Source organism: Vulcanibacillus modesticaldus, assembly GCF_001730235.1.
In the GTDB taxonomy this organism is placed as follows: domain Bacteria; phylum Bacillota; class Bacilli; order Tepidibacillales; family Tepidibacillaceae; genus Vulcanibacillus; species Vulcanibacillus modesticaldus.
The window spans coordinates 1-57,671 of record NZ_MIJF01000100.1 but is presented as its reverse complement, the minus strand read 5'-3'; the positions used below and the strand labels follow the sequence as shown (position 1 = coordinate 57,671).

Annotated in this window: 62 protein-coding genes; 7 read left to right on the top strand and 55 right to left on the bottom strand. The window is 34.1% G+C overall.

Annotation, left to right across the window (positions count from 1 at the left end; all coding sequences use genetic code 11):
* Positions 1 to 43: 43 nt before the first annotated feature.
* On the bottom strand, positions 44 to 595 hold the full coding sequence (locus BHF71_RS11395) for an NUDIX hydrolase (RefSeq protein ID WP_176717362.1): 552 nt from the start codon (positions 593 to 595) through the stop codon (positions 44 to 46).
* 93 nt (positions 596 to 688) lie between these two features.
* Between BHF71_RS11395 and mciZ the strand changes: the two genes are divergently transcribed.
* Positions 689 to 865 (top strand): Z-ring formation inhibitor MciZ, encoded by a 177-nt coding sequence (mciZ, locus tag BHF71_RS12630; protein ID WP_084024524.1) that lies wholly within the window; start codon positions 689 to 691, stop codon positions 863 to 865.
* Here the strand turns inward: mciZ and BHF71_RS11390 are convergent.
* From BHF71_RS11390 to sigI, 5 genes are all read right to left on the bottom strand, one after another.
* Positions 786 to 1,904, bottom strand: coding sequence for a DUF3866 family protein (locus BHF71_RS11390; protein WP_069657734.1), 1,119 nt, complete (start codon positions 1,902 to 1,904; stop codon positions 786 to 788). The two genes, mciZ and BHF71_RS11390, sit on opposite strands and share 80 nt — an antisense overlap.
* Before the next feature lie 85 nt (positions 1,905 to 1,989).
* Entirely contained in the window at positions 1,990 to 3,111 is a 1,122-nt protein-coding gene (locus BHF71_RS11385; protein ID WP_069657733.1) for a M20/M25/M40 family metallo-hydrolase, read from the bottom strand.
* Between the two features lie 118 nt (positions 3,112 to 3,229).
* A complete protein-coding gene (locus tag BHF71_RS12005; protein WP_069657732.1) occupies positions 3,230 to 4,750 on the bottom strand; it encodes a DUF5667 domain-containing protein in 1,521 nt (506 codons plus the stop codon).
* A 153-nt stretch (positions 4,751 to 4,903) separates the two neighbouring features.
* Positions 4,904 to 6,331, bottom strand: a complete 1,428-nt coding sequence (locus tag BHF71_RS11375) for an anti-sigma factor domain-containing protein (protein WP_069657731.1) — start codon at positions 6,329 to 6,331, stop codon at positions 4,904 to 4,906.
* The gene (gene sigI, locus BHF71_RS11370; protein WP_176717361.1) at positions 6,321 to 7,037 is read right to left on the bottom strand and encodes an RNA polymerase sigma-I factor; all 717 of its coding nucleotides are present in this window, start codon (positions 7,035 to 7,037) and stop codon (positions 6,321 to 6,323) included. The genes BHF71_RS11375 and sigI overlap by 11 nt, the downstream gene beginning before the upstream one ends.
* Before the next feature lie 316 nt (positions 7,038 to 7,353).
* Here sigI and BHF71_RS11365 point away from each other — a divergent pair, with 316 nt between their 5' ends.
* Genes BHF71_RS11365 through BHF71_RS11355 form a run of 3 tightly spaced genes read left to right on the top strand, consistent with a single transcriptional unit; the run spans position 7,354 to position 9,841 of the window.
* Entirely contained in the window at positions 7,354 to 7,986 is a 633-nt protein-coding gene (locus tag BHF71_RS11365; RefSeq protein ID WP_069657730.1) for a GNAT family N-acetyltransferase, read from the top strand.
* Between the two features lie 29 nt (positions 7,987 to 8,015).
* Entirely contained in the window at positions 8,016 to 8,663 is a 648-nt protein-coding gene (locus tag BHF71_RS11360; RefSeq protein WP_069657729.1) for an acetoin utilization AcuB family protein, read from the top strand.
* A complete protein-coding gene (locus tag BHF71_RS11355; protein ID WP_069657728.1) occupies positions 8,660 to 9,841 on the top strand; it encodes an acetoin utilization protein AcuC in 1,182 nt (393 codons plus the stop codon). The genes BHF71_RS11360 and BHF71_RS11355 overlap by 4 nt, the downstream gene beginning before the upstream one ends.
* A 91-nt stretch (positions 9,842 to 9,932) precedes the next feature.
* On the opposite strand, the gene BHF71_RS11350 is transcribed toward BHF71_RS11355, so the two are convergent.
* From BHF71_RS11350 to BHF71_RS11340, 3 genes are read right to left on the bottom strand one after another with little or no spacing between them, the layout of a single operon-like run.
* On the bottom strand, positions 9,933 to 11,477 hold the full coding sequence (locus BHF71_RS11350; RefSeq protein WP_069657727.1) for an acyl-CoA carboxylase subunit beta: 1,545 nt from the start codon (positions 11,475 to 11,477) through the stop codon (positions 9,933 to 9,935).
* Between the two features lie 4 nt (positions 11,478 to 11,481).
* Positions 11,482 to 12,318 (bottom strand): methylmalonyl-CoA epimerase, encoded by an 837-nt coding sequence (gene mce, locus BHF71_RS11345; protein WP_069657726.1) that lies wholly within the window; start codon positions 12,316 to 12,318, stop codon positions 11,482 to 11,484.
* A gap of 18 nt (positions 12,319 to 12,336) precedes the next feature.
* Positions 12,337 to 13,986 carry an acyl-CoA mutase large subunit family protein gene (locus BHF71_RS11340; RefSeq protein ID WP_069657725.1) on the bottom strand — a complete coding sequence of 550 codons (1,650 nt, stop codon included), beginning with the start codon at positions 13,984 to 13,986 and terminating at the stop codon, positions 12,337 to 12,339.
* A gap of 203 nt (positions 13,987 to 14,189) precedes the next feature.
* On the opposite strand from BHF71_RS11340, the gene mbcS reads away from it, so the two are divergent.
* Complete coding sequence (gene mbcS, locus BHF71_RS11335) at positions 14,190 to 15,773, top strand: acyl-CoA synthetase MbcS (RefSeq protein WP_069657724.1); 1,584 nt, start codon at positions 14,190 to 14,192, stop codon at positions 15,771 to 15,773.
* Between the two features lie 94 nt (positions 15,774 to 15,867).
* Here mbcS and lpdA read toward each other — a convergent pair whose 3' ends face one another.
* The 45 genes from lpdA to BHF71_RS11110 all read right to left on the bottom strand — a co-directional run bounded on the left by lpdA (position 15,868) and on the right by BHF71_RS11110 (position 55,481).
* Positions 15,868 to 17,286, bottom strand: coding sequence for a dihydrolipoyl dehydrogenase (gene lpdA, locus BHF71_RS11330; RefSeq protein ID WP_069657723.1), 1,419 nt, complete (start codon positions 17,284 to 17,286; stop codon positions 15,868 to 15,870).
* Positions 17,287 to 17,470: 184 nt separating this feature from the next.
* Positions 17,471 to 18,010 (bottom strand): 2-oxoacid:ferredoxin oxidoreductase subunit gamma family protein, encoded by a 540-nt coding sequence (locus tag BHF71_RS11325; RefSeq protein ID WP_069657722.1) that lies wholly within the window; start codon positions 18,008 to 18,010, stop codon positions 17,471 to 17,473.
* Between the two features lies 1 nt (position 18,011).
* Complete coding sequence (locus BHF71_RS11320; protein WP_245683868.1) at positions 18,012 to 18,764, bottom strand: thiamine pyrophosphate-dependent enzyme; 753 nt, start codon at positions 18,762 to 18,764, stop codon at positions 18,012 to 18,014.
* Positions 18,764 to 19,825: a 3-methyl-2-oxobutanoate dehydrogenase subunit VorB gene (locus tag BHF71_RS11315; RefSeq protein ID WP_069657721.1), complete on the bottom strand. Its 1,062-nt coding sequence runs from the start codon at positions 19,823 to 19,825 to the stop codon at positions 18,764 to 18,766. Before BHF71_RS11315 ends, BHF71_RS11320 begins: the two co-directional genes overlap by 1 nt.
* Positions 19,826 to 19,856: 31 nt before the next feature.
* The gene (locus BHF71_RS11310) at positions 19,857 to 20,075 is read right to left on the bottom strand and encodes a 4Fe-4S binding protein (RefSeq protein ID WP_218064941.1); all 219 of its coding nucleotides are present in this window, start codon (positions 20,073 to 20,075) and stop codon (positions 19,857 to 19,859) included.
* A gap of 63 nt (positions 20,076 to 20,138) precedes the next feature.
* Positions 20,139 to 20,813: a P-loop NTPase family protein gene (locus BHF71_RS11305; RefSeq protein ID WP_069657719.1), complete on the bottom strand. Its 675-nt coding sequence runs from the start codon at positions 20,811 to 20,813 to the stop codon at positions 20,139 to 20,141.
* Positions 20,806 to 21,903, bottom strand: a complete 1,098-nt coding sequence (gene buk / locus BHF71_RS11300; protein WP_245683867.1) for a butyrate kinase — start codon at positions 21,901 to 21,903, stop codon at positions 20,806 to 20,808. Before buk ends, BHF71_RS11305 begins: the two co-directional genes overlap by 8 nt.
* A gap of 78 nt (positions 21,904 to 21,981) precedes the next feature.
* A complete protein-coding gene (locus BHF71_RS11295) occupies positions 21,982 to 23,073 on the bottom strand; it encodes a Leu/Phe/Val dehydrogenase (RefSeq protein ID WP_069657717.1) in 1,092 nt (363 codons plus the stop codon).
* Positions 23,074 to 23,098: 25 nt separating this feature from the next.
* Positions 23,099 to 24,007: a phosphate butyryltransferase gene (ptb, locus tag BHF71_RS11290; RefSeq protein WP_069657716.1), complete on the bottom strand. Its 909-nt coding sequence runs from the start codon at positions 24,005 to 24,007 to the stop codon at positions 23,099 to 23,101.
* 189 nt (positions 24,008 to 24,196) lie between these two features.
* On the bottom strand, positions 24,197 to 26,263 hold the full coding sequence (locus tag BHF71_RS11285; RefSeq protein WP_069657715.1) for a sigma-54 interaction domain-containing protein: 2,067 nt from the start codon (positions 26,261 to 26,263) through the stop codon (positions 24,197 to 24,199).
* A gap of 31 nt (positions 26,264 to 26,294) precedes the next feature.
* Positions 26,295 to 27,074, bottom strand: coding sequence for an MraY family glycosyltransferase (locus BHF71_RS11280; RefSeq protein WP_084024521.1), 780 nt, complete (start codon positions 27,072 to 27,074; stop codon positions 26,295 to 26,297).
* A gap of 8 nt (positions 27,075 to 27,082) precedes the next feature.
* Positions 27,083 to 27,769 (bottom strand): glycosyltransferase family 2 protein, encoded by a 687-nt coding sequence (locus BHF71_RS11275; protein WP_069657714.1) that lies wholly within the window; start codon positions 27,767 to 27,769, stop codon positions 27,083 to 27,085.
* Positions 27,770 to 27,799: 30 nt separating this feature from the next.
* Positions 27,800 to 28,840, bottom strand: a complete 1,041-nt coding sequence (steA, locus tag BHF71_RS11270; protein WP_069657713.1) for a putative cytokinetic ring protein SteA — start codon at positions 28,838 to 28,840, stop codon at positions 27,800 to 27,802.
* 142 nt (positions 28,841 to 28,982) lie between these two features.
* Positions 28,983 to 29,765 (bottom strand): sporulation transcription factor Spo0A, encoded by a 783-nt coding sequence (gene spo0A / locus BHF71_RS11265; RefSeq protein ID WP_069657712.1) that lies wholly within the window; start codon positions 29,763 to 29,765, stop codon positions 28,983 to 28,985.
* Between the two features lie 179 nt (positions 29,766 to 29,944).
* Positions 29,945 to 31,267 carry a SpoIVB peptidase gene (gene spoIVB, locus BHF71_RS11260; RefSeq protein ID WP_069657711.1) on the bottom strand — a complete coding sequence of 441 codons (1,323 nt, stop codon included), beginning with the start codon at positions 31,265 to 31,267 and terminating at the stop codon, positions 29,945 to 29,947.
* Positions 31,268 to 31,399: 132 nt separating this feature from the next.
* On the bottom strand, positions 31,400 to 33,112 hold the full coding sequence (gene recN, locus BHF71_RS11255) for a DNA repair protein RecN (RefSeq protein ID WP_069657710.1): 1,713 nt from the start codon (positions 33,110 to 33,112) through the stop codon (positions 31,400 to 31,402).
* Positions 33,113 to 33,124: 12 nt separating this feature from the next.
* Positions 33,125 to 33,571, bottom strand: a complete 447-nt coding sequence (ahrC, locus tag BHF71_RS11250; protein WP_069657709.1) for a transcriptional regulator AhrC/ArgR — start codon at positions 33,569 to 33,571, stop codon at positions 33,125 to 33,127.
* 122 nt (positions 33,572 to 33,693) lie between these two features.
* Positions 33,694 to 34,506 (bottom strand): TlyA family RNA methyltransferase, encoded by an 813-nt coding sequence (locus BHF71_RS11245; RefSeq protein ID WP_069657708.1) that lies wholly within the window; start codon positions 34,504 to 34,506, stop codon positions 33,694 to 33,696.
* A 2-nt stretch (positions 34,507 to 34,508) separates the two neighbouring features.
* A complete protein-coding gene (dxs, locus tag BHF71_RS11240; RefSeq protein ID WP_069657707.1) occupies positions 34,509 to 36,395 on the bottom strand; it encodes a 1-deoxy-D-xylulose-5-phosphate synthase in 1,887 nt (628 codons plus the stop codon).
* Positions 36,382 to 36,999, bottom strand: a complete 618-nt coding sequence (locus tag BHF71_RS11235; RefSeq protein WP_069657706.1) for a hypothetical protein — start codon at positions 36,997 to 36,999, stop codon at positions 36,382 to 36,384. Before BHF71_RS11235 ends, dxs begins: the two co-directional genes overlap by 14 nt.
* Positions 37,000 to 37,711: 712 nt before the next feature.
* The gene (locus tag BHF71_RS11230; RefSeq protein ID WP_425425408.1) at positions 37,712 to 38,626 is read right to left on the bottom strand and encodes a polyprenyl synthetase family protein; all 915 of its coding nucleotides are present in this window, start codon (positions 38,624 to 38,626) and stop codon (positions 37,712 to 37,714) included.
* A 2-nt stretch (positions 38,627 to 38,628) separates the two neighbouring features.
* Positions 38,629 to 38,898, bottom strand: a complete 270-nt coding sequence (gene xseB, locus BHF71_RS11225; protein ID WP_069657705.1) for an exodeoxyribonuclease VII small subunit — start codon at positions 38,896 to 38,898, stop codon at positions 38,629 to 38,631.
* The gene (gene xseA, locus BHF71_RS11220; RefSeq protein WP_069657704.1) at positions 38,891 to 40,249 is read right to left on the bottom strand and encodes an exodeoxyribonuclease VII large subunit; all 1,359 of its coding nucleotides are present in this window, start codon (positions 40,247 to 40,249) and stop codon (positions 38,891 to 38,893) included. Before xseA ends, xseB begins: the two co-directional genes overlap by 8 nt.
* A 16-nt stretch (positions 40,250 to 40,265) precedes the next feature.
* The gene (gene folD / locus BHF71_RS11215) at positions 40,266 to 41,123 is read right to left on the bottom strand and encodes a bifunctional methylenetetrahydrofolate dehydrogenase/methenyltetrahydrofolate cyclohydrolase FolD (RefSeq protein ID WP_069657703.1); all 858 of its coding nucleotides are present in this window, start codon (positions 41,121 to 41,123) and stop codon (positions 40,266 to 40,268) included.
* An 87-nt stretch (positions 41,124 to 41,210) separates the two neighbouring features.
* Positions 41,211 to 42,176 (bottom strand): Kae1-like domain-containing protein, encoded by a 966-nt coding sequence (locus BHF71_RS11210; RefSeq protein ID WP_069657702.1) that lies wholly within the window; start codon positions 42,174 to 42,176, stop codon positions 41,211 to 41,213.
* A 33-nt stretch (positions 42,177 to 42,209) separates the two neighbouring features.
* Positions 42,210 to 42,635, bottom strand: a complete 426-nt coding sequence (nusB, locus tag BHF71_RS11205; protein WP_069657701.1) for a transcription antitermination factor NusB — start codon at positions 42,633 to 42,635, stop codon at positions 42,210 to 42,212.
* A gap of 90 nt (positions 42,636 to 42,725) precedes the next feature.
* The gene (locus BHF71_RS11200; RefSeq protein WP_069657700.1) at positions 42,726 to 42,941 is read right to left on the bottom strand and encodes a DUF2273 domain-containing protein; all 216 of its coding nucleotides are present in this window, start codon (positions 42,939 to 42,941) and stop codon (positions 42,726 to 42,728) included.
* A gap of 13 nt (positions 42,942 to 42,954) precedes the next feature.
* Positions 42,955 to 43,509 carry an alkaline shock response membrane anchor protein AmaP gene (gene amaP / locus BHF71_RS11195; RefSeq protein WP_084024520.1) on the bottom strand — a complete coding sequence of 185 codons (555 nt, stop codon included), beginning with the start codon at positions 43,507 to 43,509 and terminating at the stop codon, positions 42,955 to 42,957.
* A gap of 198 nt (positions 43,510 to 43,707) precedes the next feature.
* On the bottom strand, positions 43,708 to 45,060 hold the full coding sequence (gene accC / locus BHF71_RS11190) for an acetyl-CoA carboxylase biotin carboxylase subunit (protein ID WP_069657698.1): 1,353 nt from the start codon (positions 45,058 to 45,060) through the stop codon (positions 43,708 to 43,710).
* 13 nt (positions 45,061 to 45,073) lie between these two features.
* Positions 45,074 to 45,577: an acetyl-CoA carboxylase biotin carboxyl carrier protein gene (gene accB / locus BHF71_RS11185; RefSeq protein WP_069657697.1), complete on the bottom strand. Its 504-nt coding sequence runs from the start codon at positions 45,575 to 45,577 to the stop codon at positions 45,074 to 45,076.
* Between the two features lie 406 nt (positions 45,578 to 45,983).
* Positions 45,984 to 46,556: a SpoIIIAH-like family protein gene (locus tag BHF71_RS11180; RefSeq protein ID WP_069657696.1), complete on the bottom strand. Its 573-nt coding sequence runs from the start codon at positions 46,554 to 46,556 to the stop codon at positions 45,984 to 45,986.
* A 49-nt stretch (positions 46,557 to 46,605) separates the two neighbouring features.
* A complete protein-coding gene (gene spoIIIAG, locus BHF71_RS11175) occupies positions 46,606 to 47,241 on the bottom strand; it encodes a stage III sporulation protein AG (RefSeq protein WP_069657695.1) in 636 nt (211 codons plus the stop codon).
* Positions 47,242 to 47,262: 21 nt separating this feature from the next.
* A complete protein-coding gene (spoIIIAF, locus tag BHF71_RS11170) occupies positions 47,263 to 47,925 on the bottom strand; it encodes a stage III sporulation protein AF (RefSeq protein ID WP_069657694.1) in 663 nt (220 codons plus the stop codon).
* Positions 47,926 to 47,936: 11 nt separating this feature from the next.
* Positions 47,937 to 49,103 carry a stage III sporulation protein AE gene (gene spoIIIAE, locus BHF71_RS11165; protein ID WP_141705396.1) on the bottom strand — a complete coding sequence of 389 codons (1,167 nt, stop codon included), beginning with the start codon at positions 49,101 to 49,103 and terminating at the stop codon, positions 47,937 to 47,939.
* Between the two features lie 12 nt (positions 49,104 to 49,115).
* Complete coding sequence (gene spoIIIAD, locus BHF71_RS11160; RefSeq protein WP_069657692.1) at positions 49,116 to 49,505, bottom strand: stage III sporulation protein AD; 390 nt, start codon at positions 49,503 to 49,505, stop codon at positions 49,116 to 49,118.
* Between the two features lie 17 nt (positions 49,506 to 49,522).
* Positions 49,523 to 49,726, bottom strand: coding sequence for a stage III sporulation protein AC (gene spoIIIAC, locus BHF71_RS11155; RefSeq protein WP_069657691.1), 204 nt, complete (start codon positions 49,724 to 49,726; stop codon positions 49,523 to 49,525).
* Between the two features lie 12 nt (positions 49,727 to 49,738).
* Complete coding sequence (spoIIIAB, locus tag BHF71_RS11150) at positions 49,739 to 50,257, bottom strand: stage III sporulation protein SpoIIIAB (protein WP_069657690.1); 519 nt, start codon at positions 50,255 to 50,257, stop codon at positions 49,739 to 49,741.
* Positions 50,250 to 51,221 (bottom strand): stage III sporulation protein AA, encoded by a 972-nt coding sequence (gene spoIIIAA / locus BHF71_RS11145; protein WP_069657739.1) that lies wholly within the window; start codon positions 51,219 to 51,221, stop codon positions 50,250 to 50,252. Before spoIIIAA ends, spoIIIAB begins: the two co-directional genes overlap by 8 nt.
* A gap of 112 nt (positions 51,222 to 51,333) precedes the next feature.
* Positions 51,334 to 51,780, bottom strand: a complete 447-nt coding sequence (locus BHF71_RS11140; protein ID WP_069657689.1) for a CD1247 N-terminal domain-containing protein — start codon at positions 51,778 to 51,780, stop codon at positions 51,334 to 51,336.
* Between the two features lie 76 nt (positions 51,781 to 51,856).
* Entirely contained in the window at positions 51,857 to 52,126 is a 270-nt protein-coding gene (locus BHF71_RS11135; RefSeq protein WP_069657688.1) for a YqhV family protein, read from the bottom strand.
* A 168-nt stretch (positions 52,127 to 52,294) separates the two neighbouring features.
* Positions 52,295 to 52,852 carry an elongation factor P gene (efp, locus tag BHF71_RS11130; RefSeq protein WP_069657687.1) on the bottom strand — a complete coding sequence of 186 codons (558 nt, stop codon included), beginning with the start codon at positions 52,850 to 52,852 and terminating at the stop codon, positions 52,295 to 52,297.
* Between the two features lie 51 nt (positions 52,853 to 52,903).
* Positions 52,904 to 53,974: a M24 family metallopeptidase gene (locus BHF71_RS11125; RefSeq protein ID WP_281179283.1), complete on the bottom strand. Its 1,071-nt coding sequence runs from the start codon at positions 53,972 to 53,974 to the stop codon at positions 52,904 to 52,906.
* A gap of 32 nt (positions 53,975 to 54,006) precedes the next feature.
* The gene (gene aroQ / locus BHF71_RS11120) at positions 54,007 to 54,444 is read right to left on the bottom strand and encodes a type II 3-dehydroquinate dehydratase (protein ID WP_069657686.1); all 438 of its coding nucleotides are present in this window, start codon (positions 54,442 to 54,444) and stop codon (positions 54,007 to 54,009) included.
* Positions 54,445 to 54,532: 88 nt separating this feature from the next.
* The gene (locus BHF71_RS11115; RefSeq protein ID WP_069657685.1) at positions 54,533 to 55,015 is read right to left on the bottom strand and encodes a YqhR family membrane protein; all 483 of its coding nucleotides are present in this window, start codon (positions 55,013 to 55,015) and stop codon (positions 54,533 to 54,535) included.
* A gap of 1 nt (position 55,016) precedes the next feature.
* The gene (locus tag BHF71_RS11110; protein ID WP_069657684.1) at positions 55,017 to 55,481 is read right to left on the bottom strand and encodes a hypothetical protein; all 465 of its coding nucleotides are present in this window, start codon (positions 55,479 to 55,481) and stop codon (positions 55,017 to 55,019) included.
* A gap of 169 nt (positions 55,482 to 55,650) precedes the next feature.
* Between BHF71_RS11110 and BHF71_RS11105 the strand changes: the two genes are divergently transcribed.
* Complete coding sequence (locus BHF71_RS11105) at positions 55,651 to 56,592, top strand: DUF1385 domain-containing protein (protein WP_069657683.1); 942 nt, start codon at positions 55,651 to 55,653, stop codon at positions 56,590 to 56,592.
* A 29-nt stretch (positions 56,593 to 56,621) separates the two neighbouring features.
* Positions 56,622 to 56,903: a hypothetical protein gene (locus tag BHF71_RS11100; RefSeq protein ID WP_069657682.1), complete on the top strand. Its 282-nt coding sequence runs from the start codon at positions 56,622 to 56,624 to the stop codon at positions 56,901 to 56,903.
* Positions 56,904 to 56,944: 41 nt separating this feature from the next.
* Here BHF71_RS11100 and BHF71_RS11095 read toward each other — a convergent pair.
* Positions 56,945 to 57,671: transposase (locus tag BHF71_RS11095; RefSeq protein WP_245683866.1), on the bottom strand; the 727-nt coding region annotated here is incomplete at its 5' end.

Below are 57,671 nucleotides of genomic sequence, written 5' to 3'. Positions count from 1 at the left end.
TACATCATATGATGGACAAGGGGTGATTATGTCGTTTAATTAACTATAATCTTTTTTTTAATATCTCTAACTGCCAGTAATTTAGAGCAATCAAGGTTTTAGCATCAATAATTTTACTGTCATTTATCAATTCATTTACTTCATCAATTGTTAATTCTACTAGTTCCACAAACTCGTCCTCATCAGGTTTGGCAGCTCCAGGTTGGATATCCTCTGCTTTAAACAGATATATGATTTCATCAGCAAAACCTGGAGATGTATAAAACTTGGCTATTTGTGACATATTGGATGCTGTATAACCAGTTTCTTCTTTTAATTCGCGTATCGCACAATCAAGTGGTTTCTCTCCCTTTTCTAATTTTCCTGCAGGTATTTCTAATATCGTTTTCTCTAATGGTTTGCGATACTGTTTAACCATAATAACTTTATTTTCCTTAGAAATTGCTAAGATCGCCACTGCTCCAGAATGATGAACGATCTCTCGGAAAGATTCTTTTCCGTTTGGCAATCGGACTTTATCAACGTCAACCTTTATAATTTTACCTTCGTAGATCGTAGTACTTGAAATCGTCTGTTCAATATAATCTTTTTCCATTTTATTCACTTCTTTCTATTATTAATTAGTCATAACTTGTCCATTATTTCATAGATATTTATCAAAAATAATTTTACCTTTGGAGGGTTAAAAATGAAAGTAATTAGAACTAATAATCAATTAAAAATCGTTGGGAAAGCGTGGGAGGTTAGAGGTAAACTGCGTGAATTATCCCAATCACCTATCTCCCTTAAAGATTATTTATATGGTCAAAGGCCCAATATGCAACACATGCAACAAAATCGAAGAAAACTGGATCTTGTTCAATAGTCCTCCCCATTGTGGTTATGTTAGCAGGATATTTTTTAACAAATTCTAATACTTCTTGATGATCAATTTTCACCGAGGTTAATTGATGTTTTGATCCTATATTTTCTTCTAGAACTTTGTAAAGATGTTGATGTTGATTTTGATCTTTAATATAGTCGGGATAAGGTACTATATTTTTAACTAAACTAATATAGTTTAAATTTGAAATAGTATGGTGACTTATTCCCAAATGACGTTGTCGGTGATCTTTTTGACTTGCTCTAACGATAAATATCGGTAATCCTTTAAGAGAACCAACCGCATTAGCTATTATTCCCTGTTCTACTCCCGAATGTCCTAATAATGTTCCTGTTCCAACGATTCCAGGTCCCATTAAAACGATAACTAAATCCGCTTGAAAAATATATTTTGCTGCTATGAGTCCTGTGAAAATATTAACTGCTTCAATATCTCCACCAAAAGCATGACCTATAGTAATAGTATTGGTTAACCAACCTAATTCAGTTAGTGTTTCTACATGTCTGCTTAAAGCTATAGGCAATGATCCACCATCGGTCATTATATAAACAATTTTTTTCTCCTTAACATTATATTTATTTTCCAATTGTCTAAAAATCGTTATAACGATCGGTAACATACTATGTAACTCGCCAATAATAACAGGTAAACCATTTAAATTTTTGACTTTTTTAAAAAGTTCATGGTAAGGACTACCTTGTTCTTCACAAGATTTGACAGAAAATTGATATGGAGTGTATCTCAATTTCATTATGTGGCCTTTTTCTTTAAACTCGTCTGAACAGCTTTCTTTAGCATTGAGGTTTATGGGAGACACTACAAAATCATATCCGCCGGTACCTAAGTTAAGTATTGAGGCTGTTTTGTTGATAATTACTAAATCACCTAAAACTAAAGGTTTATGAAATTGTAGGTAATTAATAGCTTGAGAAATTTCCAGCTGGTGTTCTACAATAACCACCTGAATATTTTTCGTTTCTTTACTTATCTCGATAACCTTCCCAATCCCCCACCTAACCATATTTACCCCCCTATATTACCTTTTATATTATTGATATGATTTAAAAAAGCTCCCTTATAACTATAAAGGAGCTTTTCTTGCTTATTTATTTGCTATATTGACGAATTAATTGAATGATTAGTTCCGTTGCTTTAAATAGTTCTTCAATGGCGATTCTTTCACTAGTCGTATGTATGTTTTCCATACCGATTCCTAAATTGACTGTAGGTATACCTAATCCATTCATTACATTGGCGTCACTTCCACCACCACTTGTGATTAATTTCGGCTCTCTTCCAATAGCTTCTATCGCCTTCTTTACATTTTGAACCAAAATATCAGCTTCAGAAAAATGAAATGCAGGATACATTATCTCATAAGTAAAATCTACATTGGTAGAAAAATGTTGAGCCGCTTGATCAAAAGCATTTTTCATATGTTCAATTTGTCTAAGTAACTTTTCTTCTTTAATACTCCGAGCTTCAGCCAAAATATCGACACGATCACAAACCACATTAGTCGCTTTGCCACCCTCAAATCTACCAATGTTAGCAGTAGTTTCATTATCAATTCGCCCTAGTTTCATCTTCGAAATTGCATAACTTGCAACCTGAATCGCACTTATTCCATCTTCAGGATTTACACCTGCATGTGCTGATCTTCCATGGACAGTGGCACTAATTCTGGCTTGTGTAGGTGCAGCAACGATAATATTACCCACTGGTCCATTACTATCAAAAGCGAATCCATATTCAGACTGAAGAAGTCCTTCTTGCAGATTTTTTGACCCCTTTAGCCCTGATTCCTCACCAACTGTAATCAAAAACTGTATCTTTCCATGGGACAAATTATACTCTTTAATAACCGCTAAAGCTTCTAACATAGCTGCAATACCTGCTTTATCATCAGCACCTAAAATTGTAGTACCGTCAGAAACAATATATTCACCTTCTACCTCTGGTTTTATAGCTTTTCCCGGGGTTACGGTATCCATATGAGAAGTAAAATAAATAACTTTGGCCGCATTTTCAACATTAGCCTCAAGGGTAGCAATTATATTGCCTGCACCATGGCCTGTTCTAACCATTGAATCGTCTTCAACAACTTCTAACCCTAGTTCTGAGAATTTTTTCTTCAAAATATCAGCAATAGCTCTTTCATGACCAGTTTCACTATCTACCATGACCAATTCTTTAAATAGTTCAATTAACCGCTCTCTATTAACCATGCTTGCACCTCCGGTAAACTAATTTGATAATGTTAGCAATTATATTAATCATTTTACCATCTTGTTATTGTAATAACCATGAAAAAACCTCCGCCCTTAAGCAGAGGTTTTAATCATATTAATCTTCATCATCGTCTTTGTCCTTATGCTTCTTTTTGTCTTCGTCATCGTCATCTTTTTTCTTGGAATCTTCGTTATCTTTTCGTTCTTTGTATTTTTTTATTTTTGTCTTTTCAAAATCATCATCGTCGTCATCTTCTTTATGAGCTTTTTCTCTCTCTTTTTTTTCTTTTTTCTTTATTTCTTTCTCTTTATCATGTTCTCGTTTGCTTTCCTTCTTTTCCTTAACATCTTTATCTTCATCATCTATATCTTCATCATCATCGTCATCATCTTCTTCACGGAACTTTTCTTTATATTTATTTTCCTCTTTTTTCATTTCTTTTTTTACTTTATCCTCAATCTTAGCCGCTTTTTCTCTAATTTCTTCCATTTCTTCTTGTGTTTCTTCTTTTAATTCTTCTATTTTTAATTGCGCTTCCTCTTGGGTTATTTCTCCATTCCTTAATTCCTCTGAAATCTCATCAATTTTTTCTGTCACTTCTTGCTCTAGCTTCGCAATTTTTTTGATAAGTCCTAACTCTTTCTTTTCGACTTTTACTTCTATTAAGGTTTCTGTTAGTTCTTTAATAGCTGTTTCATTACCAGTGTTAATTGCTTCTTCTAATGCCTCTTTTATTAATTTTTCTTTCTTTTTGACCACTTTTTTTACCATATCTCGTGGCTCAATATCAAGTTCCTGGGCAATTACTCCTAAACCTTTGTTATCATTCATCAGATCCAAAATTTCTTCTTCGGTTTTCCCACTTAATTCTGACATCGTAGTAACTTTTACAATTTGTCCAAATCCTAATCCCTCGTCACGAAGTTTTTTTACTTTTTCAGGGTCAAGTTCTTTTACAACATTGGCAACTAGATATGCTTCCTGTTTTTTTACTTGCAATTGCTCTTTTGTATTTTCATCTAGCTGTTCTTCAATAGTATCATCAACAGTTATTACATCTTCCAACTTATTGGTTAAAGTTTCTTTAACTTCTTCTTCAACTTGTTCATCAATAACTACTTCAGCAACCTTTTCTTCAGCTTGATTTAATGTCTCAATATAATTATCAATCAAATAGTTGATATATTCTTCTTTACCTTCATTTAACATTTGATCAGATTCCAGTAATCGTTCTTGAGCAAAGGATAGCAATAATTCAGATTCCTTTTGTAGATCGATTGTAAATAATAACTGTAACTTTTCTTGCATCCTATCAAGTAAATAAAAAATATTATCAGGCGTTAAACCAGCTTCCACAGTTACTTCTTCTTGAACGGTTGGGTCTGCTGTCTGATCTGCCACTTGATCTATTGTTTGGTCTACTGTTTGTTCAACAGCTTGGTCAACAGTTCGATCCGCCGCTTGATCAATAGTTTGATCTACTGTTTGGTCTGCCGTTTGTTCAACAGTTTGGTCAGTAGCTTGATCTGTGCTTTGATTTATTGTGTGATTAACTGCATAAACTGGAGTTCCCCCGATTACTAAAGTTATTAAAAGACTAAATGTAATGATTTTTTTCATATTAAAACCTTTCATCTGAAATACTCCTCCTCGAAGATCGTTATATTTTCTTTCGCTTTATTCCTCCTAATTCTTATTCGGTTTTTTTTCTTTTTTTAAGGAGGTAGTTTTAAAAAAAATAAAAAAAAATTAAAGTCCAGCTTTTCGCTGGACATTTCTGAGCATTTCTCAATCGCCATCATTTTCCTTACTGTTTTGATCATTTTCATCATCATTGCTATCTTCAATATCATCATCTTTTGTGTCAGCTGAATTATTATGATCACTTACATTATCCTCTGAATGATTATCTTGTTTAATAGTACCTGAACCACTTTTTTTCTTTACATCATCTTTATCTTCAGCCTTTTTGTCTTTATTTTTATCATCTTTGAACTTTTTATCTTCACTATATTTTCTTTCTCTATCGATGGAATCTCCTTTACCATTCTCATATTTATCATTTCTTCCATCATTCTGTTTTTTATCTTTCATACCTTCTTTTTCTGAGGATTTTTGTGTCTTTTCGTCCTCTTCATCATCATCTTTTGATTTATTTTCTTTAGTTTTACGAGATTCTTGCCTTTCTCTCTTCATATTTTTGTCTTCATCTTCCTTTTTTTCTGATACTTTCTCAATTGAATGATCTTTACGTTTATTTTCATCCTCATCTTTATCAAATTTTCTGTCATTATCATCTTTTTTATTTTCGTCGTAAACATCATTTTTCATATCTTCAAGATCTTTCATTTTTTTAGTATCATCATCTTCATCTTTATTTTCACTAGATTCATCCTCATTATCATCTGAATCATCTTTATCTTTTTTATCACTTGTAATATGTTTTACATTTGGAACAACCATTTTAATATCTACCCTACTCTCATCTAGTATATTACTTATCGATAAATCGTTAGCTTTCTCTTTCACACCAGCTTGAATGGAAGTAGGAAGTTTTTTAATAACATTTAGTTTATTTACTGAAATATTATTTTCCTTAGCTTCTTCCCATTCTGTAACCGAAACTTCTTCTAGTACTAAATTTCCTTCTAGTTTTTCCTCCTGTAATACTTGTTCAACATTATTTTCGATATCTAAGATTTCCGGAAGTTGTGCGTCTTGATCAATTTTGGTAAATGAGATGTAGATCAAATTATCTTTCGTCGGTGAAAGATATTGTTCATCAATACTTTTTTTAATAAATGTTTCAATCGCCTCTACTAACGGTAAACCTTCAACGTCAATTTGATCCAGTATTTTCTGTCCATCAGAATTATATGCTGAAGTCTTACTTACTAGTCCTTTTTGATTCAGATAAAATTCAACACTAGGATTTATGTCTAATGCCACTGCAACGACAGGCTTATTAAAAGGGTTTAGAATTAAGGTACCAATTATCAATAAAATAAAAATGGAAGCAATAGAAGCAAATTTATATATTGGGATAAAGACTTTTCGTCTTTTTTCTTCTACATCTACCTGTTCGATTTCAACATCTATATAATCACCGATTCTGGGTTTTTTCGCTGGGATTACTACTTCTTTAAATTCACCATCTTTTGTGAGAATAACCATCGAGTTTTCTCTAAGTTCCATTACTAAAGCATTAACCTTCACAACCATCACCCCCTATTTCAATAAAACTTCTCAGATGTTTAAACTCTTTATTTAAAAGAATCAAAGATACCGCTACCACATATTTCCTTCCTGTTTCCAATACCTTTCTACTTAAACCCGTCATTAATATTAATTCCTTAATCGGCAATTGTTTTGTTCTTTGGAATTTTTTTACTAAATTGATATCAGACACCAAACACTGAGCTGCGTATGTTAGTCTTTTTCTAGTATCTTTATGTTTTGGGGAGTGTTTTGTCAACTCAATAAATGAAATGCCGAATTCTGATAATTTCTTTTGATAAAGTTGTAATTCTTCTACCCTTTCTATTCTCTCGAGCTCTTTATAATAATTTTCTGTAGCCAATTTAATCTCTGCCGGAGTAAATTCAGTTTCTTCTTCATCAACAATCGTAAGTGACAAGTGTCTATGTTTTTGTTCTTTCTTAAAATAATCGATAAGTCTATGTTTGATTACTATCTTAGCGTATGTTGAAAAATTTGCTCCTTTTTTTACCTCAAAGGAGTCAATAGCATCGTTAAAAGCCATCAGTGCTATGCTAAGTTCATCATTCGTCCAATCTAACTTCCTTTTACATAAATTACTTGTCCAATAAAGAATTTGTGGTTTGTACATTTCTATTAACTTTTCTCTATCACGTTCAGATCCATTCTGTATTGAATATATTAACTCCTCAACATTAATCAATATTATCAACCCCATCGGTATTATATACGAGCAACAGTGATAAATTAGGTAGGTAGTTTCAATTCTAAAAATATGAGTATTAAAAAATAGTTGCAAGTCCCTTCACTTTCATTATAAAGGATTTATTACAGACCTGCGCGAAAGAAAAATATTCTGATATATTTTGGGGGTTTTAATTGCTCTGACTTCTATAGTTGAACCATATTTGTAATTTTTGATAATTTGACAATTTTATTTCTATTTAGAATGGTTTTTATTTTATATAATAATGATATAAGGTAGATATAGAATATAATTTGGGTAAGGGTGATTCCCGATGATTCATAATAAAACTTTTTATAGCATGGAACTAAAAACACCACTAGCCAAGCTAATCATTGAAGGCCCTGTTCCAGCTGATAAAATAGCTAATTATAATTTTCATGAAGACCTAAAAACCTTTAGAACACCTAAAAAACAACATAAAGCTTTAGTTGAAATAGCAAGATTACCAGAAGGACGTATAATTCTCGCAAGAGATGCTAATTTAATTATTGGTTATGTTACCTTCCATTATCCCGATCCTTTTGAGCGTTGGTCTGAGGGAAATATGGATAATTTAATAGAGCTTGGCGCAATTGAAGTAGTCCCAAAGTATCGAGGTTATCAAGTGGCCAAAAATCTTTTAAAGGTTGCCATGATGGACGATGCTATGGAAGATTATATAATATTAACCACTGAATATTATTGGCACTGGGATTTAACAGGAACAGAACTGGATATTTGGAGATATAGAAAAGTTATGGAGAAAGTAATGAATGCCGGTGGATTAGAGTGTTTTGCTACGGATGATCCTGAAATTTCCGCCCATCCTGCTAATTGTCTTATGGTTAGGATTGGGAATAGAGTGCCCCAAGAAGCGATTATTCAATTTGATAAACTACGTTTTAAAAATAACTTTGTCCATTAATAGATCTAATTGGAGAGGAGTGAGATAAAATGGTCGTAGAAGAAATTATGAAAACTGAAGTAATCACATTAAAAAAAGATGATACAATTGAGACCGCCTTGCAGCTTTTAAATGAACATCATATCCGTCATATTCCTATCATTAACGAACAAAAACATATACTCGGTATTATTTCAGATAAAGATATCCGTGATGCTTGCCCTTCTATTTTCCAAAAAGAAGAGCACTGCAACGAACTACAAAATTCAGTTGAAAAGATAATGACTAAGAATGTAATCACTGTACATCCCCTTGATTTCGTGGAAGAAGTTTCTGCAATTTTTTACGAGAAGGAAATTGGGTGTTTACCAGTGACTAAAGAGGGGAAATTAGTGGGAATTATAACTGAAAAAGATATTTTGTACACCTTAATACAATTAACTGGAGCTTTACAGCCAAGCTCACAGATCGAAGTTAAAGTAAAAAATATCTCCGGAATGTTAGCAAAGGTAGTTGCGATAATCGCCAAACGAAAGGTTAATATCAATAGTGTATTAGTTTATCCCTATTCAAAAAGTGAGGAATATAAAATATTAGTATTCCGTTTACAAACGATGAACCCTACAAGTATCATCAATGATTTAAAAAATGCGGGTTATACTGTCTTATGGCCTAATTTGCCGGGGATTACATTATGAACTCAAAAGCTGTTTTTATCTATTCCAATCAGTTTCAAAATTATAAGTTTGGCGATGACCATCCGTTTAACCAGTTAAGAATCGAACTCACCTATGATCTATTAAAAAAACTTGGTGCTTTAGCCCCTTCTCAAATCATTACTCCAAGATTCGCTACTGATGAAGAATTAGCCCTAATTCACGATCCTAAATATATCAATATCATCAAACAGGCGGGACAAGGAAAGATCGCAGAAGAAGTTGGATTAAATTATGGAATAGGTACTGAAGACACCCCTATATTCCCTAATATGCACGAGGCAAGCGCATTAACAGTTGGTGGTACTTTAAAAGCAGTGGAAATGGTTATGGAAGGTAAAGTCCAACATTCCCTTAATCTTGGTGGTGGTCTGCATCATGGATTTCGAGCAAGAGCTTCAGGTTTTTGTATATATAACGATAGTTCGATTGCTATTAATTATATAATAAAAAAATATCATAAACGTGTTCTCTATATCGATACTGATGCCCATCATGGTGATGGAGTACAATGGGCCTTTTACGATACTGATCAAGTATGCACATTATCTTTTCATGAAACGGGAAGATATTTGTTCCCGGGTACTGGTAATGTAGATGAACGTGGAAGCGGCAAAGGGTTCGGATATTCCTTTAACATTCCATTAGATCCCTTTACCGAAGATGAATCATATTTAAAGACCTATAAAACAGCATTACAAGAAATTGCTGATTATTATAAACCTGACGTTATCGTCACTCAAAATGGCGTTGACTCCCATTACCATGACCCATTATCCCACCTTTATGTGACAATGAAAACATATCGTTATATCCCAAAACTAGCCCATGAAATCGCTCACAAATATTGTGATGGCAAGTGGATTGCTGTTGGTGGTGGTGGATATGATATTTGGCGTGTTGTACCACGGGCATGGACATACATATGGTTAGAAATGAATGATATTTCTTATCTAGGTGAAGGCTCTCTTCCTATAGAATGGATAGAGAAATGGCAAGATAAATCACCTGTCCCTTTACCAAAGACATGGGATGATCTTCCTAATCTATATCCTGAAATTCCGAGAAAAAAAGAGATCGAAGAAAAAAATAATTTAACTTTAAAAAAGGCTTTAGCTATTATTCGTAATGACTCAGAAAACATTATAACAATAGTATAATTTGTATTTTGTGAATATTACCAATAATGCGACCGTAAATAATATTTTGACATTTACGGTCGCATTATTATACCTATTATAAAGTTATCTTTTATAACGGTATATTACCATGTTTTTTCCTAGGCCTTGACTCTTTTTTATTTTTCAACATACTTAATGCTTGTTTTAATTTTTTTCTTGTTTCTCTTGGGTCAATAATATCATCAACCATCCCCATTGAAGCTGCCACATAGGGATTAGCAAACTTCTCACGATATTCTTGAATTTTCTCTAATCTTGTTTTAACTGGATCTTGACTTTCGTTGATCTCTTTACTGAAGATTATTCCAGCGGCACCTTCTGGTCCCATCACTGCTATTTCTGCATTAGGCCAAGCAAACACTAAATCTGCTCCTATTGACTTACTATTTAAAGCAACATATGCCCCGCCATATGCTTTTCTAAGGATTACAGTGATTTTAGGGACGGTAGCTTCAGAGTAGGCATATAAAATTTTTGCTCCATGTCTAATAATTCCCCGATGTTCTTGCATAACCCCTGGAAAAAAACCAGTTACATCTTCAAAAGTAATAAGTGGGATGTTGAAAGAGTCGCAGAATCGAATAAACCTTGCTATTTTATCAGAAGAGTCTATATCTAGTCCACCTGCCATTACTTTGGGTTGATTAGCAATTATCCCCACACTCTCTCCACTAATCCTCGCAAACCCTACCACAATATTCTTTGCAAAATTAGCATGAACCTCCATAAAATCCCCATCATCTATGATGTTATAGATTACATCACGCACATCATATACTTTTGTTCCTTCGATAGGGACAATATCAATTAATTCCTCACACCAATCATCATCATTATTGTTAACTTCTAATGTTGGTGGTTTTTCTTGATTATTTTGTGGTAAATAGCTTAGTAGACGGCGAACCTGCTCTAACACTTCTACTTCAGTAGGGGAAATAAAATGGGCAATCCCACTAATAGTTGAGTGAACACTAGCACCACCAAGTTCCTCTGAAGAAATCTTTTCTCCAGTAACTGCTTCGATAACCTTAGGGCCTGTAATGAACATTTTACTCGTATTTTCAACCATAAAAATGAAATCTGTTATAGCAGGAGAATAAACTGCTCCACCCGCACTTGGCCCCATAATTACCGAAATTTGAGGAACAACACCAGAGTAGATAGAATTCCGATAGAAAATGTGTCCATATCCATCTAAAGATATAACTCCTTCTTGAATCCGAGCACCACCTGAATCGTTTAACCCAATGATAGGACAACCATTTTTTACTGCTAAATCCATGATATTCACTATTTTTTTGGCGTGCATTTCCCCTAATGCTCCTCCAAAAACAGTAAAATCTTGGGCAAATACATATACTCCTCTTCCATTAATTTTTCCATATCCAGTAACAACCCCTTCTCCCGGAGCTTCGACTTTATCTAAACCAAAGTTCGTAACCCTGTGTTCGATAAAGGGATTTAACTCAACAAACGTACCCTCATCTAAAAGTAGTGAAATTCGTTCTCTTGCGGTTAGTTTTCCCTTTGAATGCTGTGATTCGATTTTTTTCTTACCACCGCCTAACTCAATCTTACTTTTTCGCTCTTGTAACTCTTTTATTTTGGTTAACACTTATTTACCCATCCCCTCTCTCACAAAACTCTATTAAAACTTTATGTGATGCCTTAGGATGAATAAAGCCAACCTTCTTCCCATTAGCACCGATTTTTGGTGTATCTTGAAGTAAAGGAATACCTAACTCACCCATTAATTGAAATTGATACAAAATATCTTCGACCTCAAATGCTAGGTGATGAATCCCTTCTCCCTTCTTTTGAAGATATTTATAAATGGGACTTTCTTCATCAATCGGTTCAAGAAGCTCTATTTTAATATCACCTATCTTAAAGAACGCTATCTTGACCCCTTCATTTGCAACCTCGTCTAACCCCAGCATCTCTAACCCTAAAGTATTTTTAAAAAAATTAATAGCAGTATCCAATTTTTCCACAGCTATCCCAATATGATCAATCTTCTTAAGAGATTTATTAATTTTTTTTTCAAAACTATCCATTGTTTCATTGACCACATTTTCCTTAATGAATTTGACTATTTCTGCAATGGGAGTACCCGGTGTAAATACAGCTTTGACTCCCTGTTCCTTTAAATAAGGAATGTCATCCTCGGGTATTACACCACCACCAATTACTAAAATATCTTCTGCACCATTTTCTTTTAATAATCTAGTCACTTCTGGGAACAATTCATTATGTGCCCCAGATAAAATTGATAATCCTATACAATCAACATCTTCTTGAATTGCCGTACTAACAATCTGATCAGGGGTTTGTCTTAATCCAGTATATATAACCTCCATCCCTTCATCTCTGAGTCCCTGAGCAATTATTAACGCTCCCCGATCATGCCCATCAAGTCCAGGTTTTGCAATTAACACTCTAATCTTTTTCTTCATATTAGACTCTCCCTCCTATCAACTCGGTTGATACTCACCAAAAACGTCCCTTAATACATTAGTAATTTCTCCTAAGGTAGCATAAACTTTAACTGCATCAATAATATAAGGCATTAAATTCTTATCAGTTTTGGCAGCTTCTTTTAATGCTTTTAAAGTACTAGTCACAGCATAATTGTCTCTAGTTGCTTTTAATTCTAATAATTTTTGTTCTTGTTCTTGGGCCACAATAGGGTCAACTCGATGAATTTCAGGCATCTTTTCATTTTCAATTGCAAATGCATTTAATCCGATTATCCATTGTTGTTTCCTTTCAATATCTTGTTGATAATCATAGGCAGCTTTATGAATCTCTCTTTGAATATATCCTTCCTCAATCGCTTTAACTGCCCCACCTAATTCATCTATTTTCTGAAGATATTTCTCAACTTCTTTTTCAATTCTATCTGTCAATTCTTCAATGTAATATGAACCACCTAGCGGATCCACTGTATCAGTAACTCCAGACTCGTAAGCAATAATTTGTTGAGTTCTTAAGGCAATTCGTGCAGACTCTTCTGTTGGTAAAGCCAAAGCCTCATCTCTTGAATTGGTGTGCAGACTTTGAGTTCCACCTAAGATTGCAGCTAAGGCTTGTAATGTTACTCGTACAATATTATTATCGGGCTGTTGTGCCGTTAATGTTGAGCCAGCAGTTTGAGTATGAAAACGTAACTGAAGTGACTTTTTTTTCTTAGCATTAAATCTTTCTTTCATTACCTTCGCCCATATTCTTCTAGCCGCACGAAATTTGGCAATCTCCTCAAAGAAATTGTTGTGAGAATTGAAGAAAAAAGCAAGTCTAGGTGCAAACTCATCTATTTCAAGTCCTGTCTCAAGGGCACTTTCAACATAAGCAATAGCATTCCCGATGGTAAAAGCAATTTCTTGAACAGCAGTAGAACCTGCTTCACGAATGTGATAACCACTAATACTTATCGTATTCCATTTTGGCATGTTTTTAGAACAATACTTAAAAATATCCGTAATCAGTCTCATTGATGGTTTTGGTGGAAAAATATATGTCCCTCTGGCTATGTATTCTTTTAAAATATCATTTTGAATCGTTCCTGACAGTTTATCAGCAGAAACTCCTTGTTTTTCAGCAACTACAATATACATAGCAAGTAAAATAGCAGCAGGAGCATTAATAGTCATAGAAGTACTAACTTTATCTAATGGAATAGCATCAAATAATATTTCCATATCTTTCAATGAATCGATGGCTACTCCAACCTTACCAACTTCGCCTTTGGCGCGTGGATCATCAGAATCATAACCAATTTGAGTGGGTAAATCAAAGGCAATACTTAGTCCAGTTTGTCCTTGTTCTAAAAGATACTTATAGCGTTTATTTGATTCTTCAGCTGAAGAGAAACCCGCATACTGTCTCATCGACCATAATCTACCCCGATACATAGTCGGTTGAATACCTCTTGTAAAAGGATATTCCCCGGGAAAATTTAATTTTTCCAAATAGGAATTAGTAATTTCTGATGGCAGATATAGTCTTTCCACTGGTATTTTGGAACTCGTTTTAAATGATTTCTTTCTTTCTGGAAATTTATCTATTATTTCTTTCGTTTCTTTAATCCATTGATGATACTCATTGTTATTAATTTCTCTCACAGACGTCCCCTCTTTCTTTATGTTTGTATTTTCTTAATATTTATTAATTATATAATATTAATAATATTTTTTACATTCAATAAATGATTGGCATTTTTCTTTATAAATGATTAATTTTTATAATTATCCCTAAATTAAATATTCAAAAAATTATGATTATTTTGTATAATAAAGCCATTAAAGTTTTGGAGAGGAGGATATTTATGGATAAAAAATCCTTAATTGCACCAGAAAATTATAATTTGGTAGAAGAAATTGAACGTTATGCACAAGATCCCGACAAGATTGCTATTAAGTGGGAAAATGAAAAGGGAGATAGAAGTGAAATAACTTATGCTAACTTGATCAAAAAAGCTAACAAAGTTGGGAATGCATTACTTAATCAAGGGTTACAAAAAGGTAATAAGGTTCTTATAATGGTGCCAAGGTCCATCGAAGCCTATACCGTTTATCTTGGTGCCTTAAAAGCAGGGTTAGTAGTAATCCCAAACTCTGAGATGTTACGCACCAAAGATCTTCAATATAGGATTAACCATAGTGAAGCAAATGCTGTAATCTGTTATTACCCTTATGTCAATGAATTTGATAATGTTGATAATATCAACAATCTTAAAAAATTTGTACTTGGCGCTCAAGTAGAAGGTTGGTTAGATCTTGATGAATTAATGAGTCAAAGCAGTGACGTTCTTAAAATGGCGGATACCAAAAGAGACGATATGGCATTTATATCCTATACTTCAGGAACTACCGGGAATCCTAAGGGGGTTGTGCACTCCCATGGATGGGCATATGCTCATTTAAAAACCTCCGCCAAGAATTGGCTAAATATCAAAGAAGATGATGTTGTTTGGGCTACAGCAGGACCAGGTTGGCAAAAATGGATTTGGAGTCCTTTCTTAGCTACTTTAGGTTCAGGTGCAACAGGATTATCTTATCAAGGTAAATTTGAACCTAATAAATACCTTCAACTGATGGAAGACTATGAAGTTAATGTATTATGCTGTACACCAACAGAGTATCGTTTGATGGCGAAAATTGACAACATCGACCAATATTCTCTACCTAATCTTAGAAGTGCAGTATCCGCTGGTGAACCATTAAATCGTGAAGTAATTGATACTTTCAAAAAGTTTTTTAATGTTAATGTTCGTGATGGATACGGACAAACGGAAAATACATTGTTGGTAGGAGTATTAGAAGGTATGAAAATTAAACCAGGTTCAATGGGAAAACCTACTCCTGGAAATCTAGTAGAAATAATCGATGAAAACGGCAAACCTGTTAGTGTAGGAGTAGTTGGTGATATCGCAGTTCATAAAGATACACCTGCTTTATTTAAAGAATATTATAAAGATCCTGAACGTACCGCAATGCAGTTTCGAGGAGATTGGTATATAACGGGAGACACCGCTAAAAAAGATGAAGATGGTTATTATTGGTTTGAAGGTCGTGGAGATGATATCATAATCAGCTCAGGTTACACAATCGGCCCATTTGAAGTTGAAGATGCCCTAGTAAAACACCCTTATGTACAAGAATGCGCTGTTGTAGCAAGTCCCGATGAAGTTCGAGGTCATGTAGTTAAGGCATTTATAGTTCTTAAAGATGAAGTCGATAAAAATAAAGAAGGTCTCGTTAAAGAATTACAAGATCATGTTAAGAAATTAACTGCCCCATACAAGTATCCACGTAAAATTGAATTTATTGATGAACTTCCAAAGACAACTTCTGGTAAAATCAGACGGGTTGAATTACGTCAAAGGGAACTTAATCAAGCAAAAAAATAAAAATGAAAAACCAGTTATGAGTTAGAAACAGGTTACAAGAATAATCTCGTAACCTGTTTTCGTGTTAATAAAGAACCTTTAAAATTTTTTATATTTATGCATGAATAGCTTCATTATCCACATCTAACGCAGCTTCCATAATCGCTTCGGCTAATGTCGGATGCGGATGGATTGTATGCGCGATATCCATTGCAGTAGCCTCCAAAACTTTAGCAAGACCTGCCTCTGAAATCATATCCGTTACGTGTGGACCAACCATATGAGCTCCCAAAAGAGTATTAGTCTTTTGATCTACTACCAGTTTAATAAACCCATCAACTTCACCATGAACCAACGCTTTACCAATTCCTCTAAATTGGAACTTACCTACTTTAACTTCATAACCCTTTTCCTTTGCTTCATCTTCAGTTAAGCCTACACTGGCTACTTCAGGATGAGTAAATGTACATTTTGAAACCGTTAAATAATTAAATGGTTTTGGATTTTTACCTGCTATATGTTCAACGGCAACAATACCTTCATGAGAGGCAACGTGAGCAAGTTGTAACCCCCCAATCACATCACCAATTGCATATATGTTGCTGTCCGTTGTTTGAAAGAACTCATTTACCTTTATTACTCCCTTTTCAACCTCAACCTTGGTATTCTCCAGTCCAATATTATCTATCATAGCTACTCTACCAACAGATACCAATACCTTTTCAGCAGAAAGTTGAAGCATCTTTTCACCTTTTTTAGCCTCTAATTCAACGCGTCCATCAACAATTTTGATAGTTTCAGGTAATACCATGGTACCTGTATGAATTTTAACTTTACGCTTTTTCATTGTCCTAGTGATATCTTTACTAACATCTGAATCTTCTAACGGCAAAATTCTTGGTAAGAACTCAACTACTGTAACCTCTACTCCAAAATCATTTAAAAGGGATGCCCATTCCATCCCAATTACTCCCCCACCTACAATAATCATAGATTTTGGAAGTTCTTCCATTTCTAAAGCTTCATCACTTGTAATTATGTATTTACCATCAATTTCTAAGCCAGGCAACGTTTTAGGTTTAGATCCTGTAGCAATAATAACTTTTTTTGTAGATACAACTTTTTCACCATCAGCAGTTTCTACTCTAACAACCTTATTAGAATCCGAACCACTATTCTCTATCCGGCCATAACCTTCAATTAAGGTAACTTTATTCTTTTTAAAAAGAAATTCAATACCCTTTTTTAATTGATCAACAACTTGCTGTTTTCTATTTTGAACTTGTGTGAAGTTTAATGTGATATTATCAATATTAATCCCGAATTCGCTGCCTTCTTTAGCATTTCGATATATTTCAGCACTTCTTAATAAAGCCTTGGTAGGAATACACCCACGATGCAAACAAGTTCCTCCAACCTTATCCTTTTCAATAACTGCAACTTTTAAACCTAGCTGCGCAGCTCTAATTGCTGCTACATAACCTCCCGGACCAGCTCCAATAAATACCACATCAAATTGTTTTTGCTCAATCATAAATTAATTCTTCCTTCCTCTTTTTGTGTATTATTACTTTAATATTATAATATTATAATATACAAGTTATTTACGATAACGGTAATTAGGCAACAAACTTAAAATTAAAGGCACAATCCATCCTCCGAATAAACAGCGGAGGTTTTCTTGTGCCATTTTCACCAGTTTTTAATGAAAGAAAAAATTATTTATTTATTAATTCTGCACCCTTTTCAAGGGCAACTTTATTTGCAGGAATCAAGTTATGTCTTCTCTCTGGAAGAACCTTTTTCAATGCTTCAATTATTGAATCAGGTGAAACCGCATTTGTTAATTTTAAGAAGGTCCCTAAAATAACTGAGTTAGCCACTTTAGGTTCCCCAATCTCATTAGCGATCTCAGAAGCAGGAACCTCAATTACTGTGATATCGTCACGACTTGATTTTTTATCAACCAATGAACTATTTACAATCAATATTCCACCAGGACTTACTAATGGTTCAAACTTATCAAATGATGGCTTATTTAAGACTATAGCTACGGATGGATGAGAAATAACCGGAGAACCAACTGGTTCATCACTGATTATTACTGAACAGTTAGCAGTTCCACCACGTTGTTCTGGACCGTAAGATGGAAGCCAAGAAACTTGCTTATCCTCGTGCATTCCCGAATATGCTAGTAATTGTCCCATTGACATTACACCTTGACCACCAAAACCAGCAATTATAATCTCATGTAACATCTTATTTACCCCCCTTAACATCTTTGTAGACACCAAGAGGGTATTCAGGAATCATTTTTTCCTTTACCCAATCCAATGATTCTTTTGGATCTATTCCCCAGTTAGTTGGACAAGTTGATAATACTTCAACCATCGAAAAACCTAAACCGTTTTTCTGAGTTTCAAATGCCTTACGAATAGCTTTTTTCGCTTTAATAATACTTGCCACATCATGGGTAGATACACGCTCAATATAAGAAGCACCATCTAAAGTTGCCAATAATTCAGATACCCTAATAGGTGAACCTTGTAAAGCAATATCCCTTCCAAAAGGAGAAGTAGCTGTTTTTTGTCCCACTAAAGATGTAGGTGCCATTTGTCCACCAGTCATACCATAAATAGCATTATTCACAAATATAACTGTAATGTTTTCACCACGTGCAGCAGCATGAACAATCTCGGCCATACCAATTGATGCTAAATCTCCATCTCCTTGATAGGTAAATACGATACGATCCTTAGGTAAAACCCTTTTGATACCAGTTGCCACTGCGGGAGCCCTACCGTGGGCAGCTTGCGTCATATCACAGTTAAAATAATCATACGCAAGAACCGAGCAACCAACAGACGCCACACCAACAGTATCTTCAATAATATCCATTTCCTCTAAAACTTCACCAACAAGACGATGTATTATGCCATGTGTACAACCAGGACAGTAATGAGTGGGCTTTTCAGTCAAACCATTTGTTCTTTCAAAAACTAATTCCATCATTATTGATCACCCCCAGCCATTTTGATGATTTCAGCAAGTATATCCTCTTGAGATGGCACCATTCCACCCGTTCTACCATAAAAATGAACTGGTTTATACCCATTGACTGCTAATCTAACATCCTCTACCATTTGCCCAGCGCTCATTTCAACAGTTAAATAAGCTTTAACATTCTCCCTAGTTTCATAAAAAGGCTTTTCTGGGAATGGCCATAATGAAATCGGACGAATCATTCCTACTTTAATTCCTTTTTCTCTAGCTTTCTTGATAGCATTTTTTGCGATTCTAGAAACAGTTCCGTATGCAACAACAATATAATCTGCATCTTCAGTTAGATAATTCTCAAATCTCACTTCATTTTCTTTAATTTTTGAGTATTTTTCTTGCAAATGATTATTATGTTTTTCTAAGTCATCTGGGTCCAAACGAAGTGAATTGGTGATTTTTGGTCCGCCATCACCACGCGTACCAGTTGTAGCCCAATCCTTCGGTGGTAATTCAGCTGCTTTTCTTTCAGTAAATTCAACCGGTTCCATCATTTGTCCAAGCATACCATCTCCAAGTATATAAACTGGAGTTCGATAACGATCAGCAATATCAAATGCATCTTGCATCAGGTCGACAATTTCTTGTAAGGTAGCCGGAGCAAATACAGGAATCTGGTAATCTCCATGTCCTCCCCCTTTTGTTGCTTGGAAATAGTCCGACTGAGAAGGTTGGATACTACCTAATCCTGGTCCACCACGCATAACATTAATAATTACAGCAGGTAATTCTGCACCAACCAAATATGATATTCCTTCCTGTTTTAAACTAACTCCAGGACTTGAAGAAGAGGTCATCACTCTAACACCAGCACTAGCAGCACCATAAACCATATTGATAGCTGCCACTTCACTTTCGGCTTGTAAGAAAAGACCACCAACTTCGGGTAAACGTTTTGCCATATATGCAACTAATTCACTTTGAGGTGTAATGGGATAACCAAAGTAATATTTACATCCTGCATGAACTGCCGCTTCAGCAATAACTTCATTGCCCTTCATTAATACTTTTCCCATTAATTTCTCTCCCTTCTATTAATTGAGAACATTATTTCTTCTTCGGACGATAAACCGTTATAACAGCATCTGGACAGATCCTTCCACAAGCAGCACAACTAATACACTTATCTTGTTCTGTCACAGTTGCTGGACGATAACCCTTGCTATTTAACCGATCTGCAAGATAAATTATGTTCTTAGGACAAGCTGATATGCATAAACTACATCCTTTACATAATTCTTCATTAAATACAACACGAGGTTCCATGTTAATCATTCCCCTTTATTAGATATTAATAAAACTAACTTTTTTGCAAGGTGTTTTTTAAGATTATTCCCATGGCAATCTCATAAAACGATCAATATAAAGAACTTGATGTTCCTTAGCAAAGTCTTTTGTTTCATTTCTTAAATGACTAGAAATAGTTGTATATAAAATGGGTAAATCCAATTCTTTACTCGCCTGTTCGGTAATCAGATGCCCACGCTGGATGTCATCTACTGAAGTCTCAATTCCAAGATTAGAATTATTAATTAAAGCCGATACTTTCAATCTTGAAACCACTTCTATTTGCCTGACCGTTTCCATAATCCCTTCAACAGTGCTTACATAAGGACGGTTAACATTTACAACGAAATACATTTGATAATCTAAATTTTTTATTTCATTATAATATTGACCCAATGCAGTAGCACCATCTTTATCTCCACCAACATCAATGATTACCCGATAATTGTGATCATTGAATACTCGATAGATTTCACCAGAAACAATTGGTAAATCTGCAGTAGCCAATTCTCCCTTAGGTGCGATAAGCTCGACACCGAGTTGTTGGAAATACGAATTAACTTCTCTAGAACGGAAATAGGGATTAATCACGTCTAAATCCACAATCGCTACCTTTTGATATTTTTCCTTTTCAATTCGGCTCAAATTAATGGAAATTTCCGTTTTTCCACTTCCGAAATGACCTGTAATAATTTTAATTCTAGGGTCGTTATTCAATAGTTACGACCTCCCGAACATAATGTTTTTCTTTTTCTTCTCCTCGAAGAACTCTAAGCCCACCTTCGGCTAAAGCATACAACTCATTTTCTCCGGGATGGACTTTAACTGGAGCAATCCAATCTACATATTGAATAATCTTCTGTACGAATTCCTTCCCATAGGCCAAACCACCAGTTAAAATTATAGCGTTAATCTTACCTTTTAGAACTACACTAAATTTACCTATTTCCTTCGCAATCTGATAAGCCATTGCATCGTATATAAAGGCTGCCTTTTGATTACCATTTTCGATCATCTTCTCTACTTCTACAGCACTATTAGTACCTAGATGGGCCACTAATCCACCTTTACCTACGATCTTTCTTCTAATCTGCTCTTCACTAAGCTCACCCAAGAAACAAAGTGAAATGAGATCACCAACCGGCAAAGAGCCACTCCTTTCTGGAGAAAAAGGACCTTCGCCATCTAATCCATTGTTTACGTCTATTACTTTACCTTTGTGATGAGCACCGACAGTTATTCCACCACCCATATGACAAACAATAAAATTTGCTTCTTCATACCGAAGTTTCATATCCATAGCTATCCTTCTAGCAACTGCCTTTTGGTTTAAAGCATGGAAAATACTTCTTCTCTTAATTTCTGGTAATCCAGTAACCCTAGCCTTTGAATCCATTTCATCAACAACTACTGGATCGACAATATAAGCTGGAATATTTAATTGAGATGCTATTTCATGGGCTATTATCGCTCCGAGATTTGAAGCATGTTCTCCAAACTTCGCTTCTCTTAAATCATTTAACATATCTTGATCTATACGATAAGTACCACCAGAGATAGGTCTTAGTAGCCCCCCTCTTCCAACAACGGCACTTAATTTAGTAATGTTAATTCCTTGTTTATTTAAGGTTTCTAAAATAATATCTTTCCGAAATTTAAATTGATCAATAATACGTTTAAATTTGTTTAATTCGGAAGCATCATGTCTTAATGTTTCTTCAAATATTGGTTTTTCGTTATCAAAAATAGCAATTTTCGTTGACGTTGATCCTGGATTTATCACTAACAAGCGATATATTTGATCCACTACTACCCACTCCGTTCTACTATCTAGAGGAAAAAAGCACGATATGTGCTTTTTTCCTATTTCATATCTTAGTTGTAATTAACGATTTAAAATACTCTTTTCATTCTTAATGAAATTGCTTCTTACTTTTCGCATTTGTTCTATTCTTTCTTCAGCCATTCTGTCCGCAGCCTTGTATGATGGTATGTTATCACGTTCAACAATCTCAAATACTTTTAGAATGTTATCATAAATAGTTTCAACTTTCTTCATTGCTCGCTCACGATTATATCCCTTTAATTCATCAGCAACATTTATTAGACCTCCAGCATTAATTACATAATCTGGAGCATAAACAATGCCTTTTTCATGTAAAATATCACCGTGACGTTCTTCCATCAGCTGGTTATTAGCAGCACCAGCGATTAATTTAGCCTTTAATTGCGGAATAGTATCATCGTTAATAATTCCACCCAAAGCATTTGGTGAGAAGATATCGCATTCAACGCCGTATATTTCGTTAACCCCTACTGCTTTAGCCCCAAATTCTTTTACAGCTCTATTTACATTCTCTTCATTGATGTCGGTTACGATTAGGTTTGCTCCTTCTTCATGTAAATGTTTTAGAAGATTAAATGCAACACTTCCTACACCTTGAACTGCAATGGTCTTACCTGCTAAGCTATCGTCACCAAAAGCAACTTTAGCAGCTGCCTTCATTCCAACGTAAGTTCCATATGCGGTTACTGGTGAAGGATTTCCGCTACTTCCAAATGCAGGTGATATACCTGTAACATAATCAGTTTCTAAGTGAATCCAATCCATATCTTGAACAGTAGTTCCCACATCTTCAGCAGTGATATAACGACCATTTAAACTTTGCACGTAGCGTCCAAATGCACGGAAAAGTGCTTCACTTTTATCTTTTTTAGGATCACCGATAATAACTGTTTTACCACCACCTAAGTTTAAACCAGCTGCAGCTGCTTTATATGTCATACCTCTAGCTAAACGTAGGGCATCAATAATAGCAGCTTCTTCAGACTCATAAGTCCACATACGAGTTCCACCTAAAGCAGGACCTAATGTAGTATCATGGATTGCAATTATAGCCTTTAAACCTGATTCTTTGTCGTGTGCAAACACCACTTGTTCATAATCGTACTTTTCAAGATAATCAAAAATGTTCATTTTATTCTTCCCCCTTATTATGATATTAAATATTGTTCCCACAAGCAGATAAAGCAGCTAAAATTATTGAATTAAGTTTTGCTTCATGAGAATCTGCTCTAGATGTTAATACTATCGGTGCTTTAGCACCGGTAATTACTGCACCAACCCTTGCCTTAGCAAAATAAACTAATGACTTATATAAAACATTACCTACCTCAATATTAGGTACCACTAAGATATCTGCTAAACCAGCAACTTGATTTTCAATACCCTTATGTCTTGCAGCTTCAATTGAAATAGCATTGTCTAAAGCTAAGGGTCCTTCGATGATTGCACCTTTAATTTGTCCCCTCTCAGACATTTTAGAGAGCAGAGCCGCATCAACGGTTGCTTGCATGTTTGAGTTAACCATCTCTACAGCTGCTAACATAGCGACTATCGGCAAATCGATACCGATGGAATGAGCTATGTCTACTGCATTTTGGATGATTTGAACCTTTTGCTCTAAATCTGGTGCAATATTCATTGCCGCATCAGTAACCAAAATGGGTCGGTCATAACCATCAACTTCAAATAATGCCACATGACTTAAAATCCTACCGGTCCTTAAACCAATTTCTTTATCTAGTACAGCCTTTAAGATTATTGCGGTAGGAACCAACCCTTTCATTAAAATCTGAGAATTACCATTACTTACCGATTCAACAGCTTTTCTACTGGCTATAATCGGATCAAACTCATTTGAAACCTCAATATTATTTAAAGATAAATTAATTTCTTCGGCAATCTTTTTAATATTATCCTCATTTCCAATTAGATGGAATGTGGCAATATTCATCTCAGTAGCTGCTTTGATTGCCCTAAGGACCTCTAGATCATCTGCAGCTGCTACTGCAATCTTAGGTATTTTTCCTTTCTTGATTTTATCAATCATTACTTGAAATGAACCCATCACATCACCTTCACAGAAACTTGTTCATTAATTCTCAACACCATAATTAAATATGCAAATATCATGCCAACTATATAATGAAAGCGCTTCCCTTGTTTTAAGCCAGTCTAGAATCAGTTTTTCAATAAAATATACCTGCAATAAATTGCACGTCTGCAAAATATTGCAGGCATTTTTTTTCAGGAGTGTTTAGTTTAACCCATATTTCTCCAGCTTATAATAAAGATTTCTGATGGATATACCAAGTAATTGAGCTGCTTTTGTTTTATTACCACTAGTTTTATTTAATACATTCTTCAAATATTCTTTCTCCATCTTTGAAATCATATCATTTAAAGGAATTATTTCTTCTTCGATGGGAAAAGGTGTAGAAATATCATTATTTGTAGTTATTAAACCTTTACCTAAAGGTGGTAAATGATCTAATTCTATCATGATTTCATTGTAAGTCATATTCATGATTGCTCGACCTAAAATATTTTCAAGTTCCCTAACATTCCCAGGCCATGAATATTCAAGGAAAACATGTAAAACCTCTTCAGATATTCCTTCTACCTTTCTACCGTATTCAGTATTTAATTTTTTTATCAAATGTCTTGTAAGTAAAGGAATATCAGACTTCCTTTCCCTTAACGAGGGGATTTGAATAGGTATTACATTTAAGCGATAATACAAATCTTTACGAAACTTTCCATTCTTTATCGCTTTTTCAAGATTGACGTTTGTAGCAGCTATAATCCGAACATCAACTGGGATAGGTTTTGTTCCACCAACCCTGACGATTTCTTTTTCTTGTAGAACTCTAAGCAGTTTCGCTTGAGTATTTAATTCAAGCTCTCCTATTTCATCTAGAAAAATCGTACCTCCGCTGGCGACTTCAAAAAAACCTTTTTTACCACCTTTTTTGGCACCAGTAAATGCTCCTTCTTCATACCCAAACAATTCACTCTCAAGTAATGTGTTAGAAATTGCAGCACAATTAACTCTTACGAATTGATTAAATTTACGATTACTTGCATTGTGAATCGCATGAGCAAACAGTTCCTTACCGATTCCCGATTCTCCTCTTATTAAGACGGTGGCATGGGTAGTTGAAGCTTTTTTGGCTGTTTCGATTGCCAGTTTCATTTCTTTACTATTACCGATAATATCATCAAAAGTATATTTAGCTTCGATCGTTCTGATAATCCTTCTTGCTTTTTCTAACTCTTCAGTTAGTTTTTTTATCTCAGTGGTATCATGAATAATTCCCACACTACCCTTTAATTCACCGTCAACAAGTATAGGAGCAACATTAACAATTACATTTTTCCTTTTTGGTCCGACTTTCATTGGTACACCACGTACCGGTTTTTTAGTCTTTAAAACTCTCATATGCATACTTTCGCCTTCATATATATCGACATCTGCAGGCTTATTGATAACATCTTCAGGACTTAATCCCGTCAATCTTGTATATGCAGGATTGATCATTAAGCCCCTCCCATGTTCATCTACTACAGAAATTGCATCTTCAGTAGAATTAATAATTGCTGTTAACATACTGCGTACTGATTTTAAATCTGTAATCTCTTCAGATAGATGGATGATATCCGTAATATCTCTAAATACCGCAACCGCACCAATCACGTTACCATCATCATCAAAAATCGGTACTCGATTAGTTATAATGTAACCATCATGACCTAACTCCTGCTTTTGATTTAACTCTGCCATACCTGTTTCTAAAATATTTGGGAGTCTAGTGTTTGGAATTGAAGCCCTAACATCCGTACCTACTACATCCTTTGCCTTTTTATTTAAGATTCTTTCTGCTGCACGATTGAACAAAGTAACTATTCCATCCTTATTAATCGCAATCATGGCATCATGGGTTGAGTTTAAAATGACATCTAATTGTTGTTTTCTTCTAGATAAGACCCTAATCAGTTCTTCTTTTTCTTCGATCAAACCAATTATTAAATTTGCTACTGTACCAGAAACGACCAAGGTATTAGGTGCTTTTAATTGTTTTAATTGATTAAATACAAACGGGTCCCCTGTAGCATCAAATATGACATCTAATTCTTGATTCAAGTAATGATAAAAATCAATACTAGTTTCGATACCAAATTCTTTTGCTAAAGAAATACCTGGTGCAGATAAGTTTTTATCAACAATTGCAATGACCCTTATTTTCTCTATTCCTTTAAGAGCTTTTAATAACGCACTTCCACCTTTACCTGCTCCGATAATTAACGCTCTTCGTTCTATCATTTCCCCACTTCCTCATTTGAAAATTAACTAATTAACGACCCCACAAATCAATTTTCTTTAATAATTTATTTTTTTCAATCAAATCACTAAGGGAATGTCTTTCTGTATAAACATGAAGAAGTATCAAAACAATTATCATTAACCATTGCCAAGATAACGAGAGATAAAGGCTATACCATAATCCTAAATGCAAGCCGATTAGATTTGCCCCGCTATCTCCTAACATTATTTTACCACGAAGATCATGATAGAACACTATAAGTAGTATGCTTAATGATATTAATGCTAAATTACCAATAAATAAAAAAGGTGTTGAAATGCTTAACCCGAAATAAAACAGAAAAAAAACCTTCAAAGCTCGTCCGGGTCTTAGGTCAAATAGATTAATCATATTGATCATTAATAAAATCAAAAGAAAAATTGTCAATGACTCAATGATATCTTGTCCTATAAAAAAACCTAAAAATAAGGCTATCCAACCTCCTACTATAGCTTTAAGTAGACCAGTAGTAATTTTTCCAGCAAAAAAGGCACGAATATGCCCACTCAAACCTTTTATCCTCGGATCACCATAAAAATCATCAATCGTTCCAACAATAGTAATGATGAAAAAAGCTACCATGTATGACCAATTATAATCTCTGTCAAACATCAGAAGAACAATCGTTTCTACGAATAATATATACAACCCAAAACTGACAGGTATCAATTTTTTTTGATAATTGTATTGGATACTTCCAATATAAAACAAAAATTTTTTGTATAGGGGTAAAAATATCAGTGCTAACAATGTTGTCCAAACTATAACCACAATTATGACTACCTCCATCTGTAGAGAAGTGCCTTGGTAATATCCACAAATTCTTTTCCACGATGAACAAAATCCTTGATGTTTCTGCCAGTTTCTCGATGATTAAGCGGAATCTCAATTTCTTTAATCCTACCTCCAAGTCGTATGACATCAATGGTAAGCCCCACTTCAACCCCATATCCATCAGCTAACCAATCAATTTTTTCCAATATCTTTTTTTTAATCGCCCTTTGTCCAGAGAGTGGAGCTTTAGCCTTATAGCCGGTTAATAGATAAATCCCACTTTTCGCCAATTTCTTCACTAAACCTAAACCCGCTTTTTTTTCCGATCTAGGAAAGATAGCAATTGTCATATCACACTCATCTTTTAAAACTGGGTAAAGTAATTTAACAGCATTTTGGGCAGATTCACCAAGATCAGCATCTAAAAAGGCTATTATTTCTCCTCTAGCCAATTTGACCCCTTTTATTAAAGCTTTACCTTTACCTTGATTTTTATTTGAATAATAAACTTTTAGATTATTAAGCGAGGTTTCAATAACTGACAATTTTTCTTTAGTATTATCCGTACTACCATCATCAATCACAATGATTTCTGTAGGATATTGCCACTTTGAAACCCCCTCAATAGTTTTATCGATATAGTCCTCTTCATTGAAAGCAGGAATGATTACTGAAATAAGATTACTGTTCATTATTAATTCTCCTGAATTATTTTTTAGTAGTTAAAAATATACAATTTGTCGATATAAGGTACTTACGCCCTTAGCATCGATTAATTTAGAACCGATCTTCATCCTAACTAATAAGGTACTCGCCATTCCCTTTCTTCCCTTTTCTAGGAAATCAATGACATTAGAGTGGCTCCCAATAGCTACAATCATTTCTGCCCCTTCTTCATAAGCCATTAACAGTGCCACGTCTTCGCTAGTACCTACTGAAGGAATTACTTTAGCATCTAATCCTAAATTTTTGACCCTTGAAAGTCCTGGAGCTTTGCCATGAGGATACGCATGAACTACTATTTCTGCACCGGACTTCAATGCTTCATCAGAGACACTGTCCATATCACCGATAATTATATCTGGGACAAAACCATACTCAATTAATGCATCCGCACCACCATCGACCCCTATCAGAACAGGACGGTAATCTTTAATATAAGGTCTTATCGCATAAAGGTCGTTTCTGTAATTATTCCCCCTAACAACAACAACAACGTGATGCCCTGTAAATTTTGTATTTAACTCGGGAATTTTAAGAGGTTGTAATACAATGTTTTTTTCCTTAGATGCATATTCTAGAGTATTGGTAATAAAGTTATCTAACTCACGTTCCAAATTTTGATATGCTAATTCTAAGAAATACTCAAGTTTTTCCATTGTCCACTCTTTTACAGGTAAGATTATTTTAGGATTATCATCATCTGGGAATTGTACTGTTTTATTTTCTTTGTTGACGATAACTAGATTACCATCCCTTAATTTTGGAAATATTTCATGCTCTGATAAGACATCGAAAACGGGAATTTTCGCCTCAAGTAACCTCTTTAATCCTAAAGTGGGGTATTTACCTGTCAATGATTTCGAAAAGTTTATAACAGCGGAAATTTTTTTTTCAATTATTTCTAATGCTGCAACCTCATCAATATCTGTGTGAACTAGAACAGCCACTTGATTAGCCTTTATTCTTGTTAATAAACGCTTTGTTTTTTTATCTGCGACGTATGTAGCCTTAATTTCTTCATTATTTTTTGGAAATATCATAAAATCATTCCCTTGAGCTGATCTTTTTATCTTACTTTTAGTATGTTCTCAATATAAAAAAAGAAGCTATGCAAAAATTAACATAGCTTCATAATCAATAATTGGCGGTCTTAGTTAAAACTTTAGCTACTGTCAAGATGCTCTAGCTTACTTGACTTTGAATACGCAACTTATCAGCAATCATCGCTATAAATTCAGAATTTGTAGGTTTTGCTTTATTAGAATTAATGGTATAACCGAACATATTTTTTATGGCATCAACATTCCCTCTAGTCCAAGCCACTTCTATTGCATGTCTAATAGCTCGTTCTACCCTACTTGGAGTCGTATTGTATTTTTCAGCGATCCTTGGATATAACACTTTAGTAATTGAACCCAATATTTCCACCTCATTGAAGACCATTGTAATTGCATCTCGAAGATACATATAACCTTTAATATGTGCCGGAACACCAATTTCATGGATTATTCTTGTTATATTAGCATCCAAGCTATTAGTCGTTGAGACTTTAAATTCTTTACTTGGTTTAGACAACAAATGGTCCTCAACTTTCATTCCAACAACTTGCCTAATATGGCTTAATAGGATTTCCATATCAAATGGCTTTAAAACATAATATGCTGCACCCAGTTCCACCGCTCGTTGAGTAACATTCTCTTGTCCGAAAGCAGTAAGCATTATTATCTTAGGTTGCTTTGAGAAGTTGTTTTTAATTTTTTCAAGCACACCTAAACCGTCCAAATGTGGCATAATAATATCTAAAATCATAACATCCGGCTCAGCTTCCTCTAAAATCTCCAAAACTTCATATCCATTATATGCCACCCCGACAAGATCAATATCTGCCTGTTTAAGTAAGAATTCTTGTAATAATTCAATAAATTCCCGGTTATCATCAGCTATCAAAACCTTAATTTTTGACAAGTTATTCCCCCCACTTCAAAACCCGTATTCATAATTTTTTCCATTTCTTAATTAAATTCGACAGCTAAAATTACTTTCCTGCAAACTAATAAATATTTTGAAACTTTTTTTGAATTTTACAAAAATTTTTATCCAAAACAAAATCACCCATAAGGGTGACTTGTTTTAAATACATTTGATTAGCTTGCTTTTAAAGTATTCAGATTATTATTGTTTAATAATCCAGCATCTCTAATCATCCATTCGATAAAAGAACCATAGCCTGAAGTCGGGTCATTGACAAATACATGGGTAACAGCTCCCACGAGTTTTCCGTTCTGAATAATTGGACTTCCACTCATTCCTTGAACGATCCCACCTGTTATTTTAAGCAGTTTAGGATCTGTAACCTTGATAACTAGCCCTTTTGTTGCTGGATATTTTTGATTAATTACATTTACAATTTCAATTTTGAAACGTTCTACCTTCTGTCCTTGAATAACCGTAAGAATTTCTGCGGGGCCTTTTTTAACTTCTTCAGGTAAAGCAATTGGGATCGGATCGTTCATCAAACCATTTGTAGGTTTTTGATACATCGTACCAAAAATCCCAAAAGGAGTGTTTTTTGTAATATCGCCTATGATATTATTTTCATCAGGAAAAACGGCTCTTTTTCCACCTGGTTTTCCACTTTCTCCTTTTTCAATTGACATTACATTAGAATAGAGAATTTTTCCTTCACCAACGATAATTGGTTTCTGGGTATCTACATCAGTGATCACGTGGCCTAAAGCTCCATATTTGTTAGTGACTGGGTCATAAAAAGTTAATGTACCTACTCCCGCTGCTGAATCTCGAATAAATAAACCCAAGCGATAAGTATCTGCCTTAGAATCATAAATTGGTTTTACCTTAACTTTAATCCTCTCTTTATTCCTAACAAGATCTATTTCCATCGCTTTATTTTCTTTTCCATATTTATTAACCTTTTTTATTAAGTCATTTACATTTTTTACTTTTTGCCCATCAATTTTTATTATCAAATCTCCTACATGAATCCCAGCCCTTTCAGCTGGTGAAATCGAATTGCCATTCTCTTGTTTTATCGAGTGATGTCCGACAACCATAATTCCGGCAGATTTTAATTTTACTCCAATGGTTTGCCCACCTGGTATCACTCTTATATCCTTTAAAACGTTGATACTAACTGATTTAAAAGGGATTAATCCAAAGAGTTTTAGTGATAAAATCGATTTCCCTTCCCGTTTAGATCTTACCATTATCGGCTGTGCTAAATCGATTTTTAGGCTATCATACTGACCATTCACTTTTATTACCTTGGAATTACTCGTGGAAACAGTAGCTGATATGGGCAGGTGTAAATTAATCTGTTTAATTGTTGACTCAAACATTCTGACCTCTTTTGGAAAGTTGACAAAGGTCTGAAAGGTCTTGGTAAAGGAAAAAAGAACAAAAATTACGACTGTAACCAGCCCTAGTATTTTTTTCTGTTTTTGGGACACTTATATCACGCTCCTAATGTCTCCTACCTACACCTCCATTTTATCTGTACACTTAAGGTGTCCTTTATGAATTTGATTTATGATGACAAAATGATTCCATATTAGATTAAAAAAGTCACTCAAGTGACTTTTTTAGTTTCTTTTTGATCTAATATTTTTTTTAAAGGGGATAGTTTTTTTGATCATTTCTTTAGCATGTTTCCTGGTAAGATTTGTAACTTCTACTCCACCTAACATTCTAGCTATTTCTTCGACACTCTTATCCTCAGATAAATACTCAATTTCTGTAAAAGTTGAATTCCCATCGACTTTCTTCTGTATCAAATAATGGTGATCAGCCATAGAAGCCACTTGAGGTAAGTGAGTAATGACAAAAACTTGTTTATCCCTTGCTACATATGCTAATTTTTCGGCTATTGCTTGGGCGGCCTGACCACTTACACCCGTGTCGATTTCATCAAAAACCATAATTGGAACATTGTCCTTATCTGCTAAAATTGTTTGGATAGCCAACATTATTCTCGATAACTCACCGCCAGAAGCAATTTTATTCAAAGGCTTCAATGGTTCTCCAGGATTTGATGAAATTAAAAAGTTTACATTATCTAGACCCGTAGGTGTGATATTCTTCAAGTCTTCTTGAAATCGAATATCTACCTTAAATACCGTATTTTTCATCTGTAAATCATTTAATTCTTTCTCAATCAGAGTAGATAATTCTTCAGCAATTTTTGTTCTTAACCCAGATAACTTCCTTGCCTTATTTAATACTTGGAGCGTAACTTTTTCTAACTGCGTTTGGATTTTTTGTAAATGTTGATCTTTATTTTGTATTAAGTCGAGTTCATTTTGTATTTTTGTAGCATACTCCAGAATCGCATCAACTGAATCCCCATATTTTCTCTTTAAATGATGAATTAATGATAATCTTTCCTCAACATAATTAATTTGATTAGGGTCAAAATCTAGTTGATCAACCTTTTGTGATATTTGCATCGTTAAGTCTTCAATCTGATAATAAGCTGAAGATAATTGCTCGTGAATCACTGAAATATCTGAGTCATATCTGGTTACTTGATCTAATAAACCTAAAGCAATATTTAATAAGTCAACGATCCCCTTTTCCTCTGATAAAAGTTGATATGTATTATTTAAGCTATTTAATATTTTCTCTGAGTATTTAATCTTATTTTTTTGTTGAATTAAATCTTCATCTTCACCGGGTTTTAATTCTGCCTCTGATATCTCCTTAATCTGATATTGTAACAAGTCAATACGTTGGGTCATTTCACGTTCATTTTCAGCCAACTGCTGATATTCTTTCTTTAACTTGATATATTCTGCAAAAGATTGTTTATAATCGGTTTTGACTTCTTCAAGTAAGGTATCACCATAAGCATCCAATAAGGCTAATTGTTTGTCCTGCATTAACAAGTGTTGATGTTGATTTTGACTGTGGAATTGAATTAAATATTGACCAACCTCTTTTAATGAAGATAATGTAACAAGCTGTCCATTAATTCTACAAATACTCTTACCGCTTTGTAACAATTCCCTCTTTAATATAAGCAATCCATCATCAGAATATGGAATTCCAAGGGAGTCAACAATTTTAAAAACACTGTGATCGATTGGCAAATCAAATAAAGCTTCAATTTCAGCCTTCTCGGAATCCCGGCGAATAAAATCAATTGAGCCCCTACTACCTGAAATCAATTGAATCGCATCAATAATTACTGATTTACCTGCCCCTGTTTCACCGGTTAAAATGTTCAATCCGGACTTAAAGTTAATCTTTAAGTATTTAATTATCGTGAACTGTCTAATAGTCAGCTCTATTAGCATATTATCACCACTTTATAGCAATTCTAAAATCTTTTTTGAAATTTCTTTTGCATCATCTTTAGTTCGACAGATAATTAAACAGGTATCATCACCACATATAGTTCCCATTATCTGATTCCATTGCAAATTATCCATAACTACACCGATTGCATTAGCATTACCCGGTAAGGTTTTTAGAACGATTAAATTTTCTGTATAATCCAAACCAACAAAACTGTCTCTTAAAGTCCGCTTCAATTTTTGCAATGGATTATACCTTTGGTCTGTAGGTATAGAATATTTATATCTGCCATCGTCTAAAGGTACCTTAACCAAATGAAGTTCCTTAATATCTCTTGATACTGTAGCTTGGGTAACATTAAACCCCTCATCACGCAACGCTTCAACTAATTCTTCTTGAGTGTCAATCTCCCTGTTGGCGATAATTTCTCTAATTTTTAGATGTCTTTTCGCTTTCATGGCATCCTCCATCAAAAAATTGTATCATTTGAATAATTATACATTTTAGATAATTATACCTTTTTTATCATACAATTAAAACATTATGAGTTCAAAAGAAAAAAGTCACTAATGTGACTTTATCATAATTTTTGATGAGCTGCTATAACCATCGATTTTATTAAACTTGAATAATCATTAACTGTTTTATTTGAAGATTGTTTTTTTAAATAAATCAAAAATTCAATATTACCTTCTCCTCCCTTAATTGGAGAAAAGGTTAAACCTAACAAACTATATCCAGTATCAAGTGCAAAGGAAACAACTGATTCAAGAACCTGCACATGGGTTTTAGGGTCTTTAACGATACCTCGTTTACCAATATTATCTCTTCCGGCTTCAAATTGAGGTTTTACTAGTGCGACAACTTCACCTTCATGATCAAGTAAGGTAATTAGATGGGCTAGAATCGTTTTTAGTGAGATAAAGGACACATCGATAGTCGCAAAATTTGGTGAACTATATTTTAATTCCTCTTTAGATACATATCGAAAATTAGTTCTTTCCATAACGTGAACCCGTTCATCTTGGCGTAGTTTCCAAGCCAATTGCCCATATCCAACATCAATAGCATAGACTTCCTTGGCACCATGTTGTAATGAACAATCGGTAAACCCACCAGTTGATGCCCCGATATCTAATACAACTTTATCCTTCATATCAATTGAGAAAGATTCTATTGCCTTTAAGAGTTTCAATCCTCCCCTAGAAACAAAGGGGTGAAGGTTACCTTTAACATCAATTTTTGCGTCTGTAGCTACTTTGGTACCTGGTTTATCAATGATCTCATTATTTACCTTAACCAATCCTGCCATAATAGATCTTTTTGCTTGTTCACGCGAGCTAAAAAAACCCTTATTTGTAACTAAAACATCTAATCTTTCTTTATTTGCCATATTTACGCCCTTCGCTTATGTTTTGTCGCAATATATCTAACTTGATTAACAATATTATCTACAGATAACCCTACAAGTTCTCTTAACTTAGGTATACTTCCTTGTTCTATAAACTCATCAGGTATACCCATTATTTTAATATCAATGTGATCTAGATTATTGTTAGCATAGAACTCCAAGATGGAGCTACCGAATCCTCCTGAAGTAATTCCCTCTTCGATCGTTAAAATTTGAAAATGTTTCTCAGCTAATTGAAACAAAAGTTCCTCGTCCAGCGGTTTGATGAATCTTGCATTGATTACCATCGGGAATATTCCGAATTCTTCTAGTCGCTTTGCAGCCTGTTCTGCTAATGAAACCATTGGTCCAACGGCTAAAATGGCGATACCATATCCTTGTTTAACTATCTCAAATTTACCAATCGGTATTTGACGTAATTCTGGATCAAGCTGAACACCAATACCACTACCTCTAGGATACCGTACTGCAATAGGACCATGATGATGTTCAACTGCTGAATAAAGCATGTGTTGCAATTCATTTTCATCCTTTGGCATCATTACAGTCATATTAGGTAAATGGCGTAAGTAAGCTATATCAAATACTCCATGGTGGGTTTCACCATCATCTCCCACAAAACCAGCTCGATCTATCGCGAAGGTAACATGGAGATTTTGTCTTGCCACGTCATGTAATATCTGATCATAAGACCTTTGTAAAAAAGTGGAATATATAGCCAATACAGGTTTTAAACCATCTATGGCTAATCCAGCTGCCAATGTTGTTGCATGTTGTTCCGCTATCCCCACATCAAAAAATCGTTCTGGAAAAACACGCTGAAATTTATTCAAACCCGTTCCACTAGGCATAGCAGCTGTTATAGCAACTACATCAGAATTTTTCTTTGCAATATTGATAATTGTTTTACTGAATACTTCAGTATATGTTGGAGGTCCTTCTTTTTTGAGAACCTCTCCTGATTCAATTTTATATGGACTAATACCATGAAATTTATCAGCATTTAACTCTGCCGGTCTATAACCTTTACCTTTTTTGGTAACTACATGTACTAACACCGGGCCATCAGTTTTATCAGCTAATTTTAATGTAGTAAATAAATCCTCAAAATTATGACCATCAATAGGACCAAAATAGGTCAAACCCATCTCTTCAAAGAGAGCACCATTAATCACTAAGTATTTTAGACTATCTTTAATTTTTTCTGCTGCCTTAGCCACTTTACCGCCAATAGCTGGGATCTTCTTCATCAAAAACTCAATTTCATCTTTCACTTTCAAATATCTTTCGTTAGTTCTTAACCTTTCTAGATGATTATGAATAGCACCAACATTAGGAGCGATTGACATGGTATTATCATTTAAGATAACCATCATTTTACGCTTTTCATGTCCAATATGATTTAAGGCTTCTAAAGCCATTCCACCGGTTAGTGCCCCATCACCAATGATCGGAATAATCCGATGTTTTTCCTGTTTTAAATCCCTTGCTATTGCTAAACCCATTGCTGCAGATAAAGAAGTACTGCTATGACCAGTTTCCCATACATCGTGTTCACTTTCAGAACGCTTTGGAAATCCACTCAATCCTTTGAACTGACGCAATGTATGAAATTGGTTAGCTCTACCAGTAATGATCTTATGAACATAGGCTTGATGTCCAACATCCCAAATCAATTTATCCGTTGGGCTATCAAATAAATAATGTAAAGCTAATGTTAATTCAACAACTCCTAAATTAGGTGCTAAGTGTCCACCAGTCTTTGAAAGGTTCTCGATTAGAAATTGTCTAATTTCATAAGATAATTGTTCCAATCCTTTAATGGAAAGATTTTTAATATCTTTAGGGTCCTTAATGTTATTTAGCTCCATTTTTTCCCCCAGCTTTCCTTTTCATCTTTTTATTTCCATTATAAATAGTCATATTAAAATTCTTTTCCAAAAAAGAAAAGAATTTACCCACATATAATATAATTTTTGTAGAATTATTAATGGCGATTGTTTTGCCTACCGCCTTCCCTCCAACCGTTAATGCTGCAACGATCGAAGTAAATAGAACAGAAAGGATGGTATACAAATTAGAATTCTCTGTTTCGCCAAAGGAATAAACTAGTTGAATTACAACAATTGCAGTAGCAGTACCACTAACTATGCCACTAATATCTCCAATAACATCATTGCAAAAATTAGAGAATTTATCGGCATTTCTAACGATTTTAATTGCTTGTTTTGCTCCATTCAATCTTTCTGAAGCCATAGAATGAAACGGCTTTTCGTTAGCTGACGCAGCCGCTAAACCTAGCATATCAAAAAAAACACCGATAATAATTATGATAAATACCACAATCATCCCAATCGCCCAACTAACACCAGCTAAAATGCTAGTTGAGACGACAGTAAAAATGATTGAAAGTATCAATGTAACTACAGAAATAAAAAGACTCCACTTTAGAGAGTCATTTAATCCTAACTTCATCTAATACTTTCTCCTAATTTATATTTAAATATGTAGGAGTGGTAGCTCTTTGAGTAAACACTGTGGCTTAGGTCTAGTAGGTTTTCCCAAGAGAGACACCTTTTTGTCGCCAAAAAGGCGGTTTCCCTTTACGCTCTCTTCAATGTTGTTGCCAAACATTGGACTAGATTACCACTTAGTCCACACTTCAATCCTCAAAGAGCCTCTTCGTAGAACAGTCTAGGAGTTTTCCTCAACAATCTTTAACTTAGCCCTAGCCTCTTTTGCAATATAGATTTCATATAGAACAATACATATCCTTGGCCAGAGAATACGTATTGTTATCCTATAATCCCAAACTATATCACTCAAGGCAGGCTACGCTACACACAAGTTATTACTCGCATGTAGGTTCATACCCCAAGCCATAATACGAAGGATGCTACCTTCCTACCACGAACTTGGGCCTCCGCGGAAGGAGGGTCAACGCCCACATGCCATTGCGGATCGCCCTCCAACCTTAACTCCCAGTATCGACCCCCGACTGGGCGTCGCAAGCCAACACCAAGAACTTCATCGATGTGCCCTTTGGCGGATTTTTAGGCCCGCCTTCAGGCTAAGTAGATTGACTAGAATACTGCACCACTCCATCTTCACTAACTATTATATCATATTAAAGACTTCTTAACAAAAGCACTAAAAGGATATATTGGTAAATCTTAGAGTAGTTAATCTAATTTTCTCTAAAAATCAGATAATCGGCTATTCGACACAAATACTTAGTATCTATACCGATATCTTTAATCGCATCCTTTGCTTCATTACTTAACTTTCTCACTTCTTCTTTTGAAGCTTCAATTCCTTTAAAAAACGGATATGTTACTTTGTCATTTATTTGATCACTGCCCACCTGTTTTCCTAATTTTTCCGAGTCCCCAATTACATCAAGTATATCATCTTGAATCTGGAAAGCAAAACCAATATTTTCTCCAAATTTCGTTAGTGCTTCTAATTGTTTTTCGTTAGCTCCGGCTAATAATGCACCAAGACGAATCGAAAATACGATTAAATCACCAGTTTTATGAGCATGGGTATAGACAAGATCCTCGAAGGTGGTTGATGATTGGTCATTGGTTAAATCTACAACCTGGCCACCAACCATCCCAGAAGCCCCAGCGTAATCTGCAAACTCTTCAATGATTTGCAATACCCTATCTTTTGATACTTGGGAAAGATTCCTTAACTCTTTAGCCATATTACCAAATGCATGAGTAAGTAAGGCATCCCCAGCTAATATCGCAATTGCTTCACCAAAGACCTTATGATTGGTAAGTTTTCCTCGTCGATAATCATCATCATCCATAGCCGGTAAATCGTCATGAATTAGTGAATAAGTATGAAGTAATTCAATATTAATCACTACTGGTATAATCTCCATAATATCTTTATCGAAGGATTCATAAGTAGCTAAAGCTAAAATAGGTCTAATTCTCTTCCCACCAGCCATTAATGAATATTCCATGGATTTCTTTAAAATATCTGGAACATTATTTTTGGGAAGGTATTGAATAATAGCTTGATTGATCAATCCTGCTTTATCAGTCAAATATTCCTTAATCGAATTATTGGTATCGTTCATAACTTTCATTACTACTCCTTATGCAATTCCTCATATTCAAAAGGTTTTTTGATTATTTCTCCATCTTCTTCTAATAGTGTTTCAATTTTTAACTCAATATTTTCTAATTTTTTATGACAACGTTTTGCTAATTTCATTCCCTCTTGAAATAGATCTATTGCTATTTCTAAAGGAACATTTCCAGATTCCAATCTATCTACGATATTTTCTAGCCTCTCAATCGCTTGTTCAAAGGCTAATGCATTGATTTGGTCATCAGTTAATAATTCAATTTTATCCATTCTTTTTATCCTCCAGTCCCCACACTTGACAATCTAATTTCCCATCGTATAAATGAACTTTTATTAGATCTCCCGGTTGAACATCCTTAATTGATTTCAGCAATTTTTTCTCACTTTCATCATAGGCTATCGCGTAACCTCTTTGCATTACTTTTAAAGGACTTAGGGCATCAAGTTGTCCTAATTTAATATCCAAATTTTTTTGATAAATTTCCTTGATAACGCCTATTTCACGAATCAATTGTTTTGTTAAATGATTTAATCTTTCCTTTTGGTTAGCTAATTTTTGTTCAGGTTTTTCTTGTAATAACTTATGATATACGATTAGCAATTTCTCACGATGAATTGAGGTATTATTTGCTAAAGAATGGTGCAACCGGGTTTCTAGATGGTCAAGTCGTTGGGAATTTTCTAATAGATATTGCTTTGGGCGGCGAAAGACAATAGAATTAAGAAGCTTCATTAGTGAACTTTTAGCTTCTTCAAGCGTCTTATAAAATTGTCCTTCTAATCTATTTTCAAAATAGGTGATCCTATTTTTTAATTCCTCAATATTGGGAACGGCTAACTCAGCAGCGGCAGTTGGAGTGGCCGCTCTAACGTCTGCCACAAAATCGGCGATAGTAAAATCTGTTTCATGTCCAACTGCACTGATTACTGGTATTTGTGATTGATATATACTTCTAGCAACAATTTCTTCATTAAATGCCCATAGTTCTTCAATCGAACCACCACCGCGACCAACTATTAATAAATCAACCCCTTCATAGTTATTCATCTGTTCAATCGCATCGGCAATTGATTTAGCAGCATCCTTCCCTTGAACTAATACTGGGAAAATCAGTAGATTAATCAAGGGATACCTTCTTTTTATCGTAGTAATCATATCCCGAATAGCTGCTCCAGTTGAAGAAGTAATTATTCCTATAGTTTGTGGAAAGGAGGGGAGCGCTTTTTTCTTTTCTTGAGCAAACAGTCCTTCAGCTTCTAATTTTTGTTTTAGCTGTTCAAAGGCTAAGTATAGTTGCCCTATCCCGTCGGGTTGCATTTCCTGAACATAAAATTGATATTGGCCATCTCGTTCATAAATGGATATATATCCCCTAGCTAAAACTTTTGTTCCATTTTTGGGGATGAATTTAAGAAAACGATTATTACCCGCAAACATGATAGCTCGTAATCTACTTGATTCATCTTTTAAAGTAAAATACATATGACCGCTAGAATGATGAGTGAAATTAGAAATTTCTCCACGAACCCAAATATTTGCGAGGACAGAATCATCATCTAAAACTGATTTTATATAGCTAGTAAGCTCAATTATTGAAAAAATTTTGCCCCGTTCACCCAAGAATAAACCCTCCAATTTACTTTAATCCATTGATCCTTTTTGCAGCTTCAACCGTATTTTTCATTAACATTGTAATTGTCATTGGACCAACTCCACCTGGAACAGGAGTTATATAACCAGCAACTTCAGAAACACCTTCAAAATCACAATCTCCCACTAACTTACCACTTTCAAGACGATTTACTCCAACATCAATTACAACAGCACCTGATGCTACATACTCCTTAGTTATCATTTGAGCTCTTCCGACCGCGGCAATAAGAATATCTGCTTGTTTTGTTATCTCTTGGAGGTTTTTAGTTTTTGAATGACAAATTGTAACCGTAGCATCTTCACGTAATAGTAGCATAGCAACTGGTTTACCAACAATATTGCTTCTACCGACTACCACTGCATGTTTACCCCGTATTTCCGTGCCTGTTCTTTTAATAAGTTCGATGATTCCATGGGGAGTACAAGGTAGATATGATTCTTCTCCAATCATCATTTTTCCAACAGTTACTGGATGAAAACCATCAACATCTTTTGATGGATCAATCGCATTTATAACTGCATTTTCATCAATATGTTTAGGTAATGGTAATTGCACTAAGATTCCATGAACATTATCATCTTCATTTAATCTTTTTATTTCGGCTAATAATTCCTCTTGGGTGATAGATTCTTCTTTCAAAATAACTTCTGACCTAATTCCAACTTCCTTTGAGGCCTTCTCTTTACCCTTGACATATGAATGTGATGCAGGATCATTTCCAACGAGAATAACTGATAATCCAGGAACAATACCTTTTTCTTTTAAGACTTCAATCTCCTTTTTTAGTTCTTCCTTGATTGATTTTGCAACCTCTTTACCACTAACTATTTGAGCAGACATTTCTCATTACCCCTTTACAATTTATTTATAAATAGTGTATATATTAAACCTTTTAATTGTAAAGTCATATAACAATATTCTAAAAATTCACTTTCCTTTTGTTAAATAATAATTTAAAGCGATATTAGCTACTCCATAGGCGTTATCCCCAGAATAATTCTTGTCAGCAAAATGTAAAGTCCCCCCAATGCTAGGGTGTTCTAACCGTCTAATCAAATAATCCCTAATATATTGATTTTGGGCCACGCCTCCTACTAGTAAAATCTCTTTTGGATGACCTGACTCCATCGCCTTTCGCAATACTTTTTCTATTGAAACTGCTATTACATGCTCGATACTTCTTGCAATCTCTTCTGCTGCTTCACCAAGCTGAATCCTTTTTTTTGCTTCCGTTTCTGCGCCAGAAAAATGGAACGAAAATCCCCTTATCGCTGATGGAATCCTATTAAAATCACTGGAACTTCTCCTAGCAATATCTTCTAAAAAACGACCTGCTGGAAAAGGAAGTCCTAAAGCCACACCTATGCGGTCAATTAATTGTCCCGCATGCAGATCAAGGGTACCACCTATTTTTTCAATCTGAAAATTAGTTCCATTATTCTCAATCAGTAAAATTTCACTCGTTCCACCGGATAAATGGACTGCCATAAAGCGATCATTTTGCAGTATGTTTTGAGAACTATAAAGCCCCGCTGAAATATGTCCTTCTTGGTGAGTGGTATAAATTAAAGGGAGCTTAAAAGTAGCAGCCATACTTTCGGCAACTGCTAGACCAGCCATAAAAACGGGCATGTATGACCCCTCTACAGGTCTAGGTGCCTTGCTAACCGCAATAGCACTCAACTTATATTCCGTTAGGCCCTTTGCTTCTTTAAAAAGTTGAGGTAAGTTTTTAACATGTTGGAATAATGCATCTGACTGTTTTAAACCCTTTTCCCCATCTTTTACAAGCAAAAGTTGTCTATTCTCGAATATTACTTTACGATTTTCATCGATAAAGCAGATTGATGTCATGTAGTTACTGGTATCAATACCTAAAAAGATTTTATCCATATTTAACACCTAACTAATCTATTACATAAATCACTATTTAGATTCTTTATTTTTTGATTCAAAATTTTCTCTAACAATTGAGCCTAATACACCATTTATAAATTTCGCAGATTCCGCCGTACCGTATAGTTTTGCCAACTCCACTGCTTCATTTAGGGTTACACTTACTGAAATATCTGGCTCATATAAAAGTTCATATACCGACATCCTAAGGATTGCCCGATCTATATTGGGAAGTCTTGGTATAGTCCATCCTTTTAAATACTTAGAAATTAATTCATCAATCTCTTTTAAATTTTGATATGTACCCCTAACTCTATCTTCAATAAAAGAAAAATCCTTTTCCTCTATAATTTGTTCTCTTTTTAAAGAATGAATCACTTCATCAACATCATTTTTAGCTACATCCACTTGAAATAATATTTGTAAAACTCTTTCTCTTGCCTCTCTACGTTTCACGTTCATTCTCCTTACCTTTAATTAAATTAAATAAAATTCCTATATTATATTATCATACCAAAAAGCAAAAACCACCATACAAGGTGGCCATCATTTAAAAAATTTGTCGGGAAGAATTTCTTCTAAAACATCTCTTAAATCCTCATTATTATCATATTTTTTCCCAAAATAAAAACCTAAAGCAATAAAACCACTAAAAATGATTGTTTTCCAAAATCCTACTAATAAAAAGATTAGTCCCACAAATGCACCGACACCAATCCCGACCATTGTACCCGGATGTTCTTCCCACAACTTCATAAACATCTTCTGAACACCCCTATTCTACTCGAGCTTTTCTAATACTAGATTGACTAATATTAGCTACAAGTACATGAACTTGATTTACTGAAATACCTGTAACTTGTTCAAGATTATGTTTAACATTAAGTTGAAGTTCATTAGTGATTTGTGGAATCGGAGTCTCACCATCAACTAGTATTTTAACGATAATAGAAACAGAACCATCATCTTCTATTTTAACTTTAGGTTTTTGTTCTTTAACGCCCTTAACTTTAGAAGATACCTTTGATGTTAAGGTTTCTAAAGTATCTAATGAAATCTTAATATCTCCAATTTCAGTTCTTTTACTGGAAAAGGAAATTGCTCGTTTAGTACGTAATCCTCTGGAAATCAAGTATATACTGAACAGGATAATTAGTATGCTGACGATCATTGCAATTAGTTTCCCATTACTCTGATAGTATAAAAGATCAATAACACCTAGTATTAAATCATATTTAATTAATCTAAAGATAAATAGTAATGTAAATAACGCTAATAGCATAAAAAGAAGACTATATAATAATAAAAACACACGCTCTAATATCCTCATATCCTAGGCCGCCGACTTAGGTATAGTAAAACCTATCAAAAAAGCTTACAGTTTGTATAGATACTCATTATTTTGATAGGATGCAAAGCTTCTATTAAGCCGACGGTTCTCACCTCTGTTAAATTATTTTGCTTTGCATTTTTTAACTATTGCCTTACAAAAATAAGGTGATGATTTGAATAAAAGAGGATCGATTTTTTAGCCTAATTCCTTATAAATTGGATACTTTTCTAAAAATTTTGTATCAAACTCACCCTTTTTATATAATTCATGACTTAATAATTTTAAATGAAAGGGAATTGTAGTATATATCCCTTCAATTGCAAACTCTTCTAAAGCCCGTTTCATCCGTTCAATAGCTTCTTCCCTGTTTTTCCCCCATACTATCAACTTTGCTATCATTGAGTCATAATATGGTGTGATAGAATACCCTGGATATACAGAACTATCTATCCTAACTCCATTGCCACCCGGAGGTAAGTAAAAATCTATCTTACCCGGAGAAGGCATAAAATTCTTTGCTGGATTCTCGGCATTAATCCTACACTCTATCGACCAACCGTTGATTTCTATATCTTCTTGAGTAAAGGATAAGGGTTCTCCAGCAGCTATCTTAATCTGTTCCCTAATCAGATCTATTCCAGTAATTTGTTCTGTAACGGGATGTTCAACTTGAATTCGAGTATTCATCTCCATAAAATAAAATTTATCTTTTTCAAGCAAAAATTCAACCGTTCCAGCCCCACGATAATTTACAGCTTTTGCGGCTTTAACAGCAGCATCTCCCATTTTCGCCCGTAAATCTTCTGTTAGGGCTGGAGATGGTGCTTCTTCAATTAATTTTTGGTGCCTTCTTTGGATAGAACAATCCCTTTCACCTAAATGGACAACATTCCCGTACTTATCGGCTAAGATTTGAATTTCAATATGTCTTGGTTCTTCCAAGTATTTTTCAAGGTAAACACCAGGGTTACCAAAGGCTGTCTCTGCCTCTTGTCTCGCCATCTTTAAGGACTTGATTAACTCCTCTTTGTTATATGCAACCCGCATTCCTTTGCCGCCACCACCAGCTGTAGCTTTAATTATAACCGGAAAACCTATTTCCTCAGCTAGTTGTATTGCTTCTTCTTCATCTTCAATTATTCCATCAGATCCAGGAACAACAGGAACCCCAGCATTCTTCATAGTTTCTTTAGCAACTGCCTTCTCACCCATTTTTTGAATCGCCTCAGGACTTGGTCCTATAAACTCAATCTGAAAGGACTCACAGACCTCAGCAAAATCGGGATTTTCAGCTAAAAAACCATAACCAGGGTGGATAGCATCAGCCTCAGTCAACTTAGCAACACTGATAATGTTAGCAAAATTCAAATATGATTCTTTAGATTCTTTTGGGCCTATACAATATGCTTCATCAGCTAATTTTACGTGTAAAGAGTCATGATCAGCCTCGGAATATACAGCTACGGTATATATCCCAAGTTCTTTACATGCTCGAATAATACGAACAGCAATCTCGCCACGATTTGCAATCAATACTTTATGGAACATGTTAATCCCCTTCCTAATCAACCTTCACCAAAAATAACGGCTGACCATATTCCACTAATTGTCCATCTTCTACAAGAACTTCCATGATTTCCCCTTTAACTTCTGCTTCAATTTCATTAAATAACTTCATGGCTTCAACGATACAAACAACCGTATTTTCATTAATTTTATCCCCAACCCTTACAAATGGGTCTGAATCTGGCGAAGGAGCCTTGTAAAATGTACCAACCATTGGAGATTTTATTTGATGAAAATTTTTATTTTCTACTTCAGATTTATTAGGTTTTGAATTTTGTTCATGTTGTTGCTGTATGTCAGCTTCTGTTTGTGCGATAGCTGTAGCATGCTCCTGTGAGAAAGTTGGTTGAACTGGTTGCGGAGATACTGTAGTCAATATCTTCTCGGGAGATTGTTTTTTTAGTGTTATCTTTGAACCTTCATGTTCTAGCTCAAACGTATGTATGTTTGATTTGTCAATCAATCTAATGATTTCTCTTAACTCATGAATCTTAAACACCTTATCCTTCCTCCATTCTATAAAGAATTACATCTTAATCTATTATTTCCCTTACTTCTCTACATAGATAGCCAACTACAATGTAAAATCAATAATGATTATACATTATATTGAATAAAATTTAAAGTTGTCAGACTCTTGATAATTCCATAATTTATCATAAATTAACAAAAATGCTAACTAGTCTTTTCAAAAAAGTATTTTGCATAAGTTGTATTTTGTATAAGTGCGGCTTTTGGGAGTAAACGGACAAGGTGAGCACGTTATAAAATATAACTTTTGATATATCAACAAAAATAAAAACGTTTTTTTTCAAAATGGTGAAAAAATTTTATTTAAAAGCAAAAAATAAAACCCGATTTCTAATCAAACGGGTCTTGTAAATAATCAATAATCTCTTATTAACCTATTTTACAGTTTTAATGTGAACATTGACTGCAGGTACTTTCAGACGATCACTTACCATTTTAATAATTTTAACTGCTTCAGTCTTTGATAGAGAATCAGTTTGAATTATTACGTCTACTGATGTATCATTGCTAAAGACCACGACGTCTTTATAGCCATCAGCCATAATTAATTTTTCTAATACAAATTCAGATTCCTCAACCGTCTGTAAATACTCGATTTTATCTTGGATTCCAGTAATCGCTTCTTCCGATAGACTATTATTTAACAAAGCATAGAGGTTATCGAACTGTTTGCTTCTACTTCTGTCCCTTTCCATTTTTAGTCCAATTAATAAATCACTACTATCTATTTCAATAGCCTCAACATCATCAACTACCCCTAAATCACCAGTGCTTTCATCTATTATCATTTCTGTAATAGCTGGATCAGTATTTTCTAAATTATTATCAACTACTTCTGTTGGGATCAGTGGTTCACTAACTAAGTAATACGCTGATAATACAACCATTACAGTTAACATTGTTAATACCCACACTGTCTGCTTAGAGTTTTCGACCGCCTTTTTCATTTACTCTCCTCCTCACTTAATTCCGTATTAAATCATTGATTACATACAGTTAACTCTTTCTTGGCAAAATTGCAATTTTATATGGGGGAACATCTAATAACCTTTGAACTGCCTCGGTTATCATAGCTTTAATTTTTATATTTTCCGCCCCTTTTGCAACTATCACTACCCCCCTTACCTTTGGCTTTACTGTTTTTATCACCAGTGGCTGTTCTCCATCATCTGTACGATATAATACTACCTGCTCTCCACGATTAATATCAGATATTTCCCGAATACCTCCTTGGCTATCCTTCTCTTTAGTTATCTGTTCTGAGTAATCAATATCCTTCTCATAAATAATTTCTTCAGTTGAATCTAAATTTACTTTTACTGTAACCTCTTTCACTCCTATCATGTCTGTCAGAATTTCAGTTAATTGATTCTCAAACAATTTTTCATATTCTTGCATAGTTTTAGGTTTAGAATCTCTATCGATCAATCCTGATGTTTCTTTTACCTGATTATCTAAGTTAGATTCATATGGAGCAACTTGTTCCGTTATTCCTATAAAAGAAGAGAAAATCATGATTGCTATACCAATCAAAATAAATAGTAGTAACCTATAAATTTTCATTCTTTTATTATCATTTTCACCCCCTATCAACCAGGTAAACCAGTTATCAGAATTTTTATCCTTATCCATTAGTCTAGTTCCTCCCCCTAACTATGTATCCGATTCTAAATGAATATAAATATATTCCTTAGGTATTCCCCACTCCTGTTGGATTAGGTTGTTCACCTCTTCAATTATCTTTTGTTCTGCTTCACTAGTTGTTTTTTGATTATAAGAAGATTCTCCTTGACCTAATTTAATGTTAACAATCTTAACACTTTCAACTTCTTTTATGGTTTCGTCTTCATTATCGACAAGCTCTTTTTTACTATCTGATAAATAGAGATCAATTCTCTGAATTTTCCACTTATCATCTTTTACTATGGCATCTAATTTAAGATCTTGTACTTTTATCCCCAATTTATTTTCTAAAATAGTTTTCAGATCTTTTTCCATTGTCTGTTCAACTTGATCTAGCATCTTCTTTTCATATAAACCTTTACCTTTGTCCTGGATACTCCTAAGTTGTTCTATCGTATTAACCTTTTTTCCAGAATATGATTGACTATTTAACTGCTGCGTCAATTTAGATAATAGAACATTGTCTGAAAAAATACTCATGATTGGAGAAAGTATTGCTAATATGATTAATAACCCCATCACCATTCGTGCATATTTTTGGATTTTCGAATTAGGTAATAAAATATCAACAAACGATGCTAGCAAAACGAGTATTATGATATCTTTAATCCAATTATTCAACCATTCAATCATTTACTCACATCCTATCGAATCATAACAGAAATATTACTTGCAGTGATTATGATTGAAAGTGCTAAGAAGAACATCAGACTTACCGTTGCTAATGCAGCAAATATAAAAATCAAATTTTTTCCTATCGTATTTAAAGTTTCAATAATTGGATTGTCACCTAATGGTTGTAAAATTGCAGCAGAAAAATTGTAAATTAAAGCTAATGTCAAGATCTTAATTGCCGGAAAAATAACGATTAATAATAAAATGAATATCCCTGCAATTCCAATAGCATTTTTAACTAATAGAGACACCCCAATCACCGTATCAGCAGCATCAGAAAACATTTTTCCGACGACTGGTATAAAGTTTCCAGTTATATATTTTGCAGTTCGCAGGGTCACCCCGTCTGCCACTGATGCTGTCACTCCTTGAACAGAGATAACACCTAAAAATATCGTAAGAAATATTCCTAGTAAACCAACACTAATATTTCTAATGAGCTTAGCCATTTGGGTTACTTGATATTTTTCAGAAATTGAACTAACAATATATAGTACACTTGAAAAAAATATTAATGGAAAGATGATTGTATAGATTGCAGTTCCAATAACATTAATCAAAAAAATTATTAAAGGATGGAACATAGCTGCAGATATAAAATTACCCATAGAAGATAAAAGCATAAGGACGATCGGAATTAAAGCAATCATAAAATTAATCATTTGTTGGATAGCATCTCTTGCTGAGCTGATTGCTACACTAAAGCTATTAATTGCAATTATGATCAACACCATGTAAGAAATATAAAAAGCTACTTTGCTTACGGCATTTTCTTCAAAAGTACTTTGAATATGTTGAAGAATCGTACTAAAAACGGTTAATAAAATTATCGTTCCAATCAATTTAGTGTTATAAAGTATCTCATAAAAAAAGTATTTTAAAATACCAGAAAAAAAAGTTTGAATATCAAAACTACGACTAGGTAGAATAAGTTCAAAAAGATTTCTTTGGTTTTCTGGAAAGAAGCCACCATATTTATTCATTAAATCATTCCAATATTGCTCTATTTTCTGGGTATCAAGATTATTAAGTTGTTCTTTGACTAATTCGTCAGTCGGATTTGCTTGGACAAAGTGTGAACTAATAATTAATAAAATCACTACTAGAAAAATTGTCGTCCGTATAAATCTATTCATTTTCACCATCCTTTAGTTAGGAATTAAATTGATTACTGTTTCAATAATTACACTAATGATCGGAACAGCCATAACCATTATCAATATTTTTCCAGCTAACTCTATTTTTGAAGCTATCGCCCCTTGTCCAGCATCCCTAGTAATTTGAGCACCAAATTCTGCAATATATGCTATACCAATAATCTTAAGAATCGTTTCAAGGTAGACCATATTTATATTTGCTCGTACGGCTAATCTTTCTAAAACCAAGATAATATCGGAAATTTTCTCTATTAAGAAAAAGAAAATAATTACTTCTGCAAAAATAATAATGAGGAAAGAAAACTGCGGGCTCTTATCTGTCAGTAAAGCTGTAAGTAAAGTAACGATGAGTCCTAAACCTACGATTTGAACTATTTCCATGTTTTCACCCTCTAAAATTATTGAAATAAAAATACCCGCTGAATCTCCTGGAACAGATCATTTACAAAAAAAGCAACCATATAAAGGATTACAACAAAACCGATAACTATTACCCAGTGTGCAACATCTTCTTTTCCCATCTGCTTTAGGATAGTATGGATCATTGCCAAAATAATTCCTATTCCAGCAATTTGAAAAATAGTTTCTATCTCAAATTGCATATATTCCACCACCTAATAAATCAAAATAACAATCAGCATTCCTAATAAAACTCCTAAATTTTTGCTTAGTTTTTCATAAGTTTTCTGTTCTTCTCTAGCCAAACTCTCTTCAGCGGCCAGATTTTGTATCGTCATACGGATATGTTTCATTTGGTCTTCTTTATCAGAAATCCCTAGAGTTTGACCAAAATTAATTAATATTTCTCGATCTTGCTTTTTTAATGATGTTTGATGAAAATGTTGATTTATCGCATCCTCCCAACATTCAAATGTGGAGGCCCCATCGAACTTTAGTAAATTTTCACTCATTGTTAAAAATATCAAACCTAAAGCCCCAGTTACCCTTTGACCTATATGCTCCATCGCTTGATAAAGTGGATTTGAACCATAAATGATTTCCGTTTCTAATATCCGTAAAGCTTGCCCTAACATTCTAAGTTGAATTGGTCGTTCTCGATAGAGTCGAGCTATATAAAACCCTCCAAAGGATGAAGCCGCAATTATCAAGGTTGCACCCAGTAATTTAAGCATAAATCCGTTCCTTACTTGTTACAGGCTTTAATTGTTCATCTAAAACGGTTTCTATCGTTCCGACCCCTCTTTTCCTACTCAATATGATATACCTTGAAAAAATTTCCTGTTGAATAAGAGAGGATAATGAAGGCCTTTTAGCGACTTCACCGACATTACTTCCATGTGCTGTAGCAATAACCTTGACTCCAGCATTCCTAGCTTCAAAGATTGCTAGAGCATCTTCTTTACGACCAATTTCATCAACAATTAAAACATCTGGGGACATTGACCGTATAAACATCATCATTCCTTCAGCCTTTGGACAAGCATCTAAGACATCCGTTCGCAAACCAACTTGATTTTGAGGTACTCCACGTACACATCCAGCGATTTCCGATCTTTCGTCAACGATTCCCACCTTTATTCCTGAAAAGTGATACTTAGAAATCCCCGAACTAATTTGTCTAGCAACATCTCGTAGTAATGTTGTTTTTCCACATTGGGGTGGAGAAATTATTAATGTATTACGAATACTCTTCTCTTTCCGGTCTATGATATAGGGCATTATAATATCTGCAGAACCGATTACTTGTTTAGCAATCCTAATATTAAAACTGGATATATCCCTAATGGTTTTTACTTCACCCTTTTCTAAAATAACTTTACCAGCAATTCCTACCCTATGACCTCCCTTTACAGTAATATATCCTCGTTTCAATTCCTCTTCTAAGCGATAAATGGAATGATTACTAATTAAATTCATTAATTTAAATGTATCTTCTCTAGTCGGATAATAAGCTTGCTCAATATTATTAGTTAATTGTCCCCTTGGAGTTAAAAAAGCCTGTTGATCTTCATAAATTATTTCTAATGGTAATTTTTCTCTAATTCTTATCTCCTCAATCTTTTCTTGAATTTCTTGGTTTAACTGTTCAATAATCCACCTAATATTTAAAGGTAAGATTGCGCTTATTTCCCCCAACATTCTTATATCCTCCTACTCCGTTTTAGGACGAACTTATTTCTTCACTAATACATATGCTGGCTTGACCAAATTATGCAAAAAAGAAAAGAGACCCTATAAAAAAGGTCTCTTAACCCTCAACGTCATCTTCAGCATCATTTATGTCATCTGAATCTATAATTATTGACTCATGACAGTTTGGACAGACAACTTCTGTAGGTTCATCATATTCAAATAATTCATGATCAACCATTATCGTATCGTGACAATTGGGACATTCTACTCGATAATACCCAATACCCACATCATCTTCATCTATTTCTACATCATCGTCATAGTCCTCTTCAAAATCATCATATTCATAATAGTCGTTTTCTAGCTCATTTAAATCCTCATCCATAATATTAATATAATCTTCTAAGTCGATAATACGATCTTTTGTTATTTTTAAAGAATTATTTAGATCAGATAATATCCCAATTATTTCTTCGAATACCTTACCTTCCTTCCTATCATATATGTCTAAGCCATCCGCCAAACCTTCTAGATAGGAAATTCTTTCCGATATTCTGTCCATTAAAATTCCTCCCATTATTCTTGCTAATTATCAACTTTTTTACATCCCTAGTATGTACTTTTTATGAGGAATTATCCTATTTTCTAATCCCAATTAAAATAAATAATACACCTGTTAAGATCCAGAGTAATTTTGAAAAAGAAAGTTTATCACTAAGGCCAATAAGTCCAATGGAAGTTGTAACAATGAAAACAATTGGTCCAACTACTATTAATGAAGAATTAACAATTAATGATTTATTGAGGTCATTTAATTTGAGCATTATGATCCCTGCTAGGATCTCTATACTTCCAGATAGAAATCGTAACATCGCCATACTGAGCACAAATTTGTTTATCATATCCATCTTTATCCCCCATTATCACACTAAAAACTTGACCATTATATAAACAACATATGCTAACAACTAACCAATTAATACCTACTAAAGAACAGTTGTACATCTTTAAACTTTTCAGTAAAAATAAAAAACCTATCCTCAAAAAAGGATAGGCTAGTGTATTTAGATATTTAATTAGGCCCGAGAAACATATTCGCCGGATCGGGTATCAATAATTAACTGATCTCCAACATTAACAAATAGTGGCACTTGAACAGTTAACCCAGTTTCTAGAGTTGCAGATTTAGTAGCACCTGTTGCTGTATCACCCTTAATTCCAGGTTCAGTATCAAGAACTTCTAAAATTACTGTATTAGGTAATTGGATACCGATTATTTCATCCTTGTAGTTCACAATATGAACATTCATATTTTCTTTAAGGAACTTAATTTCTCTTTCTAAACGACTTACTGGCAAGTTGATTTGATCATATGTTTCAGTATCCATGAACGTATACTCATCACCACTATTATATAGATACTGCATTTCTCTAGTCTCTATATGTGCTCTTGGAATTTTTTCTCCTGCACGGAATGTCTTTTCTTGAACGGAACCATTTCTCATATTTTTAAGTTTTGAGCGAACAAACGCTGCCCCTTTACCTGGCTTTACGTGTTGGAAGTCAATGACTTGCCAAATATCACCATCAACCTCTATTGTTAAACCTGTGCGAAAATCGTTAGTTGAAATCAAAGTAAACCCTCCTAGTATTTAATTTTATATATAAATTTATGGACAACAAAGTTAATCAATAATGATCAAATCTTTTGTAGATTTGGTCAGAATCTCATTCCCTGTTTCGGTGATTAATAAGTCATCTTCAATCCTTACTCCACCAAATTCAGGAATATAAATCCCTGGCTCGACGGTTACGAGCATACCTGGTTTTAAAACAGTTTCACCCTTGTGAGAAACGGTGGGAGCTTCATGGACATCAAGCCCGATTCCATGACCAGTACCGTGGCCAAAATATTCAGCATATCCATATCTCGCAATAATATCTCTAGTTAAAGCATCTGCTTCTTTACCAGTCATACCCGCTCGAATCTTATTTACACCATTTAACTGTGCCTCAAGGACAATATTATAAATTTCCTTTTGTTTTTCACTGGCCTTCCCAACTACAACGGTTCTAGTGATGTCGGAAACATATCCATTATATATTGCACCAAAGTCAATGGTTACAAAATCTCCTGTTTCGATCACTTTCTCACTTGCAATACCATGTGGTAATGCAGAGCGAAAGCCAGAAGCAACAATTATTTCAAATGAAGCCCCTTGCGCTCCTAATTCCCTCATCTTAAATTCCAATTCTAAACTAACATCAACTTCTTTTATTCCCGGTTTAATCACATTTAGAATATGAGAAAAAGCTTGATCAGCAATTTCTGTCGCCTTTTTAATCAACTTTATTTCTTCTTCATCTTTAACTATTCTTAAAGACTCAATAACTTGTGAGAGAGGAACTAATTTAACTCCAGAAAAACTCTCCTCAAACTTTTTAAAGAGAGAATAAGTAACGTCATCTTTTTCAAAACCTAAATTATGTACTTCAAAGTTAATTAATTGTTCCTTGACAGCATCAACAATTGACCCTGAGTGTTGTACAATTTCAAAAGAAGGAGCTTGTGTTTTTGCTTGTTGAATGTAACGAAAATCAGTAATAAAAATCGCTTTATTCTGGGTAATTAAAGCATAACCTGCACTGCCAGTAAACCCGGTAATATATCTACGATTACTAGGATTTGTGATCAGCATTCCATCAATCTGCTTTTCTTTTAAAAGCTCTCTTAATTTCCCTAACCGTTTCTCCACAATATCACTCCCTAATATAAATTAAAAATTGATCATTTATAAAAATCTGCAAAAAAATAAATGGCAGCAATATAGCCAAATACACCTAAACCTGATATTTGACCAATTGACACTGGAGCAATAACAGAATGCTGGCGAAAAGTTTCACGTTGATAAATATTTGAAATATGTACCTCTATCAATGGTATTTGAACAGCAGCGATGGCATCAGAAATAGCGTAACTATAATGGGTAAATGCTCCAGGATTCATAATAATCCCATCAAAATTACCCATGGCATCATGGATATGATCAATCAATTCACCTTCATGGTTAGACTGAAAAAAAGTCAATTCTAAATTTTTTTCCTCAGCAATTTGTAACATTTGTTTATTAACTTCTTCTAAAGTTGTAGTGCCATAAATTTTTGGTTCCCTCTTACCTAAGAGATTTAAATTAGGACCATTAAGAACTAATATTCTTTTTTTCATTGAAACTCTCCTAATGGGCTTTTTTCTCAAATATTTTATCATATAAAATTTTGTTTGAATAGTTTATTTCGTCATTCTCCTATTGATTTCAACTATCATCTTCAGTATTAAATTCTACGGATATCGAGTATCCAATAAAAAGACCTGTTAAAATATAAAGGCTTATCATAACTGAATTAGTGTTCAATCCTAGTTCTTTAACAGGTTTTGTCAGCTTTAATAATGGGTTCAGTAAGAAAAAAACTATCCCCCACAAAATAATCCCATAAATTATCCCTGCCCATGGTCCTTTGAATTTCACTAAGAATTTAGTGTAAATAAAGGTTGCTATTACACTATAAACAATAAAAAAAACTACCCCAATAAAATGACCCTGCCATTTTAGGACATAATCTGGATTTAAAAAAGGTTTAGCATAGATTGATGGACCTATATCAGTAAATTGTAAGTAATATGCTAGTAAAGATAATAGCCCCCATATTACCCCAGCTGATAGACCAATTGATAAAGTAAAGCCCCAAATTTTTGATTTCGCTTCCTTTTGCTGATTCTTACCTTCTTTTTCCACCATATTATTCCTCGTTCCCTACCTCGTAACCACTAATTAATAAGCGTTCTTTGATTTTGGAAATGAGCTTTTTAAGTAATTGATCTTTTTCCCCATTATTTTCTGGCACATTAATTTGCTCTTCATAATAAACTCTATAGTAGAAGTTATCTTCTTCAGCTATAGATATAACTTTTTCAACTTGAATTTCGTGCTCTTGTTTAATTTTTTCTATAAATTCTGTTTCATTAATAATTCCTGCTTTCGGGTAAGTAATTCCAAACAAAGCATGAATATACCTAGACTCGTAAGGATATATCTCAATTTCTACATAAGGACTTTCATCATTAGCCAAATCTAATCTTCCATGAATTTTAATATAATGATCATGAATAACTGCTCCTAATGGTTGTTCAATTAAAGTATGTACTAAGGTAACAGGTACCGTCTCATCTAATATGTCAATAAAACGTTTGATAAAGAGTTCCATCGTAAATCCCCCTATCTGAAAGCATAATGTTTTATAGAATTTCTATCTACTAGTATCTAAATAAGTGTTAAAAGATATACAAAACAAGGAAAAATATTTTAATTAATAGCCGAAAAAGAAAATTCATGATAAAATTACTTTTATAAATCTTCTGCTTGGGGTGATTTTTTTGTCTAACAAAAATACTCAATGTTACGGCGGGCAAGCTGTTGTCGAAGGGGTTATGTTTGGTGGAAAAAAATATAGTGTAACAGCCATTCGCCGCAAAAATAAACGCATCGATTACTTTGAAATACAAAATAAGGAGAAAAAGTCAGTTTCCTATTTAAAAAAAATCCCCTTTTTAAGAGGTATTGTTGCATTAATCCAAGCTTCTGCTAACGGCTCTAAGCATTTGAATTTTTCAACTGAACATTTTGATTTAGACCCTGATGAGGAAAAAAATATAAAAGATGAAAATATTTCGAATTTGACAATGATCTTAGGTGTAGCAGTGGTAGGAGTGTTATCTTTTATATTTGGTAAAGTTATTTTTACTGCACTACCAGCGTTTTTAGCAGAATTGTTTTTCGGTAAACTTGTTCCTAACCAGTTTTACAATAATCTGATTGAGGGTGGTATTAAGATAATTATCCTATTCATTTACATCATCGCCATCTCTCAAGCTGCTTTAATTAAACGCCTTTTTCAATATCATGGTGCGGAACACAAAGTCATTAATGCATTTGAAGCTGGTGAGGAATTAACAGTTGAAAATGTTAAAAAATATTCTCGTTTTCATTATCGTTGTGGAAGTAGTTTCATAATTTTCTCTGTTGTCATAGGAGTTTTAATATATTCATTTTATAACGGATTTATCAGTGAATATAATTCGATCTGGGATAGGATTATTCAACGTATAGCTTTAATCCCAGTTGTTATCGGTGTATCTTATGAGGTTTTACGTTTTACTAATTTATTGCGTGATATGCCAATACTTAAGTGGTTAGGTTTGCCAGGAATTTGGTTACAATACTTAACAACTAAAGAACCTGATGAATCTCAAATTGAGGTTTCAATTGCCGCTTTTCAGCGATTGAGAGAATTGGATAACCAGTGCGAACTATCTTAGATTATTTCTTCAACGAAGGAGTGTCATAAATGAAGAGATATAACGCATTTACTTGGATAATTATTTTCCTAATATTGATTGGCTTTTTTACCACATTAATAAATAACTTTTTTGATTTCATAATTCCAATTCTAGTATTCGGTTCAATCTACTATTTTTTAAAACACCCAGAAAAACTTAATGCCATTTTTTATCGGAAGTATAGACATAATAATCCATTTAATTTTAGCCGAAAACATTATAAACCAAGAAAAAACAATATAAAATTTAAAGTAATTGATGGTAAATTTAGAGATATTAATGATGATTAAAATAACAGAAAAGCCGTAGATACGGCTTTTCAGACTGAAGACTAACCTCGTGCTAAATTACCTAGCATGAGGTTATTTTTGTCAAAAATGCTTAAAATCCTGGATGAAATAAAAAATTGAGAGCGATTCGGACGTCTCTTCCACGTCCAATTCGCTAGCTTTTTCAAATTCATGGCAGCAAAAACTAACATCGCCTGCATCGAGACTTTTTTCAAACCTCTTAACGTAGTCCAACGCAAACCATGTTTCTCTTTCATATCTGCAAATACTCTTTCTATTGTTTCTTTTCGCTTTGCATATAATCTCTTGTTTTCTTCTGTGTGTCTTAAGTGATCCACTTCTTCGATATAATCTTCCCATATATGTCTATGTATCATCTTCGTATAATTTTTACTCTGTGTACATGATGATAACAATGAACAGTTTTTACAAATCTTTGGATTAGATGCATACTGTTTATAACCTTCTCTTGTTGTGGTTTGATATGATAGTATTTCTCCCACTGGGCAGATGTAACAGTCATAATATTCATCATATACATACTCATGTTTTCTCATATATCCGCTTTTTGTTCTGGGACGTGTATAAGGCATTACTGGTCGAATATCTTGATCTGATAAGTATTTTGCGATATAAGGTGTTTTATATCCAGCATCTACTACGACTGCACTTGGCTTTTCCACTTTCTCGATTACTTGATTAACTATCTTATCTAACACTTTACTATCATGTACATTGGCTCCTGTAACAAGTGTACCAAGAACAAAT

Coding starts and splice junctions, on each gene's coding strand:
- BHF71_RS11395 (WP_176717362.1), bottom strand. CDS start 595: ATGGAAAAAGATTATATTGAACAGACGATTTCAAGTACTACGATCTAC.
- mciZ (WP_084024524.1), top strand. CDS start 689: ATGAAAGTAATTAGAACTAATAATCAATTAAAAATCGTTGGGAAAGCG.
- BHF71_RS11390 (WP_069657734.1), bottom strand. CDS start 1,904: ATGGTTAGGTGGGGGATTGGGAAGGTTATCGAGATAAGTAAAGAAACG.
- BHF71_RS11385 (WP_069657733.1), bottom strand. CDS start 3,111: ATGGTTAATAGAGAGCGGTTAATTGAACTATTTAAAGAATTGGTCATG.
- BHF71_RS12005 (WP_069657732.1), bottom strand. CDS start 4,750: ATGAAAGGTTTTAATATGAAAAAAATCATTACATTTAGTCTTTTAATA.
- BHF71_RS11365 (WP_069657730.1), top strand. CDS start 7,354: ATGATTCATAATAAAACTTTTTATAGCATGGAACTAAAAACACCACTA.
- BHF71_RS11360 (WP_069657729.1), top strand. CDS start 8,016: ATGGTCGTAGAAGAAATTATGAAAACTGAAGTAATCACATTAAAAAAA.
- BHF71_RS11355 (WP_069657728.1), top strand. CDS start 8,660: ATGAACTCAAAAGCTGTTTTTATCTATTCCAATCAGTTTCAAAATTAT.
- mce (WP_069657726.1), bottom strand. CDS start 12,318: ATGAAGAAAAAGATTAGAGTGTTAATTGCAAAACCTGGACTTGATGGG.
- mbcS (WP_069657724.1), top strand. CDS start 14,190: ATGGATAAAAAATCCTTAATTGCACCAGAAAATTATAATTTGGTAGAA.
- lpdA (WP_069657723.1), bottom strand. CDS start 17,286: ATGATTGAGCAAAAACAATTTGATGTGGTATTTATTGGAGCTGGTCCG.
- BHF71_RS11325 (WP_069657722.1), bottom strand. CDS start 18,010: ATGTTACATGAGATTATAATTGCTGGTTTTGGTGGTCAAGGTGTAATG.
- BHF71_RS11320 (WP_245683868.1), bottom strand. CDS start 18,764: ATGATGGAATTAGTTTTTGAAAGAACAAATGGTTTGACTGAAAAGCCC.
- BHF71_RS11315 (WP_069657721.1), bottom strand. CDS start 19,825: ATGGGAAAAGTATTAATGAAGGGCAATGAAGTTATTGCTGAAGCGGCA.
- BHF71_RS11310 (WP_218064941.1), bottom strand. CDS start 20,075: ATGGAACCTCGTGTTGTATTTAATGAAGAATTATGTAAAGGATGTAGT.
- BHF71_RS11295 (WP_069657717.1), bottom strand. CDS start 23,073: ATGAACATTTTTGATTATCTTGAAAAGTACGATTATGAACAAGTGGTG.
- ptb (WP_069657716.1), bottom strand. CDS start 24,007: ATGGGTTCATTTCAAGTAATGATTGATAAAATCAAGAAAGGAAAAATA.
- BHF71_RS11285 (WP_069657715.1), bottom strand. CDS start 26,263: ATGATAGAACGAAGAGCGTTAATTATCGGAGCAGGTAAAGGTGGAAGT.
- BHF71_RS11275 (WP_069657714.1), bottom strand. CDS start 27,769: ATGAACAGTAATCTTATTTCAGTAATCATTCCTGCTTTCAATGAAGAG.
- steA (WP_069657713.1), bottom strand. CDS start 28,840: ATGATATTTCCAAAAAATAATGAAGAAATTAAGGCTACATACGTCGCA.
- recN (WP_069657710.1), bottom strand. CDS start 33,112: ATGCTAATAGAGCTGACTATTAGACAGTTCACGATAATTAAATACTTA.
- ahrC (WP_069657709.1), bottom strand. CDS start 33,571: ATGAAAGCGAAAAGACATCTAAAAATTAGAGAAATTATCGCCAACAGG.
- BHF71_RS11245 (WP_069657708.1), bottom strand. CDS start 34,506: ATGGCAAATAAAGAAAGATTAGATGTTTTAGTTACAAATAAGGGTTTT.
- dxs (WP_069657707.1), bottom strand. CDS start 36,395: ATGGAGCTAAATAACATTAAGGACCCTAAAGATATTAAAAATCTTTCC.
- BHF71_RS11235 (WP_069657706.1), bottom strand. CDS start 36,999: ATGAAGTTAGGATTAAATGACTCTCTAAAGTGGAGTCTTTTTATTTCT.
- BHF71_RS11230 (WP_425425408.1), bottom strand. CDS start 38,626: ATGAAAGTTATGAACGATACCAATAATTCGATTAAGGAATATTTGACT.
- xseB (WP_069657705.1), bottom strand. CDS start 38,898: ATGGATAAAATTGAATTATTAACTGATGACCAAATCAATGCATTAGCC.
- folD (WP_069657703.1), bottom strand. CDS start 41,123: ATGTCTGCTCAAATAGTTAGTGGTAAAGAGGTTGCAAAATCAATCAAG.
- BHF71_RS11210 (WP_069657702.1), bottom strand. CDS start 42,176: ATGGATAAAATCTTTTTAGGTATTGATACCAGTAACTACATGACATCA.
- BHF71_RS11200 (WP_069657700.1), bottom strand. CDS start 42,941: ATGTTTATGAAGTTGTGGGAAGAACATCCGGGTACAATGGTCGGGATT.
- amaP (WP_084024520.1), bottom strand. CDS start 43,509: ATGAGGATATTAGAGCGTGTGTTTTTATTATTATATAGTCTTCTTTTT.
- accC (WP_069657698.1), bottom strand. CDS start 45,060: ATGTTCCATAAAGTATTGATTGCAAATCGTGGCGAGATTGCTGTTCGT.
- BHF71_RS11180 (WP_069657696.1), bottom strand. CDS start 46,556: ATGAAAAAGGCGGTCGAAAACTCTAAGCAGACAGTGTGGGTATTAACA.
- spoIIIAG (WP_069657695.1), bottom strand. CDS start 47,241: ATGGATAAGGATAAAAATTCTGATAACTGGTTTACCTGGTTGATAGGG.
- spoIIIAF (WP_069657694.1), bottom strand. CDS start 47,925: ATGATTGAATGGTTGAATAATTGGATTAAAGATATCATAATACTCGTT.
- spoIIIAE (WP_141705396.1), bottom strand. CDS start 49,103: ATGAATAGATTTATACGGACGACAATTTTTCTAGTAGTGATTTTATTA.
- spoIIIAD (WP_069657692.1), bottom strand. CDS start 49,505: ATGGAAATAGTTCAAATCGTAGGTTTAGGACTCATCGTTACTTTACTT.
- spoIIIAC (WP_069657691.1), bottom strand. CDS start 49,726: ATGCAATTTGAGATAGAAACTATTTTTCAAATTGCTGGAATAGGAATT.
- spoIIIAB (WP_069657690.1), bottom strand. CDS start 50,257: ATGCTTAAATTACTGGGTGCAACCTTGATAATTGCGGCTTCATCCTTT.
- BHF71_RS11140 (WP_069657689.1), bottom strand. CDS start 51,780: ATGGACAGAATATCGGAAAGAATTTCCTATCTAGAAGGTTTGGCGGAT.
- BHF71_RS11135 (WP_069657688.1), bottom strand. CDS start 52,126: ATGGATATGATAAACAAATTTGTGCTCAGTATGGCGATGTTACGATTT.
- aroQ (WP_069657686.1), bottom strand. CDS start 54,444: ATGAAAAAAAGAATATTAGTTCTTAATGGTCCTAATTTAAATCTCTTA.
- BHF71_RS11115 (WP_069657685.1), bottom strand. CDS start 55,015: ATGGTGGAAAAAGAAGGTAAGAATCAGCAAAAGGAAGCGAAATCAAAA.
- BHF71_RS11110 (WP_069657684.1), bottom strand. CDS start 55,481: ATGGAACTCTTTATCAAACGTTTTATTGACATATTAGATGAGACGGTA.
- BHF71_RS11100 (WP_069657682.1), top strand. CDS start 56,622: ATGAAGAGATATAACGCATTTACTTGGATAATTATTTTCCTAATATTG.